Raw genomic sequence first — 56902 nt, 5'->3', positions numbered from 1 at the left:
GTGTTCCTGGCTACCATCCGCGTCTTCGCGGTAGACACGGTAACCAACAATGCCCTCTTCGCGAACGGCATGCCACGTGACAAGAGTTCCGTTTGCTTCAACATTGGTAGGGGACGAAGGGGGATCCTGTGAAGTTGTTTTTTCCTCTTCCTTAAGCTCGGTGTAGACGACCAACCGTTCTTCATGGGTGCCTGCGCCGCGGTCAAATAGCCCTGTACAGGTGATCAAGTTTAAACGTTGACGATCAGAGGAACCAAAAATCTCCTCCATCGGTGCGTCTAAGCGGTCGTAGCTTTCCTTTCGTTGAACAACGAAGACAAGCTCTGTTCCTTCTTCATCTTCGACAATCACCTCATCGCCTTCTTGAAGTTCTTCTAGTTCAAAGAAAACGGCAGGGCCAGTGTAGCCATCTACATGACCTGCAAAGACCGCGTTGCCTTGCTCCCCTGGCATAACGCCGGGTTCAAACCAGGCTACGTCGTCTTCATTTGCCGGAACGCCCATCTGGCCATTGTCAAGGATGCCGACGTCTTCAATCGCAGCGTTGATCTCAAGGGATGGAATCTTGAGCGTTGAAGGCTTGATTCCTGTTTCTTCTTCGCTAGAGCCCTCGCTGTCGTAGTCATTTTCATCTAACATAAAAAATTCATCGGAAGGCGCCTCTTCTTCGCTTGCTACAACCGGTGTGTCCGTTTCTTCTGTCCTCTCGATGTTGTATGGTTGGTCTGATGGGCTCTCTTCTTCCTGCTGTACAATGGTTTCAGCTGAAACTACATATAAAATGCCCACGGTCAGGATAAAGGTTATCATCATAACGCTGAATCGCTTCACCACATTCACCTACCTTTTAGCTGATGTTAGTAGAAAGAGGAAGAGGGGAAAGCCTCTTCCTTTATCAAACCTATGCGTTGTTGCCCATTCGTTTGCGAATCACATATCCGCCAGTACCAATAACGGCTGCCGCAAAAGCGATATAGGCCATCATCATTGTCGCGCTAGTTGTTTGGCTTGCTCCGCCAAGACCCGTTTGTGGCATTTCCTCAGGCATGACCTCTCCACCAAATTCAGCTGGCATCTGCGTAACAATCGCATCTCCAAGCACTTCGCCAATGTCGAACATCATGGCATACCCTTCACGGAAAGACTCATACGTGCTTTCATAGTCCTCGGATACATAGTGATCAAAGGTGTTCACCACATTCTCTTCATGAGCCCATACGGCTTCTTGTGCAGCTTCCACTGGCAGGTTTCCTTCAGTCGCTGTGCCTAGGAATTCACCAAAGTCCATGGCGAACGTTTCCAGGTCCGCAAGAGCCTGTTCACGAGCTTCGTCGTTTCCTTCAATGGTAGCGGCAACTAGATTGCTTTGTGCGTCAATATGATTGCCCTGCCAAATGCGCTCGAATTCCGCCGCACCTTCAGAACCATAAATGGACTCAATCGCTGCTTTGAAGTCAGCGGTGTGCATATCTTCTGCCCAGATGACAAAGTCAAAGTCTTCGGCTTGATCAAAGCCTTTTTGCATTTCAAGTGTCGCTAGCGCGTAATGTTCGCCTGCAAGATGATTAAGCGTTGCGCGCAAATCTGAAGCTGGTGTATCTACCGCTGAGCCTTCAAACATGTCTGGGTTCTGGGCGACAATCGCACCGGATAAGGCTTCTCCAATATCGAACATGCGGTCGAACCCTTCACGGTAAGAGCCATACGCTTCCTCGTACTCTCCAGCAACGTAATGATCAAACGTATTTAGGACATCCATTTCGTGAGCGCGAATGGCTTCTTCAGCGGCTTCTTGTGGTAGGTTTCCGTCCGTTGTTATGGCAAGAAATTCTGAGAATTCAAGGACAAAATCCTCAACTTCTTCCTCAGCTGCTGCTCTTGCATCGGCATCTTCATTTTGTGTGGCTTCAACGATATCGGCCGTGTAATCGTTATGTTCTGTAAAGATACGGTCGAATTCCGCCGCTTCTTCTTCACCGTAGATGCCTTCAATCGCTGTTACCATGTCGGCTGAGTTTTCATAAAGTGCGCCCTCAACCTCTTCCCAGTCGGCATCTTCGTCATACGCCTTTTGCATCGCTGATACAGCCAGTACAAAGTGCTCTGACAGTAAGTGATCCAAATCCGCTCGAAGGTCAGCTGCTGGGGTAACGGCTGTAGGTTGCTGCTCGCTGTAGGTTGCTGCTCCGCGGCAGACGCAAACGTCGATGGAACGAGTAGTGCCATCGTACTTGCGGCGATGGCTGTTTTCTTAAACATGGATTTCTTCATAACTTGAAACACTCCCTCGTTTTGATCTTTGTGATCTTTGCTAAGGTAACGAGGGCAGATGGGGAGTGGATCACTTTTTTGATGAATTTCTTGTAGAAATGTTGTTTCGTATGCTGAAGAACTGAAGCACAGGAATGGGCAACACAAAAAAGGCTACTGGCGGGTTGCCAATAACCTTTCTTGTAACAAGTGCTCCAGAATCAAGCCAAGGGTTCTAAAGCTTGTTTGGACGTTATTAATGTTTGTGTTCAATTTGAAACTATTTGTACAGGCACTAGTTGATCTGGGCAAGGGCCGTGTCCTAATCGTCTACAATCCGTATTATAATCGGGGTGTAAGGTCATCTATGACTTTACGCTTCACGTTCCCTCTCGTGGCTGTATAGGGAGGGGGTGATGGTATGTTGGAGGGCATCGCCGTCTTGGTTGTGTCGAAGCTTATAGAAAGGCTTTGGAACAGCAAAAAGGCAAGGAAAGTGTTAGCAGCACTTATCCTTGCCATGGCGCTATCGGTTCGAGAACCGATAGCTTGATCACCATATCATCAGTGTATGCATATGCAGGTTCATTGCCTGCATACATCCCTATACAGATATTCTAACAGACATTGTTTAATTAATCTAGTGCCACCTCAAAGCTGAGTACCTAGTTAAAATTATTTGACACCATGCACCCCTTCCTATAAACTACAAGTAATCTTAGACAGAAAGGAACGGTACTCGGCCAATGAAGCAGTAATCTCATCATTCAAAGGGAAATCTCGAATCAAATGTTTGAGAAGCACCTAGAGAGTATGGGATACGTCTGGCCAAATATACCGTTTGAGCGCTGAGGGATTTTTCTCAACGCGTTTATTTCCGTATACCCCGGCAGCATTTTCCTAACCTCTCTAGGTCAACTAGGGAGGTTTTTTTGTCTAGCTCCGGCGGGTAGAAGCTCGGGATTTTTCAGTCCTGCACCGAAATCCAAATTCGGGATTTCTAGAGCAGGCCTTCCAAAATCCGTGCTTCTGGACGACCCGCCTGCGCTTTTCGGTATTGTCTAGCTCCGGTGGGCAAAAGCTCGAGATTTTTCGCCCTGACAACGAAATCCAAGTACAGGATTTCTTATGACAGGTCTCCAAAATTCTCGCTTCTGTTCGACCCACCTGCGCTTTTCGGTGTTGCGATGGATTAAGCACTCATTTGAAACACAAAAAACAAATGAGGTGAGATGATGAGGAAGTTGTTTGAGGCACAAGGGTTATCGATTGCCTTTGGTGAGAAAGTGATTATCGAGGATGGACAGTTAACGGTCGAGCAAGGCGATCGCATTGGTTTGTGCGGAGGGAATGGTGCCGGAAAGACGACGCTTTTAAGGCTATTGTTAGGTAAGATGGAAGCGGATTCCGGAAAAATTCGTGCGTTCCCTGAAACACTTAACATTGGGTATTTGCCGCAATCTCTCGAAATGAAGGGGCTAGGTCGCATTGAGGATTATGGAAAGCTCCTTCAAGAGCTAAGCCGCTTTGGAATGGAGCACGAAATCAGTTGGGAGAAAGAAAACATTCACACGCTAAGTGGAGGAGAGAAGCTCAAGCTAGCGCTCGCGACGGTAATGGCGAAAAACCCAAGCCTCCTTTTGCTTGATGAGCCTACCAATCATCTGGACGCTAGAGGAATGGAGTGGCTTGCTAAAGTCCTCCGGTCGTTTGAGGGGGCCGTGGTGCTCATCTCCCATGATCGTCGCTTTCTTGATCAGACGGTCAATTGTGTACTAGAGCTTGAGAACGGGAGATTAACAAGCTATCAAGGGAATTACTCCGAGTATAGAAAAGAGAAGGAGCGAAAGCGAGACGCTCTGGCAAAGGCGTACGATAAACAGCAGAGGAAGATACGGACGATTGAAGAGCAAGTCGAGCGATTGTCACAGTGGTCGGATAAGGCACACCGGGAAGCTGGAAAAAGAAAATCTGAAACCGACAGCAGGCAGATGGGCTTAAAGGAGTATGACGGGGTCAGAGCAAAAAAGAAAGACAAACAAATCAAATCAAAAATGCGGAGGCTGGAAACAGAACTTGAGAAAGAACAAGTGGAAAAGCCGGGTGAGGATTCTACGGTTTCTTTCCAATTTCAACCGACGAGGCAGAGAGGCAAACGAGTCGTAGAGGCCAAAGGTATTGCCAAATCGTTTCGCGATCGTGTGCTGTTTGCCAAAAGTCATTTTTATGTCAAACATGGGGAGAAGGTAGGGCTTCACGGTGTGAACGGCGTAGGAAAAACAACGCTTATTCGCATGCTGCTCGGCGAGGAGGCCATAACCAAAGGCTCGCTCTGGAAAAGTCCATCCTTAAACATTGGCTATTTAAAGCAGGATAGGGATGACCTGCCTCTTGATCAAACGGCGCTCGAGTATTTAAATGTTGCTCGAGAAGAGATGGCGCTTGTTCGAACGATGCTTGCGAACATGAATATAGCAGCAAAGGAGCTAGAGCAGCCGTTGAGAACATTTAGCCAGGGGGAGCGAACGAAAGTCAAGCTTGTCGCAATGATTCGTAAGGATTACGATGTTCTCATTTTGGATGAACCCACCAATCACCTTGACTTGCCAAGCAGAGAGCAGCTTGAGGAGACGCTTGCGCAGTATAAGGGAACATTGCTCGTTGTTTCCCACGACCGGTACTTCGTCGACAAGCTTTGTGACAAACTGCTTGTTATAGAGAAACAGAGAATCAAGCGAGTCGAGAGCGGTCTTTCTGAATTTGAAGAAAGAAGAACCCAGCAGATAGATCCTGCAAAAAAGGATAGAGAGGACGAGTCAGCTCTCAGAGAGATGAAGATGAGTGAGCTGCTTGGTCGTTTGAGCTTAACGGAACCTGGTTCTCCTGAATATGAGCGACTAAATGATGAACTAGAGCAGTTCATGCGTGAAGCAAAACACAACTAGAGCATAACTGGGAAAAGCTGTCCTAATCAGACGGCTTTTTTGTCGAGAGAAAATAAGGTATTCTGGTTAAGAAGAAAGTAAAATGGCCTCATTCTTATTCGGGGTCACTAAAGATGTTTGCGCCTGAGGAAAGAGTGAAGATTGGTGTGAGCATGACTCTTGTATATCCATTAGAATGAGGAGCGAGAAAGGCATGGAACCACACTCAAGACGAGGAAAAAGAATAGGACTTGCTATTCTCCTTCTCACTACGTTTCTACTCAGTGGTTGCCGTACACAGGCAGAAGAAGCCGAAGTTGAACTCGTCGTTTCGGCCGCTGCGAGTTTAAAAGAGAGCATGGAAGAGGTTGAACAGGAATTTTCCAGACAACATCCGGAGATTCGATTAATTTTTAATTACGGCGGTTCAGGAGGGTTGCGAAGGCAAATTGAACAGCGCGCGCCCGTTGATCTTTTTTTATCGGCTTCCAAGCAGCATTATGAGGAGCTGGTGCAAAAGGGGTTGCTGCTTGAAAGTGAGGGAGCTTTTATACATAATGCATTGGTAGCCGTTGCGCATCACGATAGCGAGTTAGGGGAGAAACACGTTGCCTGGTCGGAGGCAGGAAGAATGGCAGTGGCGACCCCAGAAATCGCTCCGGCTGGACGCTACACCGAGCAAGTATTGACTTCTTTAGGGCTTTGGGACACGTTACAAGATCAGCTCGTGTTCGGAAAGGACGTTCGTCATGTGCTAACCATGGTGGAGCAACAAGGGGTAGAGATTGGCTTTGTCTACCAGTCGGACATGGAACATGCTCAACAAGTTGAATTGATCCATGAGTTTGACTCATCGTTGCACGAGCCCATTGGTTATTTTGCTGGGGTGCTAGAGAGTAGTGAACATCAAGCGGAAGCCATTTTATTTGAGCAATTCTTAAGAGAGCCAGAAGTGCAGGCGATTTTCCGCGATCATGGGTTTGCCTCATCGGATACGGAGGCAAAGCGATGAACGAATCTTTTTGGTTTCCGGTTCAGCTTTCCATCCTGGTTGCTAGTATCGCGACAGGTTTAGTGTTCGTCATTGGAATTGTCTTTGCTAGATGGTTCACCTTAAAAAGCTTTAAAGGGAAGCTGTTGTGGGAAACGCTATTCTTATTGCCGCTTGTTCTGCCTCCGTCGGTCATTGGGTTCCTCCTGATCATTGTTTTCGGAGCCAATAGCTGGATCGGCCGAACGTATGAAGCGATTTTTGACAGCTCGATTGTCTTTACACCGGTGGCTGCGGTGCTTGCCGCTCTTGTTGTGGCGTATCCGCTAATGTTTCAGTCCGCGAAGGCCGGGTTTCTTTCTATTGATAGAGATATTGAAGGGGCTGCTCGTGTAGATGGTGCTTCCGAATGGCGCGTGCTCGTCAGTGTGGTGATTCCTCTTGCAAAGAGGTCTTTGCTTGTTGGGGCTGTTTTGAGTTTTACAAGAGCACTCGGGGAATTCGGGGCAACGCTGATGTTTGCCGGGAATATCCCCGAGCGGACGCAGACGATTCCAACAGCGATCTATATTGCGCTGGAATCAGGGGACACGGGGCTTGCTTTTGCCTATGTGTTCATTAGTGTAGCGAGTGCTTTTGTGTTACTGACCATTGTACAACTTGGCAACAAGCGGCATGCTTAATTCGGCTCGGTGGAGCGTTTGTAGTCCCCGCTTTTCCCGCCGGTTTTTTCTTCCAAGTAGGTTGCTCCGCCGATGACCATGCCTTTGTCAACGGCTTTACACATGTCATAGACGGTTAAGGCGCAAATAGAGGCAGCCGTTAGGGCTTCCATTTCTACGCCTGTACTCCCCTTTGTTTTGACAAATGCGGTGATGAGCAGGTGATGGTTCTCGTTTTCCTGCTTCCAATCAAAGGAAATGTTGACGCCACTAATCGGAATCGGGTGGCACATGGGGATGAGGGAAGACGTTTGTTTGGCAGCCATAATGCCGGCCACTTGGGCCACAGATAGAACATCGCCTTTTTTCATTTGATTGGTGGTGATTTTGCTATAGATCTCCTCGCTCACGGTAATGCTCGAATGAGCAGTAGCTGAGCGGTAAGATTCAGTTTTGTCGGTAATATCGACCATCTGGGCTCTACCCTGGTCGTTGAAATGAGTAAATTCGGTCATGGCAATGGCCTCCTGTTTTCTAGAGTGAACTGAGGTGATTGTACCATGTCTTTCATCTATATAAAAAAGAAAGGAGCAAGGAGAGATGGTTGAAAAACGAAAGCCCATCCGCGTAGCCGAAGCGGTTTCACAAGTGATGGCGTATGCGGGCGATGGCCAAAAGGAAAAAATCTCAATACAGGAGGCGTACGGACGAGTTCTAGGAGAGGATCTGATTGCCACGCACCCGGTGCCTCCGTTTGACCGGTCCCCTTATGACGGGTTTGCGATTCGTTCCAAGGATTCGCAGGAAGCGTCGAAAGAGAAACCAACGGTCTTCAAGGTGGTAGAAACGATTGGGGCTGGCTTTGTGGCCACTCAAGAGGTCGGCGCCTTTGAAGCGGTTCGGATCATGACAGGAGCGATGCTTCCAAGCGCTTGCGACGCGGTGGTCATGCTAGAGTCTACCGAAGAGTTTACAGAGGACACAGACCATTTTATGTCGATCAAGCATGCGTATCAACCCGGAGACAATGTGTCATTTCAAGGGGAAGATACGGAGCAAGGGACGGTTCTAGTAAGAAAAGGAGAGCGTATTAGCCCAGGAGTGGTGGCCGTGCTTGCGACGTTTGGCTATGAAGAAGTGGTTGTTGCCAAGAAACCGCTCGTCGGTGTTCTGGCAACGGGCTCTGAGCTTTTGGCTGTCGGGGAGGAACTTCAACCTGGGAAGATTCGCAACAGCAACGCCGAAATGGTTGGCGCTCAAATCGAGCGAGCAGGCGCGACGGCGAAGCATTTCGGCAAGCTCTCGGATGATTTGGAGGAATGCTACGAGCTGATCAAAGAAGCCGCTCAGCAAGTCGACATATTAATCACCACTGGAGGCGTCTCTGTAGGGGATTACGATTTCCTTCCGGAGGTGTATCAAAAGCTTGGGGCTGAGGTTCTGTTTAATAAGATAGCGATGAGGCCAGGGAGTGTGACGACTGTCGCTTACTGGAACGATACCTTCCTGTACGGGTTATCCGGAAACCCCTCGGCCTGTTACGTAGGGTTTGAGCTGCTTGTACGACCGGTGGTGCAGACTCGACTTTTTAATGAAACGCCTCACCTCCAGAAGGTTCAAGCTAGGCTTGGCGAAGACTTTCTAAAGCCAAATCCGTTTACACGATTTGTTCGCAGTAAGTTGAGCATCCGGAAGGAAGGGCTGTTTGTTTCTCCAAGCGGGTTTAACAAGTCGAGTGCGGTGACATCGCTTGCCGCCACGGATGTGTTTATGGTGTTACCAGGAGGAACGAAGGAGTTTAGACAGGGCGACTCTGTCGACCTCTTACTTCTTGAGTCCAATGAAGGCAGTGAGTGGCCTTGGGCAGAGTAGCGCCCGTTCTGCAAGTCGTAGGCTACAAGAATAGTGGCAAGACAACGGCTATGGCCAAGTTTATTGAAGCGGGGGTTCGCGCTCATTTGAGAATGGCTTCGATCAAGCACCATGGCCACGGTGGGAAACCAGAGCCAGCGGAGAGTCAGAGAGACAGTGAGAGGCACTTTCAAGCAGGTGCGGCAATCTCAAGTGTAGAAGGAGAAGGCGTTTTACAGATGATCGCTCGGCAGGAGCATTGGGCGCTTGAAGATATCCTCGCGATTTATCAGTCGTTTCAGGTAGATGCCGTCCTTGTAGAAGGCTACAAACGAGCCGCTTATCCGAAAGTGGTGATGGTCGGTAAGCAAGAAGATGTGCAGCTGCTTGGGGAATTGACAAATGTTTGCGCGGTGATCAAACCTACGTCTGTAGAGTTGGAAAGTTTGAATTGCCCTGTTTTTTCCAGGGAGGAAGAACTGGATTATCAAGAGTGGTTCCTGCATTATATAAAGAAGGAGAAATAAGATGAAGCATTTCATTGTGACAGAGGACGTCCTTTCGCTTGACGCTGTCCATCAAAAAGTTGTTCGAAGAGAAGCCGGAGCGGTTGTCAACTTTGTGGGGACTGTGAGAGAATTTACGAAAGGACGGCGCACGGTCTCGCTTGAATACGAGGCTTATGTCCCGATGGCGGAGAAGCAGCTTGAACGGATTGGCGAAGAAATTAAAGAAAGGTGGCCGGAAGCGGTCACGGCCATTTCTCACCGGATCGGACATCTTTATATCTCTGAAGCGGCCGTGGTCATTGCCGTGTCAACGCCTCATCGCAAGGACGCATATGCAGCCAATGCGTATGCGATTGAGAGAATCAAAGAAATTGTGCCAATCTGGAAAAAGGAACGCTGGGAAGACGGAGAAGAGTGGATTGGCGACCAGCTGGAACAAAAGAGCTATCCATCAGGGAAGCCAGAAGGAGGGGCGAGTGATTCACATTAAATGTTTTGCCCACGTAAAAGAGAAGATCGGGAGCGACGAAATAACGGTGAATTATCAAAAAGTTACTGTCGGAGCACTGCTTCAGGAGTTAGCGGAGAGGTACCAGTTTAGCAAAGAGCAAATAATGGTGGCCGTCAATGAAGAATACGCTTACCCTGAAAACGTCGTTCATGCTGGTGATACGGTCGCCTTAATCCCACCAGTGAGTGGAGGGTGAGAATGAAAAAAGAGGTGGTTGGCGTTGTCCTTGCCGGAGGAGAGTCTCGCCGGTTTGGCAAGCCCAAAGCATTTGCTAGGTATAGAGGTAAGCTTCTATACGAGCGTGCTGTAGCCTCGCTCACCCCTCATGTCAGTCAAGTTATAGTTGTCAGCCACCCCGAGCTAACGTCGTGCTTTCCGAAACAAGACAAGGTCTCTGTGGTGGAAGATATCGAGCCATACAAAGGAAAAGGCCCTCTTGCCGGTTTGTATGCGGCGATGAAGACGACACCGGCCCATTGGTATATCGTCCTCGCGTGTGACATGCCACTCATGGATGCAGCCACGGTAGGGAAAATTGCCGCACAAAGAGACGGAGCACACCAGGCGGTGGTGCCACATGTTCAGTCAAGACTACAGCCCCTAGCTGCAGTCTATCATCAGGAAACGGTTGTTCAGTTGGAACGGCAGCTGGCTTCGGGGGACTACCGGATGAATCAATTTTTGGACAGAGTTAAGGCGAAGCATCTAACAGAACACGATTTACATGTACCTATAGATACGTTTTGTAATGTGAACGACCAAGAAGCGTTTCGCTCTTTGTTGAGCGAGGAGACGCTTCTTCCATCTGATTTTCAGAGAAAGGAGAAGGGCTGATGAAACCGATCAGAGATCAGTACGAGCGCCCACTGCGAGACATTCGCATCTCTGTGACGGATCAATGCAACTTCCGCTGTTCCTATTGTATGCCAGCGGAGGTATTCGGGAAAGATTACGCGTTTCTTCCCGAAGAAGAGTGCTTGACGTTTGAAGAGATTTACCAGGTGGTCAGCGCTGCAGCCGAGTTAGGTGCTGAAAAAGTAAGGATTACAGGCGGAGAACCGCTTCTGCGGAAAAACCTTTCCGAGTTGATCGAGAAGCTCGCCACCATAAAAGGAATTCGCGACATTGCTTTGACCACCAATGCGGTCCTATTAACAAAGTATGCTCGGGACCTTAAAGCTGCCGGGCTCCAGCGCGTCAACGTTAGTCTTGATGCGATTGAAGACGACGTCTTTAAAAAGATGAACGGGCGCTCGGTGGGGGTTCGCCCTGTACTCAGAGGGATTGATGCGGCCAGAGAAGCTGGACTTGGAGTGAAAATAAATATGGTGGTGAAAAAAGGCGTGAACGACGGACAAATTCTCCCTATGGCCACTTATTTTAAAGATGAGGGCCTCACGCTGCGGTTTATTGAGTTCATGGATGTGGGCAGTACCAACGGCTGGAACTTCGACTCGGTCGTAACGAAGAAGGAAATCATTCAAATGCTTGATACAGAATTTGATGTTTACCCGGTAGAGGAAATGTACTACGGGGAAGTGGCAAGTAGGTATCAATATAGCGGGACTAAGACAGAAGTTGGGGTCATTTCTTCCGTATCTGAATCGTTTTGTTCTACGTGCACGCGTGCCCGGGTTTCGGCAGAAGGAAGGCTTTTTACTTGTTTGTTTGCAACGGAAGGATATGATTTAAAGTCTCTGCTCAGAAATTCTGCGAGCTACGAGGAAGCGCGGGAGGCGATCGCGTCGATTTGGCGCCGAAGAACGAATCGATACTCGGACGAGCGAACCGAAGAAACAGCGAAGCAACGCGGCAAAATTGAAATGTCGTATATTGGCGGGTAATTAAAGTACGTTCGTTAGGAGGTGGGGCATACGGAAACACATCGACAACAAGCAGCGCCCCTAAAGGCACGCTGTAAAGTAATGACGGTGAGCGATACAAGAACGCTGGAGACAGATAGAAGCGGTCAATGGATTAAGGACAAGCTCCTAGAGGAAGGACATACAGTAGAAACGTCTCTTATTATCCCTGATGAGCAAACAGAGATTAAGAAGGAGCTACGAGAAGGAATCGAAAATCACAACATCGATGCGATTCTAATTAATGGTGGAACGGGCATTGCCAAACGAGATGTAACGATAGAGGTCGTGCAGGCTTTATTAGAAAAAGAGCTGATTGGATTTGGTGAGTTGTTTCGCTACCTAAGCTATGAACTTGATATTGGCTCCTCAGCTTTGATGTCTCGGGCAACAGCAGGTGTCGCCTCGAATACGGCGATATTTGCTTTGCCAGGTTCAACTGGAGCCGTAAAGCTAGCAATGGAGAAATTAATTTTGCCTGAGCTAGGGCACATCCTCATGGAATTGCGAAAATAAGAAGGAATAATAGGGAGACGAGTCGAAATAAAGGTTTCAGTCTTACTAAATTGGGTAAACTAGGTAGCGAATCTAGGTAAAAAAGAGGGGGTACGTACGATTGTCTGATCATTTAGAACTCGTTCTCAACGGAAGAAGGATGGCGGCCAAAGAGAATCAAACGGTGCTCGATTTGCTGACCGAAGAGAAAGTAGAAGTGCCGAGCCTTTGTTATCATCCAAGCCTGGGGCCGATTGAAACGTGTGACACATGCATTGTCAGCGTGAACGGCGAGCTTGTTAGGTCTTGCTCCACCCAACTAAAGAGTGAAGACCGTATTAGCACGATTGGTCCTGAGGTTCATGAAGCCCAACTCATTGGCATGGACCGAATTCTTGGAAATCATGAGCTTTATTGCACGGTATGTGACTACAATAATGGGGGCTGTGAAATACATAATGCCGTCAAAGATATGAAGATTAGTCATCAAGGCATTCCTTTTTCGCACAAACCTCATGAGGTGGATCGTACCAACCCGTTTTATCGTTATGATCCTGACCAGTGTATTCTTTGTGGACGCTGTGTGGAGGCGTGTCAAGATGTGCAAGTGACCGAGACGCTCTCTATTGATTGGGATTTAGAGCGCCCTCGTGTGATTTGGGACAAAGATTCGCCGATTAACGAATCGTCCTGTGTTTCCTGCGGTCACTGTTCAACGGTCTGCCCGTGCAATGCGATGATGGAGACCGGGATGGAAGGGGAAGCCGGCTTTCTAACTGGGATTCAAGACCCTTCGATGAGACCAATGATTAACATTATCAAGAATGTAGAAACTGGCTATGAATCGATTATGGCCGTTTCTGACATGGAAGCAGCGATGAGAGAAGAACGGATCGAGAAAACAAAAACGGTCTGTACCTATTGCGGGGTAGGGTGTAGCTTTGACGTTTGGACAAAAGATCGCCAAATCTTGAAAGTGGAACCTCAAGTGGAAGCCCCAGCGAACGGAATTTCTACATGTGTTAAAGGGAAGTTCGGCTGGGACTTTGTAAATAGCGAGGAGCGTCTCACAAAACCGCTGATTCGCGAAGGCGATGCGTTTCGAGAGGCGGAGTGGGAAGAGGCGCTTGATCTCATCGAACGTAAGTTCAAAGAAGAAAAGAAAAAGAACGGACCAGACTCTATGGCGTTTATTAGTTCTTCGAAATGCACCAACGAAGAATCCTATTTAATGCAGAAACTAAGCCGTGCTGTCATTGGAACGAACAACATCGATAATTGCTCCCGTTATTGCCAGTCTCCGGCTACCAAGGGCTTATGGAGAACCGTGGGCTACGGCGGAGACTCTGGATCGATTACTGATATTGAAGCCGCTGAACTTGTGATTATCGTTGGTTCAAATACCTCCGAATCTCATCCGGTGCTTGCAACAAGAGTAAAGCGTTCTCAAAAGCTAAAGGGGCAAAAAGTGATTGTGGCTGACCTAAGAAAGCATGAGATGGCCGATCGTGCCAATTTGTTTGTCCAGCCAGCTCCAGGGAGCGACCTTGTTTGGCTCTCGGCCGTGACCAAGTACATTGTTGACCAAGGGTGGCAGGATAAACACTTCCTTGCAGAGCATGTCAATGGCATGGAAGAGTACATCAAAAGTCTTGAGTCGTACACACTTGAGTACGCGGAAGAAGTAACGGGCATCGAAAAAGACGTGCTCATTCAAATCGCTAAGTCTATCCATGAATCAAGCACCGTATCCGTTCTATGGGCGATGGGTATCACGCAGCATGGTGGCGGCAGCGATGCGAGCACAGCGATATCCAATCTGCTGTTGATCACGGGCAACTATATGAAGCCAGGAGCGGGAAGCTATCCGCTGCGGGGACATAATAATGTTCAGGGCGCCAGTGATTTTGGTAGCATGCCTGATCGTTTCCCAGGCTATGAGTTCGTGACCGACGATAAGGTTCGTGCTCGCTATGAAGAAGGCTGGGGCGTGTCCCTGCCAGAAGAGCCGGGGCTCAATAACCATGAAATGGTCGATGCAATTCACGAGGGGAACTTGAGGGCGATGTACCTCAAAGGAGAAGATATGGGCCTTGTTGATTCCAATATCAACTACGTCCGAGAAGCATTTGAAAAACTGAACTTCTTCGTTGTTCAGGATGTCTTCTTCTCTAAGACTGCTGAATATGCCGATGTTGTTTTGCCGGCGAGCCCAAGCCTCGAAAAGGATGGAACGTTCACGAACACAGAGCGTCGTTTCCAGAGACTTTACAAAACGCTCGATCCTTTAGGGGAGTCAAAGCCGGACTGGCAAATCATTATGGAAGTTGCCAATCGTCTGGGGGCCAATTGGAACTATGCATACCCGGGTGACATTATGGACGAAGCTGCTTCTCTTGCCCCGCTGTTTGCAGGAGTTAGCTATGATCGCTTGGAAGGCTACGATAGCTTGCAATGGCCAGTTGCTAAAGATGGGACCGATACGCCACTCTTGTTTGTAGACAAGTTTCCGTTCCCAGACGGACGAGCCCGACTCTACCCTGTGGAGTGGACCAAGCCGTTAGAGTTTGAGGAGGAATACGATCTTCATGTCAACAACGGACGGCTTCTGGAACACTTCCATGAAGGCAATATGACCTACAGATCCGAAGGAATTACCTCAAAAACGCCGAGTGTTTTTCTTGAGGTCTCTCCAGAGCTTGCACGCGATCGCGGGCTTGAAGACGGCACGCTTGTTCGTCTGACCTCTCCATACGGAAATGTGAAAGTTGCTTGTATCGTGACGGATCGAGTGAAAGGCAAGGAAGTGTACCTGCCGTTAAATGACCAAGGAGAAGGAGCGATAAACTTTTTAACAAGCAGCCATGCAGATAAGGACACGGACACTCCTGCTTACAAAGAAGTCGAGGCCAAGCTCGAAGTCCTGGAATCGAAAGGAGAAGTTCCGTTACCGAGAATCAATCATCGATATGGCCACCCGCAGCCGCAAATTGGCGTCGGCGTCGAGAAAAAATGGGCGCGGAAGGACTACACATTTCCGGGAGACCTCGTGAAAAAGAGGAGGGCGCGGCAGAATGGCTAAGGGGACAAGCGTGATCCATCGCATGGAGCTAAGTGAAGAGGAAAAACAGAGGCGCGACATTGAGCAACTTGGAGAAACGCTCGCTGAACACAAAGAAGTGATTGAAGACGTCTTTGCGCTCATGAAGCGACTGCAGGACCGAGAGGTGTGGAATACCTTAAACGCCCTCGTCGGTCAAGGGGATCAGGTGCTGGAAACTCTTGTTAAAACGGTCGACACACCCGAGATGACACGCTCGATAAAGAATGTGCTGCTGATGTTTGGAACTTTGGGGACGCTGAATGTTCAAGAACTGGAACCGCTTATTCTGAAAGTCAATACAGGTATTGCCAGAGTGGCTGACTACGAGCATCAAGGAAAAGAAGGAGGGGGCTATTTGACCCTTCTTCGCTCCTTGAAAGATCCGGAAGTTATTGAGGGAATGAACGTAGCGGTCACCTTTTTACAGGGGCTCGGTGTCAACCAAGAGGACAGAGAAAAAACAAATGAGTCCACCCCTCAGAAGGAACGAAGGCAAGGGGAAAAGGTAGAAACGACTTCAAAACGAGAAAGTCATTCTCGTGCCTCTGAAAGGGAGCGATCCCCCCGTAAGTGGTACCTTATCGCGGCAGGCGTCTCGCTACTGGCACTCCCGTTCGTGTTGAAAAAATAATCGAACGCTACACGGTGTCCACTGTATCAGTGAATCTCAATAGGCAGTGGACACCTGCACTCTTAAGTACTTTATAGCAACTTCCTTGGAAAGGGGAAACACGGATGGGCACAAACAAAACAAAAAACCGCTGGCTAATTGCGCTTGCAGCGGTCGGTATTCATATTTCGATCGGTTCGGTTTATTCATGGAGTGTATTCACGAACCCTCTCGGTGAGAAGCATGGGTGGGGGTTAAGTGAAGTTCAGTTAACCTTCAGTATCGCGATTTTATTTTTAGGGTTGTCGGCCGCGTTTATGGGGCATTTTGTTGAGAAATATGGCCCGAGAAAATCAGGGATCATTGCGACGATCTGCTTTGGAGTAGGAATGATTGGCTCAGGGCTGGCGGACCAGGTTGGCTCTCTTTACCTTTTGTATTTCTTTTACGGAGCTCTTGCTGGGACCGGACTTGGAATCGGTTACATAACGCCCGTTTCCTCTCTTGTTAAATGGTTTCCTGACCGGAGAGGGTTGGCGACGGGGCTAGCCATTATGGGCTTTGGCTTTGCTTCTTTGATTGCGAGTCCAGTGATGGAAGCATTAATTGGAAGTGTCGGCATTAGCAACACGTTTTACTTACTTGGAGCGATTTACTTTATCGTCATGATGGTTTCGTCTTTGTACCTCGCGCCACCACCTAAAGATTGGGTGCCGGCTGGAATGAAGAAACAGGACGACAAGAAGAGCAAAAAGAAGGAAAAGAAGGTACAGGGGGACCTCACCCAGCTTACGGCGAATCAAGCGGTAAAAACCATTCGTTTCTGGGCGCTTTGGTTGATGTTGTTTATCAATGTGACGTGCGGAATTGCGATTATTTCCGTTGCTTCGCCAATGGCTCAGCAAATCGCTGGATTAAGTGCAGCGGCCGCAGCTACAATGGTGGGTGTCATGGGTCTGTTTAACGGATTTGGTCGGATTGGCTGGGCTTCGGTCTCCGATTATATTGGGCGTCCGAATGTCTATACAACTTTTTTTGCGATTCAGACCGTCGCTTTCTTTCTCTTACCGAACGTGACCAACGCCCTTGTCTTTCAGCTACTCATCTTTATTATCCTGTCCTGTTATGGTGGTGGGTTTGCGTCGATCCCAGCATATATTGGCGATTTGTTCGGGACCAAACAGCTTGGAGCGATCCATGGATATATTTTAACAGCGTGGGCGGCCGCAGGCCTGGCGGGTCCTTTGATTACAGCATGGATTCATGAGGCGACCGCAAGCTATTCACTCACGATGTATATTTTTACTGCAGCATTTGTGGTTGCCCTGGTGATTTCTCTTCTTATTCGCTTGAACATACGGAAGGTTCGCCAGCAGCAGTCTGTGGAAGCTCAATGAAATGAAGGTGTAAATACGTGAACGAAATCGAAAAAACACGCCCCATTTTGCGGTACTCTCAAGGAAGCGCAGAGTGGGTCGAGGACACCGTTGCTACAGAATCCCCTGTCACGATTAAGATTAATGGGGAAGAATTTGTGACAATGGTTTGTACGCCAGAATTTATAGAAGACATGGCGATTGGCTATTTAGCCTCGGAACGAGTGATTCGCAAGTACGAAGATATTGATGACATGTGGGTGGATGAAAAGAAAGGCTTTGTTCATATAAAGACCGGAAAGCTTAATCCTTTATACCAAAACCTACAAAACAAACGCTATATCACTTCCTGTTGCGGGGCAAGTAGGCAAGGGTTTGTGTTTGCTAGTGATGCAATGGCAGCAAAGAAAATGACGAGCAGAGGCATGTCCCTTTCACCGGACGACTGTTTTCGGTTGATGCGGGAGATGCAAAGCTCCGCTGCGACGTTTAAGAAAACGGGGGGCGTGCATAACGCCGCCCTCTGTGATGTGAATGGGATCGTCCTTATGCGTATGGACATCGGAAGGCACAACGCACTTGACAAGATTTACGGCTACTGTCTGAAGCACGCCATCTCCTTACAGGACAAGCTGCTTGTTTTTAGTGGTCGAATCTCATCAGAAATTCTCCTGAAAGTAGCAAAAATCGGCTGTGAGGTCGTCCTGTCGAAATCCGCCCCAACCGAAAGAGCGCTCGAGTTAGCAGAGGAGCTTGAGATTACGACGGTGGGGTTTATTCGCAATGACTCTCTAAATGTGTACACGCAGCCAGAGCGCATCGTCTTGCCGTTAAAGGACTAAGGTAACCTAAAAAAGAGGCAGCAAATAGACCCCTTCTTAACCGGAAGGGGTCTGGTTTTTTGGAATAGGGAACGGGTGGATTAGGAATGTTTTAACGTGAAGATATCGCGGTCGTGTTCGATTAGTTTTGCTTGAATATAATGGAGTGTTTTGTTCGTTTCTTCTGCGTGTGTCTTAAGTTCTTTGCTGTCTTCTTTAAGGACAGACACATCTTTCTTGAGTACGGCTACATCTTTTTTAAGCACGGTCACATCTTCCTTGAGCTCAGCAATATCTCCTCGCATTTCCTGCATATGCCCACTTAACTCATTAAAAGCAATCATCACTTGTCGAAATTGATCGTCCGTCATCTAGTCTCCTCCTTTCTCGAAGCTTGTTTCAAGTATAGCGAATGATTTAGGGAAACGGAAGATGTTTTTTGTTCTACATTGCTTCGGAAGGAAGGAGCTTGATGGAGACACGAACAGGGAATGCAGGCTTGGGTGGTAAATTATTGACACCGCTCCATCTCATCATGCCGACCCTTGTGCTATACTAAAAAACTACATGTTTGAATTTGTGACAAAAGGCTACACAGGGACTAAGAACAGTTGGAGGGGATCTAAATGAAAGCAATTGGCTTGTATGAATATTTACCGATTGAGAAGGAAAATAGCTTAGTGGATGAAGAGCTTGCTACACCGTCACCAAAAGGACGTGACCTTCTTATCGAGGTGAAGGCGGTGTCGGTGAACCCTGTGGATACGAAACAGCGCGCGCCGAAAGACAAACAGGAAGAAGACCTTCGCATTCTCGGATTTGATGCAAGCGGTGTTGTCAAGGAAGTGGGAGAGGACTGCTCGCTTTTTGAGGTGGGCGATGAGGTCTATTATGCGGGCGATGTCACTAGGCAAGGCTCAAACGCTGAATATCAAATTGTGGATGAGCAGATTGTCGGGAAGAAACCGGAAAGCCTAACGTTCACGGAAGCAGCAGCTATGCCCCTTACCTCCATTACCGCTTGGGAGTCTTTGTATGATCGATTGGAAGTGACGGAAGAGGATCGTGGAAAGTCGATTCTCATCATCGGTGGTGCGGGAGGAGTAGGTTCCATTGCGATTCAACTTGCTTCCCGTTCGGGGTTAACGGTCGTTGCTACAGCTTCTCGTCACGAAACCGAAAATTGGTGTTACAGCATGGGGGCGGACCATGTCATTAATCACCGAGAGCGTTTATGGCCTCAGCTTAAGAATGAAGGGTTTGAGGGCGTTGACTACATTCTTTGCTTGAACGATACAGACGGGCACTGGGAGGGGATGGCCGAGTCAATCAAGCCTCAAGGGAAAATTTGCTCGATTGTGGAGAATCAGCAAATGCTTGATATGACAGCGATTCGCAGCAAGAGCGTCACGTTCTCCTGGGAGTTCATGTTCACCCGTCCCATGTTCCAGACCGAAGACAGGATCGAGCAGCACCAAATGTTAACAAGGATGAGCCAACTGTTTGATGAGGGTCAGCTGAAACACACCCTCACAAAGCGGCTTAGCCCAATTAATGCGCAAACCATGAAAGAAGCACATGCGATCTTGGAAGAAGGCCAGATGATTGGGAAGCTGGCAGTGGAAGGCTTTCAATAAAAGAAGTGGATCAACTCTCGGTGTTAGGAGAGTTGATCTTTTTATGTCTAGCTCCGAGATTTTTCAGTCCAGGCCCTCCAAAACTCGCGCTTCTGTTCGACCCGCCTGCGCATTTCGGTTTACGGGGTTAAGTTCCGCTGTTCGACTGGAACTATTTTCACTGAAACGATTTCGATGGTCCGGTCCCCTCGGTGCCTAAATTCGATAACGAACGTTCGCTCTTCTCCCTGAAGCGTAAGGGTTGGTGTGGTTTGGTCTAACTCTGCTTGAAGGAAATGCTTGAAATCACGAAACTCCTCCTCTCTGAGTTGCGCTTGTAATTCTCGACTAAAATACGAATGAACATCCTCCCGATCAGCAGTACTTGCCGCGGAAAGAAGTTCGTCTGTGGTAATGATCTTTTGCCGTTCATGAATATAGAGCCCGCAGACAAGTAAAAACCCAACGAACGCTAGGAAAAACGCAAGGATCCACTTTGTTTGAGTCCTCATGAAGCTATCACCAGCTTTTTTCTTTTACATCTAAGAGCTATGAAGTTTTCACTTCATTATAAGTTTGATCTTCTTTGTAGACAAGCGCAACTTTGTCTTAAGGCGAAGGGCGTGGAGAGAGAAAACAATCTGCCGTGTGATCATTGACAAGCCCTGCCGCTTGCATGAAGGCATAGCAAATGGTGGGGCCGACAAACTTCATCCCCGCCTGCTTTAATTGTTTGCTCATAAGTTCTGATTCGGGTGTCATTACTGGGACGTCATCGATTGTTTTTCTGTAAAAAACGAGTGGTTCACCATTTGTGAAGGACCAAATGTACGTGGAAAAGGGAATCCCTCTTGATTGGATACCTTGGTAGACGCGAGCGTTTTGAATGACGGCTTCAATCTTGCGTCTGTTTCGAATGATGGCTTTGTTTTTCATCAGTTCTGAGATTTTATCCTCGTTATAGGTAGTGATTTTTTCTGGGAGGAAATCGTCGAAAGCTTCGCGAAAGGCCTTCCTTTTTTTGAGGATCGTGTACCAACTTAAGCCTGCCTGCATGCCTTCAAGCATTAAAAGCTCGAACAATTTCTGGTCATCGTATAATGGGCGGCCCCATTCATGGTCGTGGTAATCGATATACAAAGGGTCATGATTCACCCAAGCGCAACGAGGTTTCATCTGCATCAGTCCTTTTTTAAGAAGGTTGGCTTCGAAGAGAGTCAGCTCTATTATACTAGGAAGAAGCGTTGAAGGAAATTTGGATCGTAACAATTCTCTGCTAGACTTTCCCAACTCCAAAATGTGAAAAATCTTGGGAACTTTTGTACCGTAAAGGTCGTATTTCATGTATGCTAGAAAAGGTGCAACAAGGTTTAGGGGGAAAGCAGATGAGGCAACTGTTTAGGCGAGTGACGATATGTACGCTATTCATCCTATGTTTGCTGGGACAAAGCATGGCATACGCAGAAGTGCGAATTGTGGACGATGCACAAGAACTCTCCAACTTTGCACTTTCATCTATTGAACAAGAAACGGAACATTCAGCGTTCCATTACAGTATTTTCACGTTGGAGACGCTTGGTGGAAAAACGATTAAAGAAGTGGCCCAAAAACTCCATCAGGATTCCGGGACCGTGGATGCGGTCATTGTTGTAAGCATGGAAGAGGAAGAGGCCTTCGTTCATGCTTGGGGCGAGTCAGAGTTTGACCGCACAGTGGCTAAGTTCGGCGGAAGTGACCCGTACGGGACGCTCATTGATGAAGCATTCTTTTCTGGTTATGAACACGGCGGAGTAGAAGGAGGGCTCATTTCCTTGTTATCGACGGTCGAGGGACTCTATCAAGAGAGGAAGGCCGAAGAAGAACAAGGAGCTGCCCCTGCCTCCGTACCACAGACAGGGGATGGGGATGGATTGGGGTGGATCATAGGTCTATCAGGAACGGCTATTCTCATAGGGATCTTTTTCCTTATGTGGAACAAACGTCGGAACAAAGCTGCTCAACGCAAAACATGAAACGGCCAGCGGACAAAGCACTCGACTCTAGAAAGATGAGCTTTTCCTTGTGCTTGAAAACCACCTTTCTATTCCTCCTCTTTGTTCTGAAGCTTTGCTTTCATCGCTGCGAGTTCTTTGTCAACGCCACTTGCACTCTCAAGCGTGGAAAGTTCGACGTCGAGAGATTTGTTCGCGTTCCGCAGTTCATCCGAAGACTCTGCTTCTGCTTCATGTTGTAGCACTTTCTCCTCCATGCGCTCAAACCCGTTCTTCGCACCATCACCAACGCTCGAGAGGGATTGGTTTACCTTCATGCGAGCTTTGGCACTTTCCGACCGCGTGGTTAGCGAGCGCCTCTTCATTTTCATCTCTTGGTATTCGTCTTTCATCTCACGTAGCTTCTCTTTTAGTTCCTCGGACAGTCGCTCCGCTTCTTCAACTGTCAGCCTTAGCGAGTCTGCCTGATCTTGCTGCTTCTGTTTGTCTTCAAGCACACGGCGTGCCAGGCCTTCATCCCCTGATTTTAATGCCTTCATGGCTTGCTGTTCTCGTTTTATGACGAGCGCAGCTACGTTCTCGTACTGTTTTTCCACGAGTTTTTTATTGCTCAATTGCTTAGCGATGGCGGTTTCCACTTCAAAAATGTCCTGCTCCATGTCTTTGATGAATTGATTGAGCATTTTTCCTGGGTCTTCCGCTTTGTTTAACAACGAATTCAATTCCGATGATATAATGGTACGTACGCGGTTAAAAAATCTAAACATGCCGCTGCCTCCTTATCTGGTTTCGTATCGTTACGTTTTCTGAATCGATTTAGGATTCAGTTCTCTAAGCATAAGGCAATACGCGAAGATGTGAAAGAGAAAAGTCAAAATTGATAGAATGAAAATGGTCGGTGCCAAGAAGGGCGAATGAGTAGTGGTTGGAGGTGCGGAGGTTGGTGTTTACATTGGAACAAGTGATGAGCTTAGACATTATGAAACCAGCGGTCGTAAAAACGGGGGCGGATCAGCTTGAGCATCGTTCTGTGGAATGGGTATCCATTACAGAAGCCCCGGTCGAAAACTTTGTTAGGAAAAATGAACTGGTGTTAACGACGGGGATTGGTTACGCTCATGACCCAAATTTATTCTATGAATTCGTTCGAGATGTCATTATATCAGAGGCTTCTGGGCTCGCTGTGGCAGCGGGACGATACATATACGAACTTTATGACAACGCTCGCGAGCTGGCGGAAAAACACGGGTTCCCGATCATTTTTCTTCCTTGGGAAGTACGGTTTGCGGATGTGACGCAGGCGGTTACAGCAAAACTGACCGATGCGAGGCAAGAAGAATGGCAGCAAACACAGCGCATTCAGCAAGAGCTGCTTTCATTAATGCTTGCTGGTAGCCATCTGTCTGTGCTTGCAGAGCATGTAGCTGCCAATATTGGAGGTACGGTTGTGATTACGGACCGTGCAGGACGTGTCAAAGGACAGAGTGGGACCGAAGATTGGTACACATTCATTTTTAAGGCTAGGAAAGAGTTGGAGGAGGCAAGGGAAGATGAACTGCTTCATGATCCCTTAGGCTCAAAGGTTCAAACCATAGCGTTGGAAGGGATGATGGTTTGGCAGTTGCCGATCATACAAGCCAAGGAGCATGTGCAGGGCTATTTGTATGCAATCTCTAAAGAGGAAAAGGTCATGGAAGCCGTCACAAGGCAAACGTTTCTAATCATTCTTGAGCATGCCGTAACGGCTGCGGCTTTTTGGTTTCTACAGGAAAGCACCGTTCAAGAAACAGAGGCGCGTCTTCGCGATGACTTTGTGACAGAGCTCGCGGAAGGGACGATGGAATCCAAGCCAAAGCTATCGTCTCGGGCGGCGGCGCTTGGCTATGATCTTAAAGGCTCGTATATTGCCATTGTCGGTTATCCAGAGAATATGCGGGAACTTTACAACGGTTCTCATCAAACGGCGACGTACGAGGAGTGGCAAAAAAGCATGGTGCACTATATGGAAGAGGAAGTGTATTATGCAGGCACGGCGTTAGACCGCCGGACCATGTCCACGTTCTTGCAGGACCAACTGCTTGTGTTCCTTGAAGTACCGGAAGAGGGTAGCCGTAAAACCGTGAACAGCTTTCTTGATTTGCTCTACAGGCGACTAACGAATTTGCTGCCTAATGTGGAGCTTTCCTGGGGGATCGGCGACCATGGTTCAGAACCGTTTGCCTTTCATATGCGTTACAAGGAAGCAAGGCAGGCGCTTATGCTTGGGGTAAGGCGAAAAGGAGCAGGGAGCCGCGTTTTCTATTCGGAAACGAGGGTCGACCGTGTGTTGGTTAAAATTGGCGGTGATGCAGAGCTTCGCACATTAATGGACGACTATGTCATTCCGCTTGTCCATTATGACAAGCAGCGAAGCATGGACTTGATTGGAACCTTTAACACGTATCAGCGCAATCAGAACAAAGTGACGCAAACAGCGAGAGTGCTTCATCTTCACAGACAATCGCTGCTTTATCGTCTGCGCAAAATTGAATCATTAACGGGATTGTCGCTTGCCAACCCAGATGATGTCTTTTTACTTGATTTGAGCATACGGATTTGGATGATCCGAGAAGGTCAAGAAAACGCCTTTAATTAGGCGTTTTTTTATATGAGGGCAGAGGAGAAACGGGATATATGCTCGTTGTGAAAGGGGATTTATGTATACGTTTTCAAAAAGGCTTTGCTATAACCTCCGTTCTGAAATCCTAGTCACGATAAGGCTTAAAGGGTCTATGTGCAGAATTGTCTACAATCGCCAAAAAATCTTCATACAGTTCGCGCATTGTCCGGATGCAGACTTTTGCATAGAATGACAGTAGAAACAACGAAAGGGCTAGTTGCACAATATGAGGGGGTGTATGTACGTATGTTTTCATTCACAATCAACGAATACCAAGAAAGAATCCGCCGTACAAAAATTCAGATGGAAGCGAATGGAACCGATGTGCTCCTGATTTCCGATCCGGCCAATATGAACTATTTATCTGGCTATAATGGTTGGTCCTTCTACGTTCATCAAATGCTCGTCCTGCTTATTGATGAGGAACAACCCATTTGGATCGGACGCAACCAGGATGCCAACGGAGCGAAACAAACGACGTGGCTATTGCATGACCGGATCATTTCCTATCCTGATGACTATGTCCAGTCGACGACAAAGCATCCGATGGATTTCATTGCCAAGATTTTATCAGAAATTGGGCAGGGGACGCGGAGAATTGGTGTTGAAATGGATACGTACTATTATACAGCGATGGCGCATAGTCGTCTTTCGGCTTCACTACCTGATAGCAGCATCCATGATGCAACGAATTTGGTCAACCGAGTCAGACTGATTAAATCAGATCCAGAAATTGAATATATGAAACGAGCGGGAAAGATTGCGGAGACGGCGATGTATGCAGGCATTCAAGCCGCTCAGGCAGGCGTACGCGAATGCGATGTGGCTGCAGCGATTTACCACGCGCAAATTTCGGGTACAGAAGAATACGGCGGAGACTATCCGGCAATTGTCCCACTGATGCCATCGGGGATCAAAACATCAGCGCCTCACTTAACATGGAGTGAGCAGAGATACCCGTCAGAGGAGACGATCATCCTCGAACTTGCTGGCTGCTACAAACGCTACCATGCACCGCTCGCGCGTACGGTGGTCATCGGCGAGCCACAGCAGCGTGTCTCTGATGTGGCTGACATTGTAGTGGAAGGGATGAATGAAGTGATGGCCTTTATGAAGCCAGGCGTCACTTGCGAAGAAACAGAAGCTGTGTGGCGCAAAGCCATTAGCAGGTATGGGCTTGAAAAAGAATCCCGTCTCGGATACTCGATGGGTCTTAACTTTCCACCGGACTGGGGTGAGCACACAGCAAGCCTTCGCCAAGGAGACCAAACGGTTCTTAAACCAAACATGACGTTCCATGTGATTCCTGGCATGTGGTACGATGACTTCGGGGTGGAAATTAGTGAATCTGTCCGCATTACGGAAGGCGGCTGTGAGCTTCTTTGCAACTTTCCAAGGCAGCTCATTACCAAACATTCTAGCATCGATACAGCATCCTAATGAGATCACATGAATAGGGGGAGTTCAGTTATGACTAAATTCCAAGGAGCAAAAACAGGAACAAAAGCCGTTTGGGCAGGAGAAAAAGATTATTTGGTGCACGGAGCAACACAAGTACCTGTGATTCCCAGTGTAGCGTTCGGCTATGACGACATGGAAGAGTGGTATGAGGTGGCGATTGGAAACAAGAAAGGGCATATTTATGGGCGGAACACGAATCCAACGGTTCAAGCGTTTGAAGACAAAGTAAAAATCCTTGAAAGCGCAAACGCAGCTACAAGCTTTTCGACCGGGATGGCAGCGGTTTCCAATACGTTGTACACATTCCTAAAGCCAGGCGATCGTGTCGTGACGATTAAAGACACGTATGGGGGAACAAACAAAATTTTCACGGAATTTCTTCCGCGGCAAGAGGTGGAAATCACGTTTTGTGAAACGGGGAACCTTAAACAAATCGAGGCAGAAGTAGCCAAAGGCTGCCAGATTCTTTATTTGGAGACACCAACCAACCCAACCGTTAAAATCACAGACATCCAAGCCGCTGCGAAAGCCGGAAAAGAAGTAGGGGCGCTAGTAGTGGTCGACAATACGTTTGCGACGCCTGTTAACCAAAACCCGCTCGATCTAGGAGCTGACCTCGTCATTCACAGCGCGACCAAATTCCTTGGTGGTCACGCAGACGCTCTTGGCGGAGTGGTGGTCGGAAATAACGAGCAGCTCGTGGAGGCGATTTACCACTATCGTGAAATTAACGGGGCCACGATGGACCCGTGGGCAGCTTATTTACTCCTACGCGGAATGAAGACGCTGGATCTCCGCGTGAAGCGCCAGGCGGAAAATGCGCAAAAGCTAGCCGAGTATTTGCAAACGGTGGACGGAGTAGAATCTGTCTTTTACCCGGGGCTTCCTACACATCCAAATCATGATGTAGCGAAAGCGCAAATGCGCGGATTTGGCGGGATGCTCAGTTTTGCGGTTGCTGGAGGAGTGGAAACGGTTCGTGATCTTCTGCCCAAGCTTCAGTTTGCCAACCGAGCGGCGAACCTTGGCGCTGTGGAAACCACCGTCGGCCCAGCTCGCACAACGAGTCACGTGGAATGTACCCCAGAAGAGCGGGCGGCCATGGGCATTCCTGAAGGGTTGATTCGTGTATCATGCGGCATTGAAGATGCAGAGGACATTTTGGCAGACTTTAAGCAAGCATTTTCGGCAGTAGAGCTTGCCAAGGCGTAAGGCAGATGCGTGAGATTAAGAATCGTGCGGAACGTTTGAGTCAGGAGTTGGTCGACTGGCGCAGGCATCTGCACGCTCGACCTGAACGGAGTTTTCACGAAGAAGAAACAGCCGCTTTTGTTGCAGACGTACTTGATACGATTCCCGGCATGGACGTAAAGAGAAATGTAGGGGGGCATGGGGTCGTCGGTACGCTTGAAAAAGGGCAGGGCCCAGTAGTGGCCCTGCGAGCGGATATGGATGCTCTCCCTATTCAAGAAGAGAACGATCATTCCTTTGCCTCGACCCGCCCGGGGGTCATGCATGCGTGCGGGCATGATGCGCACACGGCGATTCTGCTAGGAGCAGCAATGATTCTAGGCGAACGTTTTCAAAATGACGAGGCTATTGGAACGGTGAAATTTCTCTTTCAACCAGCGGAGGAGCAAATGGATGAGGCCAACAAAACAGGCGCTCTCTATATGATCGAAGATGGGGCGCTTGACAATGTCGAAGCCATCCTCGCCCTTCATGTTTGCCCCTGGCTAAGGCCAGACGCCATTCAAGTCAATGCAGGTGCAAGCATGGCGAGTGTCGATGTGTTTACAGGAACGATTCGAGGAAGCGGGGGGCACGGGGCCTATCCCCATCTCGGCGTCGATCCGGTGTGGCTCCTCTCCCATGTACTTCCTTCGATTTACGGACTGACGGGGCGCCTTGTTTCCCCGCTAACACCAGCTGTCGTGAGCGTAGGGCGAATTAATGCCGGTCATACGAGCAACGTTATTCCATCAGAGGTCACCGTCGAGGGCACAATTCGCTGCTATGATGAAGATGTACGGATGCAGCTCACCGAGGAGATTCAAAAAACATTTGCTCTCGCAAACACGTTTGGCGGTGAGGGAGAGTGCGTGGTGGAGCACGGGGAGCCTGCGTTAATGAACGACGCCATGCTAACCGAGCTGCTGCAAGCTTCGGCCAAGGAGCTCTATCCGGAACTTACGGTGAAGTGGGAACCGTTTGGACTTGGCGGAGAAGACTTCGCTCATATGACGAAGGCGGCACGGGGGGCGATGTTCTTTCTCGGTTGTCAACCAGAATTCGGACAATACGATCTGCATACGCCGTCGTTTCAAATCGACGAGCGCTGTCTTCCGAAAGGGGCGGCGATTCTTGTCGCCAGCACCGAGCAACTTTTGCAAAACACGGGGGTGAAGTCATGACGCAGAAATTAGCTTTTTTAGGATTTGGTGTCGTTGGGCAAGGTCTTGCAGAGATTTTGCTTGAAAAAGGAGAAAAGGTGAAAGCAGAAACAGGATTTGAAGCGAGTGTGGTCGCCATTTCCGATTTTCGCAAAGGTTCGCTGTACCATCCGGATGGATTGGATCTAAAAAAGGCGCTGCAAGTGATCGAGGAAACAGGAACGCTGGATGAGTATCCAGACGAAGACGGATTGACTCGGGGATGGGACAGCATCACGACGATTACAGAAAGCAATGCCGATACGATTGTGGAAGTGACCTTTACGGATGTCAAAACCGGTGAACCGGCCATTTCCCATTGCAAAACTGCGTTTGCGAGCGGAAAAAATGTCGTGATGACGAACAAAGGGCCTGTGGCGCTTGCCTATCAGGAGCTTTCTGCGCTTGCGAAAGAGAATGGCGTACGCTGGGGCTTTGAGGGAACGGTCATGAGTGGTACGCCATCGCTTCGAATGCCGCTGACATCCTTGGCGGGCAATACGTTTCATGAGATTAGCGGAATTTTAAATGGAACGACGAATTATATGCTCGTGCGAATGGAGGAAGGGCTGACATATGAAGAGGCACTTTCTGAAGCCCAGGATCTAGGCTACGCTGAAGCTGATCCAACGAGTGATGTGGATGGCTACGATGCCCTTTACAAAGTGGTGATTCTCGCTAACTTAATCATGGGCGTTCCACTAAAGACGGCCGACGTCGAGCGCAAAGGGCTAAGCTCGCTCAAACAGGAGCAAATAGAAGAAGCCAGCCAAGCAGGTAAGCGCTGGAAGATGCTTGGCTCTGTTAAACAGACAGAGGAGGGCGTGGAAGCTTCTGTAAAGCCTGTATTGCTTGAGCGTGACCATCCACTAGCTTCGATTGGTGGAGCCACCAATGCCATCACCTATGCCTGTGATCTTGCGGGAGATATTACCTTAACAGGAGCAGGAGCGGGAAAAGTAGAAACCGGCTACTCTCTTTTTATTGACTTGTTGAACATTCATCGCGATCAGCTATAACGCTGACCGCCATTTTAATCCTCTTGATTGCTTTATTAGACACATGAAGGGTGGGGTTATCATGCAACTTGATGTGAAACGAAGCAAAATGCTGTTAGGCGGACGTTGGGTCGTGCGGGAAGAAACGTTGGAGGTAAGGAATCCTGAGACGAATGAACTCATTACGACGGTCCCGGCCGCCTCCTCAGAAGATATGCTCTGGGCGGTCGAGCAAGCGAAGATTGGTGCCAAAACCGCAGCGAACATGCCCGTCCATGAACGGATGCGCATTTTGCGAGAAGCGGCAAACTATGTAGAGGAACATAGCGAGCGCTATGCGACCATGATTGCCACGGAGGGAAGCAAGACGATTCGTGAGGCACGCAAGGAAGCCAGTCGCTGTGTGGAAACGCTGCGTTTGTCTGCAGAGGAAGCTCGCCGCATTACGGGGGAGACGATTCCCTTTGATCAGTCACCAGGAGGGGAATCTCGAGTTGGCTACTACGAACGGTTTCCAATCGGCATTATTGGCGCGATTACGCCGTTTAATGACCCACTCAACTTGGTCGCTCACAAAGTCGGTCCAGCCATTGCCTCAGGGAATGCAATTATTGTGAAGCCAGCGACCGTAACCCCGCTCAGCGCCTTTTTGCTGGCAGAAGCCTTTGTTGAAGCGGGCTTGCCAGATCATGTGCTCTCTGTTGTGACTGGGCGTGGCCGGGAAATTGGCGATACGCTTGTTACCCACCCGGATGTACGAATGATTTCGTTTACTGGTGGGGTAGAAGCAGGTCTGCAAATCGCCAGCAACGCAGGGCTAAAGAAAGTGAGCATGGAGCTTGGCTCCAATTCTCCCGTGATTGTTCTTGATGATGCGGACCTTGAGGAAGCGAGTGCTTCCACTGTGAGCGGTGCCTTCTGGGCCGCCGGACAAAACTGTATCGGCGTTCAGCGCGTCTATGTTATGGATGAGGTCTATGAGTCGTTTAAAGAGAAGTTTGTGGCCAAAACGCTCGCGTATCAAACGGGAAGCAAACTTTCAGAACAAACGGACATGGGGCCACTGATTACGGAAGACGAAGCAGAGCGGGTAGAGCGAACTGTCAATGAAGCTGTGAAAATGGGAGCGACTCTTCTGTGCGGGGGGATACGAAAGGGTGCCTTCTATGACCCGACCGTGCTTGAAGATGTGCCTGATGAAAGCTTGCTAGGGAGCGAAGAGATCTTTGGCCCAGTCGTCTTGTTGTATCGCGTTGACTCATTGGATGAAGCGGTGAGACGGGCGAATAATACGGATTACGGCCTTCAGGCTGGAATGTTCACGCAGAACATTGACGCGGCCTTCCAAACGATCCGTGAACTCAATGTCGGAGGCATTATGATTAATGACAGCTCTGACTACCGGATCGATGCGATGCCGTTTGGCGGCGTGAAACGCTCAGGACTCGGGCGCGAAGGCGTGAAATTTGCGATCGCCGAAATGACGGAGCCTAAGGTGGTTAGCTTTCAATTGAAGCGTTGATGAAAGAAGCTCGTGGGTCTTGTTTCCACGAGCTTTTCGGTATTGCTGTAGTGGTGAAAGGTGTCGTACGCTAGCCTTTAACGGGATCTTTCATAGCGACAGGCCATGTCTCTTCTGTATAAGCCATTTCCCAAAACGAATACTCCAGTTGACAGCTTTTGATGAAATGATCAAGCATCCGTTCTTTCTCCGCAGCTGTTGCCGTTTCCGCCCACTTGTCTAGGCGTGTGCAGAATTGTTCGGTCACATTCATTTCCCCGTCTGTGCGGTAAAAGGAAATCCAGTCGTAGAAGGGGTGGCTTTCATCAGGCTTGAACGTCTCATGCAAATAATCGCCGATCTCCTGATACGTCCATGGGCACGGAAGCAAGACGGCGAGAATCTCGCCTAGAGAACCGCGCTGAGCCACGTCTAGCATGTGGCGCGTATAATGATGGGCCGTTGGAGCGAGAGGTTCATAGTGAAGGTCATCGTAACTCACCCCCGCCACTTCGCAGAAATTATTATGCGGATGAATTTCACTATGCAGCACGAAACCAATTTGTTCGTTGAACATCGCCATATCCTCGCGACTCGTGCAACGACTGATCGCAATCCCGTAAATTTGCATAAACGTGTTGAGGTACTCAAAGTCCTGCTTCACATAGTGGATCAATGCCTCGCTCCTCAGTTCGCCCTTGCCAATCCCCTGCACAAACGGGTGCTTGAAAATTGCTTGGAAAATGGGAGCTGCCTGTTCTCGTACATACGCGCTGAAACTCATGTTATTTCCTCCCTTAGATGCCATCCGAAAAAGGAAGACGTCAAAAAACCGCCCCTTGATGATAGAAAGGGAGCGGCTGTTATTTGATACATAAGAGGGCCGGCTCCACTTCCCTACGCTGGTCTTAACCAGATCAGGTTCAAAGGGTCAAAGCCTCGCTTTTCTCAGTCGTCATTCCGACTCCCCTAGTGGATGGTGTATAGTTATTCGTTCTATTCTAGTTAAACATAGAAAGAGAGTGGCTGCAAGCGGTATCAAGTGAAGACTTTTCGACACTAGTAATCAAACGTTGTTGCCATAGGCGTTCTTCTGCCAGCCATTTATCGCTGTCCTATGTGCGTTGATTTCACGAGTTGGCTGGACAAGCCTCGGAGATCTGCATAGTGAAGTCCAAAAAACAGAGCTGAATGTCAGCTCTTTTTTCATTGTCCTTCTACTTTCCGTTCCGCTTGTCTCTCAACCTCAGGCTGCTTCCCTTCTCCTTCCGCCGGCTTCTTCGAAAAAAACCAGCCTGCAGCGACGATGGCAACGAGAACCCCATAGAAGAACAGCTTCCATCCAGTGGAATGAGGGAAGTGGTCATCAATGAGCCCGATCTCAGGGTGGGCAAGAACCTGTACGGAAAGCTTCACCCCGACCCAACCGACAATAATGAAGGCGGCCGTTTCCAGACCAGGACGTTTCTGCAAGAGCACCACAAATTTGGTGGCTGCAAAGCGCATAATCAAAAGTCCGATAAAACCGCCTAGAAAGACGACAACAAATTGGCCAACGTCGAGGCTCCCAACGGTTCCAAGTCCTGTTGGCGTCAGCGCTATTGCAAGGGCAACAGCAGCTAGAATCGAATCGACGGCAAAGGCGATATCAGCAATTTCTACTTTTAGAACAGTTGTCCAGAAGCCACTCCCTTTTTTTACCTTTGTCACGCCCGCTGCCTCTTCGCTTTTGGCGACCACGTGTTTTCGGAACAAATGATTGAAGGAAATAAAGAGCAAGTACAGGGCGCCAATGGCTTGAAGCGGCCAGAAGTCAACGAGTACGGCAATGACAAACAAAGAAAGTAACCGGAACACAAACGCTCCCGCCAGTCCGTAAAACAGAGCCTTCTTTCGTTCTTTTTCTGGCAAATGCTTGACCATAATGGCAAGCACAAGGGCATTATCTGCTGCTAAAATGCCCTCCAACGCAATGAGTACGAGCAGTACCCAACTATACTCAATGATTAATGATGCATCCATTTCAATCTTCGCCTCTCCTTCGCTAATTTGCCTTCGTGTACCTATAAACGAAAGAGAGTTTTGCGCGCAAAAAAGACCTCTGCCTTGTTCATAGGCAAAGGTCTTGCTAGACATTATGTAAGCTATGCCATCAAAGCCGGTGGATTTCCCCACGTCATGACGACTTTGATTCAAGTATACTACCTGTAGCTACTCCCCTTTGAAGGAATGCTATTTAATTACCTTTAGTATACGTAGAGAAGGAGCTGTCGTCAATGATTATTTTTCCATCCGTTTTATGCAAGAAGGAATGAGGGTACAGTAAACGACAAAAAGGATGTGAAGGAAAGTGAAGTTTGAGCATGTAATGATTCATGCGAATGGCTATATGTTCCATGTGGTAGCGGCTTTAACCAGCGGGGCATGATCCCTCCCGTGGCAAAGGAAAATGGCTGCCGGAATTCGTCTTTAAACCATGTGACTTTATCCGTTTTCGATGCTCCCCAATTATTCATCTGATTTTAGCGCAGGACACCCCCACTTCAAGGAATGTGAAGAGCAATAGCCAATGAGTAAGTGGGGGAGGAATGAGCATTGGCGATAGCCAAAACCTTTCCCGAACTCCCTCCTTTCGTTGTAAAATAGAGATACGAGAAAGCAGTTGCATAAGGCACTCGTATCGTTCTTTGACAACTCAATGTATAAGGTTGGGTGCTGGAATTCGTCGGCCACTATGAAGTAGCTTCGTAATCATGCATCGTCCTCCTTTAAAAGGGTATCTTTTCTTCTAGATTAAAGAGGTTCATCGTCACTTGCAAGAGAGGTGGCCTTTTCATGCAGAGAGAGTCAAGAAGGCCATTCGCAGCCCAAAAGCGCTGTTACGCGGCAGGATTGCTTTATGGGAAAGGGATGATATACTAAAGCATACAATCTTATTTTGCCAACACAGGCGTTCCTGCTTGTGTTTTTGTTTAACACGTTAACTTTGAAAGCAGAGGTTTGATCATAAATGGAACAAATTGAACATAACGAGACGCAGCGAACCATCGTTGTTGGAGTGGAGCTCCCATTTGAAGAAGATTTTGCGTATTCCATAGAGGAACTCATCAATTTAACAGGCGCCCTTGACCTCATCACCGTAGGGCAACTCATGCAGAAATTAAAAACTCCCAACCATGCCACGTATATAGGCGCTGGGAAAGCAGAAGAGCTGCGAGCGATGTGTGAAGAGCTCGAAGTGAATCTCGTTGTGTTTAACGATGAACTGTCCCCCTCCCAGATCCGCAATCTAGAAAAGCATCTGGAAGTGACGGTGTACGATCGCACGATGCTGATTCTCGACATTTTCGGGGAACGCGCGAAAACAAAGGAAGCCCAGCTGCAAGTGGAGATTGCTCGACTTCAGTATTTGCTCCCTCGCCTTGTCGGAATGAGGGCTTCTCTTAGTCGTCAAGGCGGAAGCGGAGCGGGCCTAGCCAACCGGGGAGCCGGGGAAACAAAGCTTGAATTGGATCGGCGTAAAATTGAGACACGCATCAGCGCATTAAGCAAGGAGTTGAACCACTTATCGGATCGCCGCAGTGTTCAGCGGAAGCAACGCAAGAAGCAGGCGCTTCCGGTTGTTGCTCTTGTTGGCTACACAAACGCAGGAAAATCAACGCTTATGAACGCGATGCTTGATCAATTTGAGCCGAACGCTCGCAAACATGTTCGAGAAGAGGACAGGTTGTTCGCGACCCTTGATACGTCTGTCCGCCGTGTTGAAACCAAGGATAACAAAGCTTTCCTACTTGCCGATACGGTAGGTTTTGTATCGAAACTCCCTCATCATCTTGTAAAAGCTTTTCGCTCGACACTGGAAGAAGCACGTGAAGCGGATTTATTGATTCACGTCGTCGACTACTCAAATGAGCACCATGGGGAAATGATGAAGATCACCGATAAAACGCTGAAGTCCATTGGGGTAGTGGACGTACCAATGGTGTACGCGTACAATAAAATTGACGCAACGGATGAGAAAGGCGTGCGCGCTCAAGGGAATGAACTCTTCTTATCTGCGAAGGAGAGACGTGGGTTGGAGCTCTTTGAACAAGCGCTCGGAGAGCATGTGTTTCATGACTATGTGCAGCGCGAGTTTTTCATTCCGTATACTGAAGGACACATGATGGCTTATTTGAATGAGGTAGCCCATGTACGAAGCATGGCCTACGAAGAGGAGGGAACTCGACTCTTTGCGGACGTGCGGGAACGAGATGCTAAGAAGTATGCTAAGTTTCAAGTGTAGACACATTCCATGAAAAAAAGTTCACTGAAGGAATCTCAGTGAACTTTTTCATTTCTAGTGCGGCTCATCAACCCGCCTGTGCTTTTCTTGATCTAGCTCCGGCGGGTAGGAGCTTCGAGATTTTTCGCCCCGATAACGAAATCCAAGACCGGGATTTCTTTTATCGGGTCTCCAAAATCCTCACTTCTGCCCAACCCACCTCCGCTTTTCTCTTTACCCGAGTGCTCTCTCTAAATCGGCGCGTGCTTTCTCTACCGTTTCTTCGTCATACCAATCTTTGTAGGCGATGATATGTTCATATAGACGAGTGTGCGTGGTTCGGGTCCTTGGTCGTTTGCCGTGATTAAACCGGTATTCATTGATGTGCATGGTCCCACTCTCCTTTTTAATAAAAAGTATGGACAATAAAGAAGCGTTTTAATCGCTTACAACGAATGCGTATTGAATCAGAAACGGAGGTAACGTCCTAAACCCATCCCCACGTACTTTATTTTTGAAAATTTAAAAAGTTAATTGCAGAAAATGTTGCCACTGCTATGTCGTGAATAGAGTTCATTTTGGTTGCACTTGCGAGTAGGATAGCTTGCCTAAATCCGCTGTAGGGAAGCTGTTGAAGCGTAAAATGAGAGAAGAAGAAAACCGAGATCTTCTGAAACACTCAAAGTAAGAATCTTAGGGGGACTGGTAAATTGTCAGTCCATTTTTGTCTAGCTCCGGCGGGTAGGAGCTTCGAGATTTTTCGCCCCGATAACGAAATCCAAGTCCGGGATTTCTTTTATCGGGTCTCCAAAATTCTCGCTCCTGACCAACCCGCCTGCGCATTTCGGTATTGTCTAGCTCCGGCGGGTAGGAGCTTCGAGATTTTTCAGTCCTGGCCCGAAATCCACAAACCGGGATTTCTGATCCAGGCCTTTCAAAATCCTCGCTTCTGTTTGACCCGCCTGCGCATTTCGGTATAAATTAACGGCTCTCCGAGTGTTCGGGTTGAAGCTTGAGCGGCGCCCTGTTGCAGCATCGATCACTCCCTTTTTTTGAGATCAATACGTATTTCTTCAGGTATTCATTGGCTTTCTCGTAATCTCCATTGCTTTGATACCAATCGGCAAGTTCAAGTGCGTAAGGCAACGGTTCGCTTTGGTTGTCTGCTTTCTCAAGATGAGGAAGGAGTTCCTCCTCAATGAAGCCATACATTTCGTCTCCCGATTTTAACCGCAAATGCAAATATTTTGCCTGAAGTCCAAGACGTTTCAACCCTCTGGACGTACTAATTTGGTAAATTTCGTTAATGAGCAGTTGAATACGTTCTTTCTCTGCTTGCATATGAAAGAGAACTTCGGCGCTTGCAAGGAGACAAACCACGTAGTTTTGACTCTCCTTTTCGAAAAACGTTAGGCAGTCTGAGAAACATTGCTGGCTTTGTTCATAGGTGCCCATTTTCTTAAGCAGAATCCCGTAATTATAAAGGGCCTGATGGTAGAGGTTTTCATGACCAAACAAGCGCGTATTACGTAAGAGAACTTTGTAAAGGCGAGTCGATTCCTCTACCATATTCATTTGTGTGTAGTTAATGCCAAGCAGCATCTGCGTATGGAAAGCACGAATGTAATTGTCTTCTTGCTTAAAGATGTACAGCGCTTCTTTCGCGTACACGGTCGCTTTTTCCGGCTCGTCCATCTGTGTATAGCACTGACTTAAGAAAAACGCGACTTCTCGTACAAACAAATATTTGGAAGAGTAGTCTTCGTTTTGCAGCTCAAGCAGGATATTTGTGGCCGCCCTAAAGCGATTGCGACCAACAAGCAGGATGCCGTTAAACAGCTTATAAGAAAGCTCTTCAATGGCTGTTAGATTCGTGCGATTTTGATCAAGAATTATCCGCTGCTCTGAAGCAAGCGTGGTATGGCCATGCATCAGATGGTAACGCATCATGTATAAATGAAAAGTATTAATAAGATTGGTTCGTGCAATGATGTACTCTTTGTTGCTCAAAACATCCATAAGTCGGTTCGCTTCGGTTACGTCAACAAACTGAATCGCTTCAATAAACTGCTCTAACTCTCTTTTAATTTCAGTGTACTGAGCGTATTCGTCTTCAATGTCAACTCCTAATCGCTTTAACAGAAGCGTGGCGGTTCCATGGTTGGCCTGGTAAATGTTATTCTCAATTTTGCTTAAGTGAGGGATGGAACAGACCCCCTCTGCTAGCTCTGCTTGCGTCATGTTACGCTTCATTCGATAGTATTTAATCGTTCTGCCTAGCTCCATTTCGCATCAGCCCACTTTTAAGAAAATTAAACGCACGCTTTCTCCGTTTACGGCGACAAATGGTTCGGCCGTAACAAAAAAAGAGCCTTCCTTTGATCTATTTCGTCAAATTCCTCAAAATTCCTGCTTTTTTCGTGGGTGAGTCAAAAAATGAGACAAGCCCCTGGAACATGAATAACACTCAGCTCTTAGAGAGGTGAGTGCTATTTCATTTTTCACTTTCCTTTTGATCCCTTGCATGTTGAAGGGCTGTTATTGAATGCCCGAAATCCATCTGTAAATGAGGGTAGTCTCGAAAAGACGTCCAGTCCCCGCCCCATTCAAATCCAAGCTCTTTGGCGATTTCCGCGACTTCGAACCAGTCGGATTCTCCGTTATTGTTTCCGTCATAAGAAGTGTCCCAAATAACATTTCCTTCATCGTTTCGTATCGCATAGTCGATGGCGAGACCATAATTATGATAGGACTCCCCGCCCCGGGCATTTGTTACCACATTCCCTTCCTCGCTCCGGCCTTTCTCATACAGTTTGTCTTGTTCATCCTCGGAGCGGTATCCATCTGTAATGACGACCTCTATGCCTATCTCAGCCGCTCGTTCAATTAGCTGTTCGCTTTTTTCCGCGACAACCGGATGAAGGCCGTCTTGCTGAATAATTTCAAGAGTTTCAGAGCTTACGTGTTCAGCAGGTTCATAGATAAGGAGGGTTAGCAGAGCAGCGAATAGAAAGAGTGTAAGCAGTGAAAATAGACCACCTATTGCTTTACTCACAGATAATTCTCCCCCTTGAATGATGAATGTGCCACTATTGTACAGGATGTGTGCCTTTTCGTCAGCTTTTGGCGTTTCAATGAGAAAGGGAGACCGCCATTTGGGGGTGAGCAGTGTGCTTGTACAGGAACGATTCGTTGAGAGGAGTAAGGGAACTAGGCAAGTGAACGGAGAAGTTGATATACTAGTAGGAGAAAAAGACGTTGAAGAATGAACGATTGCGAGGAGTAAAATGGCTACAAAGTATTCAAAATTTCTGCACCGGTCGTTTGTGTCCCTCGACGAATTTGTCGGGGAGCTTGGAGAACTGCTAGCATGTCCGGTGACAATTGAAAATGCCAATCACCAGCTCCTGGCCTATTCTAAGCATGGCGCTGGGACAGATGAGGCGAGGATTTCAACGATCATTGGTCGCCGTGTTCCCGACCCCTTAATTCGTAGGTTTTGGCAAGAGGGGGTCATGCCTGCCCTGAATCAATCCGATGAGCCTGTGGCGATCGGACAGATGGATGATATGGGACTCGGTCGACGGGTGGCAGTTTCCATTCGCGACGGAAAAACGGTATTTGGCTACATATGGGTTTCGGAAGTGGCGCGGACGCTCACTTATGAGGAGCGGCAGTGGCTTACAAGTGTGGCGGCGAAAGCGATGGCTCTGCTTAGGAAGTTGAAGCACAATCAGCAACCGAAACTCACAAGTAGGGAAGAGCTGCTGTGGAAGCTAGTGACAGGCGTACAAGCAGAAAGAGAACTCGTCGCTCATGAAGTCGACAACGAAAGCACTTGCTTTGTCTTTGTTCTTTTAATAGAGGAGGTAGAACCGGTTTTTGGAAAAATTGTAGATGGACTTAAGCAAAAAGGGAAGCGCATTCCCCTTTATATCCATGATGACGATCGGATCATAGGCCTCGTAGTGGCAAACGACTGGCGGGAGGCCATGCATGAACTTCGGGTGCTAGTCTCTGGAAGAGAAAACCTGCAAATGGCGGCTGGCAACCCTATATATGGAGTCGATCAATTGCCTGAAAGCTACCAGCAAGCGCTGGAAATGTTGGAGCTGAAACGGCGTTATTCTAGTGAGCTAGAGGGCTGCTTGTTCTATTATGAAGCAGGGGTTTTGCGGCATATCCATCAGTTAAAACTCCAAGAAACAACGAAGCCAGTCCACCCTGCACTCGCCGTCTTGGAACAATACGATCAAGCCAATCAAACGAGCTTGCTTGCAACGCTTCGCATGTATGTAGAAAAAGACGGAAATGTTCGTGCCACTGCTAAAGGGCTACATGTGCACACCAATACATTGCAATACCGGCTAAAGCGGATCGATGAACTAACGAAATTAGAGCTGAAACGTCCACTGGAGCGAATGGGTCTTTATATCGATTTTAAACTACATGAATAAAGGGCTCCATTTGTGAAAAAGCCACAAATAACAAGCATGATTTTCTGCGACAAACCCAAAGATAAACGAAGAAGGATTCTTTATACTTAAAGCAAGATCAATAGTTAGGGGGCAGTTGTCATGATTATCGGAGTACCTAGAGAAGTAAAGAATAATGAAAACCGCGTGGCTATTACGCCAGCAGGAGTTGTCTCACTAAAAGAAGCCGGTCATGATGTGCTCGTAGAAGCTCAGGCCGGTCTTGGGAGTGGGTTTACAGACAGTGAATACGAAGAGGCCGGCGCCAAAATGACGGCGCTTGCGGGGAATGTTTGGAGCAAGGCAGAAATGGTCATGAAAGTAAAGGAACCGCTAGCCGAGGAATACCAACATTTTCGCAAAGGGTTGATTTTGTTCACCTACTTGCATCTCGCGGCTGAGACCGAGCTCACAAAAGCATTGGTGGAACATGGAGTAATAGCCATCGCCTATGAAACCGTGGAAGTCAACCGAACGTTGCCGCTGCTTACGCCGATGAGCGAAGTAGCTGGCCGTATGGCCTCACAAATCGGCGCTCAATTTTTAGAAAAGCCTAAAGGTGGGAAGGGTGTTCTGCTCTCGGGAGTGCCTGGCGTACAGCGAGGCAAGGTGACGATTATTGGCGGTGGTGTCGTTGGCACAAACGCAGCAAAAATTGCGGTTGGGCTTGGCGCCGATGTCACGCTTCTTGACGTAAGTGCTGAGCGCTTGCGCCAGTTAGATGATCAGTTTGGAGGCGATGTCCAGACGATGATGTCGAATCCGCTGAATATTGCTGTGGCGGTGAAAGAATCGGATCTTGTGATTGGCGCCGTGCTAATCCCAGGAGCAAAAGCACCGAAACTTGTGACAGAGGAAATGATTGAGCAAATGATGCCTGGCAGCGTCGTTGTGGATGTGGCTGTCGATCAGGGCGGAATCATTGAGACCGCGGACACGGTGACCACCCACGATAACCCGACGTACACGAAGCACGGGGTGATTCACTACGCGGTGGCCAATATGCCTGGTGCGGTTCCAAGAACATCGACAATCGCACTAACGAATGTAACCATTCCCTATGCAAGACAAATCGCAGACAAAGGGGTCCAAGAAGCGATGCGGACGAATGCCTCGCTTGCCAAAGGGTTGAATGTGGCTGGAGGCGCCATCACGTACGAAGCTGTCGCCCGCGACCTTGGTTTTGATTATGTTACCGCGGAAGAGGCGCTAGCGGGGTTCGTTTAAAAGATAGAAACAAGCAGCCGACAGAGGGCAATAGTCCTTTTGTCGGCTGCTTTTGGTGTCTAGCTCCGGCGGGTAGAAGCTCGGGATTTTTCAGTCCTGCCCGGAAATCCGGGTCGGGATTTCTCGTGCAGGCCTTCCAAAATCCGCGCTTCTGTTCGACCCGCCTGCGCTTTTCGGATTGTCTAGCTCCGGCGCCCACTCGCTCGAGGTTTCTTCAATCCGCCAGATCAAGCCAAAGGACAGGCTTGATCCTGCCGTTCTTCCAGAACTTGTCGCTCGTGGGCAGGGCGCTTATGCTTTTTTGTTACCCTTTTTCCGGAGCGGTTGCTGATACGAATTGATTGCGTCCGGCGCCTAGCCCACTAATTAGAAAAAGGACCGTCGCGCTTACAAAGACAAGCAAAGAAAGATTCCATGTGCCGGTTACATCAAAGAGAAGACCGATCAGAAAAGGGCCAAGCGCTGCAAGCAAATAACCAAGGGACTGCGCCATACCTGAGAGTGCGGCCGCTTGCTTTACGGAGTTTGCTCTCAGGCTCATGAATGTGAGAGCTAGGCTCAGGCTTCCACCACTAGCAACCCCAATGAACACGATAGCAACAATGCTAAGCGCGGGGGAAGAGGATAGGAGTAAAACACTAAATCCAAAGAAGTACAAAAGTGCCAAAGTGAAAGCGAGCCCTTTCTGATCCGTTAATTTGCCAGCTAGCATGGGTGTTAAAAATGTCGCGGGCAACCCGCAAAACTGCATCACCGCGAGCATTGCGCCAGCAGAGCCAGTGCTTAGGCCTTGCGACTGCAGAATTTCTGGAAGCCAAGAGACGAGGGAATAGAAAAGAAACGACTGACTTCCCATAAAAATCGTGACCTGCCAAGCAATCCCTGAGCGCCAGAGCCTAGACTGGGAAGGGAGGGCCAGCGTTTGTTGATTTGTATTTTGCTGGTCTTTTCGTGTGAGCTGTGGAAGCCAAAAAAGAATGGCAGCAACACAAAGAGCGACCCAAATGCCCAGCGCCCCTCTCCATCCTAAGCCAAAGTGCGCCAGCGGTACGCTCACGCCTGAAGCGATCGCAGCAAACGTGGAGAGCGTCGTCGTGTACATCCCAGTCGCAAAACCGACTCGATTGGGGAACCACTTTTTAACGAGACTCGGCACTAAGACATTCCCTATAGCAATTCCTATGCCGATAAAGGCCGTCCCCGCCAGTAAAAAAGGAAAGAAGGTGGTGTAACGCATAAGCATGCCAATAAGCAAAATTAGAAGTCCGGCAAAGACAACTCGCTCCTGTTGATAATCGCTGCCAAGTTTTGCGGCAATGGGGGAGAGAATTGCAAACGCTAAGAGAGGCAGTGTGGTTAAAAAACCTGCAGCCCCACTGGAGATTGTGAAATCTTCCCGTATATAGCCAATGAGTGGCCCAACAGAGGTGATCGCTGGCCGGAGGTTACTTGCTATAAGCAAAATCCCCATGAAGACCAACGAGTTTCGTCGAATCGAACCTACACTTGACCGTGAAACCATTTGCATGAAAAGGACCCCTTCAGTAAAGAGCAACGAATGAATGTTACCTAGATTGTACGAGGATCTCGTAAGATTGGCAACGGGAAAACGCGAAAACAAGGGGTCGCGATGACCCCTTGTCCATGTAGCGAAATGTTTTAGGTTTGTGCAAATGTAACGCAAACGGGGTGAGGGACGGGAATGTTTGCGTTAACAAGGCTTAACTTTCCATTTTCTTTGTTTCGGGCATACACGCTTAAATTGCTGCTTTCTTGGTTCGACGCAACGAGGAACTCCTCCGAAGGATCGAGATGAAAATCTCGTGGCCAGTCCCCTTCTGTTGATACATGCTCCACAAAAGAAAGCTCTCCGGAGTATGGATTGACGCTAAACGAAGCCATGCTGTTGTGGCCACGATTCGCGACGTATAGAAAGCGTCCATCCTTTGTAAGGTGAATCGCGCTTCCGATGCTGTCATCCTCATAGCCTTCAGGAAGGGTTGAGACCACCTGAACTTCTTCCAAAGAGCCAGGAACATGGTCGTAGCGAACAGCGATTACTTCATTGGAAAGCTCAGTCATGATATACGCGTAAGGCTCTGTCGGGTGAAACGCAATATGACGCGGACCTGCACCGGGAGCCGTTTCATGCACAAAATGACGTGTCAGCTTGCCGTTATCGATTTTATACAAGATGACTTCGTCTGTTCCTAAGTCAACAGCGACAACGTATTTCTCATCCGGAGTGAATCCTGCAAAATGGGCATGCGCTTTTTCCTGGCGCTCTTCGTTCGGTCCCGCCCCCTCATGCTGAGCGGTCGAGGCAGTTTGCTTAATCGAGCCGTTTTCCTCTAAGTCAAATGCGGTAATCCTTCCGCTATGGTAGTTCGCTGATAAAAGACGGGAGCGTTTTGAATTAACGCTGACATGACAAGGCCCCCCGTCCGGAGTGATTTCTTTATTTAAGAGCGTCAACGCCCCCGATTCTTCATTAATATCAAAGGCGCTCACTCCTCCAGCTTCTCCATCCTTCATGACAGAATAAAGCCGAGTTCCATCTGAACTGACCGTCACATAGGTAGGGTCTTTTAATTCCGCGACCGCCTCAAGACCCTTGAGCTCTCCTGATGTGGAATCCAGCGTAAATGTATAGACTCCTTTGCTGTCTCCTTTCGTGTAGGTGCCAATATACCCTCTAAATGTAGACATGGAAAAAGCTCCTTTCAACTCTAGATCTCTTTAGTATAAACGAAAGTTACGATTCTTCCTACGAAACCGCGCTATGGTGTTTCTTTCTCTCCAGAGAACGGCGACTGCGACTGGTATGCAGCCTCGACCCTGTAAATACGAGCAGTGCGAGCCAAATGAAAGCAAAGGCAACAAACTGTACAGCGCTAAACGGTTCATGGAAGACAAAGATGCCGAGAATAAGCATCAGTGTAGGGGCGATATACTGAAGAAATCCAATCAATGCAAACGATATTCGCTGGGCCCCAAAAGAGAAAAGCATCAGTGGGATCGCAGTGACAATGCCAGAACCGAAAAGCAGCAACATAATCGAGCTATCATGAGTGAAAAAGTTGGGCAGCGAACTGGTCATAATAAAAAGAAGGGCCAGAGGCGTCACGAGCACCGTCTCAAGCAAAAGTCCACCAGAGGCACTCACGCGGACTCCTCGTTTAAGAAAGCCATACAAACAAAAGCTAAGTGCCATGCCCAACGAGGCCCAAGGAACATAGCCGCCTACAACGATGAGTACCAGTACACCAATAAGAGCTGCGAGGACTGAGAATTGCTCGGCACGCTTTAATTTTTCCTTCAGCAGAAGCGTTGCTAGCACTACATTGAGGAGTGGGTTGATGTAATAGCCGAGGCTAGCGTCAATCACTTTTTCGCTACTGACCGCAAAAATAAAAATAAACCAATTCATGCTAATAAAGAGAGAAGCGAGTGCAATCGCTATAAACTGCTTTGTATCGGCGACGACTTGCTTGAGCTCTTGGAGTTTTCGTCTTAGTTCTCGTTTTACTAGGAACAAACCTAGGATAAAAGCAAAGGAAAATACAATTCGGTACGCAAGCACGCCAAGGGCTGAAAAGTCATCGAGCAGTCCCCAGTACAGAGGCAACAAACCCCAGAGCCCATAGGCAGCGAGCGCGGCGAGCGTGCCTTTCAGTTGTTCATTGTCTTGGTGCATCTTATCCCTATCCCCCACTATGTTTTTTTATAGTTTATCATGAAAAAGCTTCGTGGGGCGAAGGAAAGGTTCGTTCTTACAAAGAGGTCAGAAGAATAAGGCTGAAAGAAGGAGTCGGCTATAAAAAGACGTGGGAGGAATGCCTTTTGAAAAACGCCATTCGACCAAAGGCGCTGATGAGAGGCGATACTATAGGGGTGATTGCCCCGGCAAGCTCACCCTCTCTTGAACAAGTGTACCAAGACAAAGCGTTCTATGAAGGCCTCGGATTAAACGTGAAACCCTCACCCATGCTTGGCCGTGAATATGGCTACCTACATGGAACGGACGAGGAACGAGTGTCTGAATTAGAAATGATGTTTGCTGACCCGGAAATTGCCGGTGTCTTCTGCGCCTGTGGCGGGTATGGCACCCCCCGGATTGTGGATCAAATCGATTATGACCTGATCAGGGAGAACCCAAAAATCTTCTGGGGATACAGTGACATTACTTGTCTCCACACAGCGATTTATCAGCAGGCGAACGTCATCACCTTCCATGGACCCATGTTAAGCTCAGACCTGGAAGAAAGCAGAAAATCACCTTTATATGCGGAGTATTTAAAACAAGTCATGCGTCCAACAAGACTCGTCATTGATGAGGCCGTGCAGCCTCTTCGAACACTTGCAGCTGGCCAGGCAAAGGGGCCGCTTGTTGGCGGAAATTTATCACTGCTAGTCAGTACACTCGGTACGCCGTACGAGCTTGATACGAAAGAAAAGATTTTATTTATTGAGGAGGTAGAGGAGGAACCGTATCGCATCGATCGCATGCTCAATCAATTAAGGCTGGCAGGGAAGTTTTCGGACGCTTGCGCAGTGCTCCTCTGTGACTTTCAAAACTGTCTACCGGCCAACCGAAGGCCATCCATAAGTCTGCAAACGATCTTTCATGATCATGTTGTCTCCAATGGAAAGCCGATCCTTAGTGGGTTTATGATCGGACATTGCAAGCCGAGTCTGTCGGTTCCTCACGGTGCGCAAGCGGAAGTGAACACCTTGGATCGACGACTAATCATTGAGCCGGGAGTCGTATAGGCCGTTCTCAAAGGCATAAAAGCCGTGGTTGTGTTATAGGAGGTTTTATGGCAGGAAATATAAAAGGGAGGGGCAGCACTGCCCCTCCTAGTATGGAATCCGGCTATTCCTGAGCCTTGGAATAGGCCTGTTCTAGGTGTTTAATGTGGTTTTGCCCCCATTCGTGCATGGCTTCAAGGATGGGGCGAAGGCTTTGCCCGTACTCTGTCATGGAGTATTCGACCTTAGGCGGAATTTGTGGATAAACGTTGCGTTCAATAATATCATTTTGTTCCAGTTCCCTCAGCTGGGAAGTGAGCATTTTTTGAGTGATACCGGGAATGGCCCGCTTCAGTTCATTAAAACGCAGCACCTCGTGCGTCATCAATTGGAAGAGGATTTTATGCTTCCATTTGCCGATGAGAATTTCAAGGGCGGTGTCTGCTTTACATGTAGTCATCCTTAACTCTCCTCCTTACAGTATCCAAAAGTATACTATGGTACTTTAAAGTGCGTACTTCCACTAATTATACCCGTATTTTATAATAATACCAGTAGAAAAGACATCGAAATTCTAGGAGGGACTGTGGATGCATCCAAACACAACGCTCGGGCCCGTAAATCTTGTTGTTCAAGATCTTTCTCGATCCATTGCCTTTTATGAGCAAATCATTGGCTTTTCTGAGATTCAATATCAAAACAACGAAGCCTATTTATATGCAAATAAAGATGCGCTTCTTATTCGTTTGAAAGAAGATAAAGAAGCAAAACCAGTCAAGGAACGATCCCACGCAGGGCTTTATCATTTTGCCTTACTTGTGCCTGACCGAGAAAGCCTCGCAACCATTGTGAAGCATCTTGCTTTGCAGAACGTGCCTCTAGGGGGCGCTGACCATCTTGTAAGTGAAGCCGTTTATCTTTCGGATCCCGATGGGAATGGGATTGAGATTTACAGGGACCGCCCAAGGAAAGAGTGGACATACGATGCTTCTGGGTATATTAACATGGCGACCCTTGCTTTGGATGGAGACGGGCTCATTGAGGAAGCAGGAGTGTGGAAAGGGCTTCCGAAAGGGACGGTAATGGGCCATGTCCACATGCATGTGGCAAATCTTCAAGAGGCCGAAGCTTTTTTCGAAGAGTTGCTTGGCTTTGATGTTGTCTCAAGATTTGGGGGACAAGCACTGTTCATGTCTGCTGGGGGCTACCATCATCACTTAGGGTTTAATACATGGGCTGGCGAGGGAGCAGTTCCTCAAGAAAAACCGGCAGCAGGAATGGAGTCTTATACCATTGTCCTCGCAAATGATGAGGAATGGGACCGAGTGTTAGGGCGCTTCCGCGGGCAGCCGGGTACCGAAGAAAGGGGGGACTCATTGGCCATTCAAGATCCTTCCAGAATGACCATTATTTTTGAAAAAACACAGGAAAAGCTATCGGTATTCACAGAGGATACTAAACCATGAAAAAGTTGCCTGATTATAAAAACAGAGAGCTAAACACAAAAAGGAGAGAACTTTCGTTATGAGTAAAGACTTTTTCACAGCTATAGAAGAGCGCCGTTCGATTTATGCATTAAGCAAGGAGCAAGTGGCTTCCGATGAACGTATCCAAGAGATCGTGGAACATGCGGTTAAATACGTTCCCTCTGCTTTTAATTCACAAAGTGCCCGGATCATTGTCTTAATTAACGATGAGCATGATAAATTTTGGAATTTGACGACAGAAGCGCTAAAAGGAGTAATGGGCTCAGACGCTGATTTTTCAAGCACACAGGAGAAGATGAATGGCTTTAAATCAGCGTATGGCACGATCCTTTTCTTTGAAGATGAGGATACGGTCCGCGGTTTGCAAGAAGCTGCTCCGCTTTACGCGGATAATTTTCCTGTATGGTCGGATCAATCTTCAGGAATGCATCAGTTCGCCATCTGGACGGCTCTTGAAATTGAAGGATTTGGAGCTTCTCTCCAACATTACAACCCTATTGTCGATGAGTTTGTTGTCCGTGAATGGAATGTGCCGGAAACGTGGAAACTCCGTGCTCAAATGCCATTTGGCAAACCGATGCACCAACCGGGGGAGAAAGAATTTAAACCGCTTGAAGAGCGCGTGAAAATTTACAAATAAGCAGTCGAGGAGAGCCTGTGACGGGCTCTCCTTTGTTATGGGTAAAACAAAAAGCATGAGCACCAGTGCTCATGCTTTTTGATTATTTTTTAACGCTTCTTCTTTTAGGTCTGGATGGATGCGTGTGGGTTCAGTGACGCGGTCATCGGTGACGTGCACCTGGCACATTTTGGAGTCCTTCATGAATTTAAAGACACCATTGTTAAAATCCGTCCCTGTTTCTTTAAAGAAGATGCCTTCGTAGTTGGCTTCCTTACTGTGGGTAAAGCTTAGGCGGTAGCCTTCGCTGTCTTCAACAAGATAGGCACGAACGCCTTTCTCGAAATGACCTTCGAGCCCTTTAATGGCTCGATCACAGGAGACGACATGGAAATCAACAAATGGGATTTCACGGAGCAGAACGTTCATGAAGGAGCCCTTCGTGATTTCTTCCCAGCGGCTTTTCGCCGTTTGACCAATAATAATTTGTGTAATGTGATGCTCCCTAGCTACTTCAGCGATGACTTTGACCGAAGGGCGCTTTTCACCATCGCGAATTACAAACTCTTCTACCTCATACTCTTCAGCAAGCTCCTGCCAACGGTCAATGTAGGCAGATTTTTCAGCGTCGAGCTCATCGTATTGCAATGGATCAACCGTTAGAATATATAAAGGACAGTCGAGCATGCTTGCAAGCTTATACCCACGATTAATTAGACGCTCGCCATTTGGTCCGTAGAATACGCAAACAAGAATGCTTTCATCCATACGTGCTTTCGCTCTTTTCATGATGGCGTTCACCTCGTTTCAATAATGTAGCTTAGCGATGACGGTGCTACTTCCATCGTAATCACTCCCAAACGCGATTACCGTAGCACAGCAATGGCTTTGATGGAAAACTTACTCTTTATATAATGAGATAGTGTCTCGACGATCGGATGAAAATGTTACGAATCTTAGACAACAACTCATTTTGGACCCTGAGATGTGCAACGGGAATAAAATTAGTATATACTTTGGTTTAGAGAAGCGTTAATTTTGCCTCGCTCTTCCCTCGGTTTGACAGGCTGCATAGTGTGATGATGGTTTCCCCTAGCACTCGCAAAGATGAAAAATAGATGTAACCATTAGAATTATAGCTTGTGGAGTGAAAGAGACGTGCAGGGTTTTTTGCCTGCACGATTTTGGAATGGTCTCTTTAGTGTAGCCAGCCATGGCTAGCCTCATCCCAAGAATTTGCTTACATCATACACCTTCTACTCTAGAAGTACAAGTACTTATTATATTGTTTTTTCGGGCAAACTGATGCCAAGAGTGAGCCTAAGTCACTTATTAATGAAAGAACTTATAAATGGAGTCGTCCGGCATTGTTTTTTGAATAATAAGAACGGGAGGGTATGCTTTTGTACACTATGAATATTGCTATCATTATTCCATTCATTGTAGCAGCGTTGGTCCCACTTCTGTATAAGCGGGTCCCTCGTATACATACAGGCTGGTTCGTTCTTCTTGTGCCAGCAGCTTTGTTTGCCGTATTGGTTTCAACCATTCCGGACATTGCGACGGGCGAAACGTTTGCAGCGACGATTGAATGGATGCCCTCCCTAGGGATTAATTTTACTACGTATTTGGATGGCCTTAGCCTTATCTTTGGATTGCTGATTACAGGCGTAGGGAGTCTCGTTGTTCTGTACTCAATTTATTATCTTTCCATGAAACGGGAATCGCTTCATAATTTCTATGTCTACCTCCTTATGTTTATGGGGGCGATGCTAGGGGTGGTGTTCTCAGACAATCTTATGGTGCTGTACGTCTTCTGGGAACTTACAAGCATTTCCTCTTTCTTGTTGATTGCCTATTGGTACCACCGGAGACAATCGCGTTATGGCGCGCAAAAATCGATGCTGATTACCGTCTGCGGTGGATTTGCGATGCTTGCAGGGTTCATCATGCTTGGGACGATGGCAGGTACGTTTAGCATTCGCGCCATTATCGATCAAGTCGGTCAATTTGCGGATCATGGACTTTTCATTGCTGCTATGCTCTTGATTTTACTCGGAGCCTTTACAAAATCTGCTCAGTTTCCGTTTCATATTTGGCTACCGGATGCGATGGAAGCACCAACCCCTGTCAGTGCCTATTTACACTCAGCGACGATGGTTAAAGCCGGCATTTACCTTGTGGCACGGTTTACCCCAGTGTTTGGCGGAGAAGAAGTCTGGTTTTGGGTGGTCAGTCTCGTCGGTTTGTTTACGCTATTCTGGGGGTCTTTTACCGCTATTCGACAAACTGATTTAAAGGCATTGCTTGCTTACTCCACCATTAGTCAGCTAGGTTTGATTATGAGTCTGCTTGGCCTTGGTTCTGCGGCGCTCCATTTTGATGATGTGAATGAACGTACTGTCGGTTATTCGGTAGCCATTTTTGCGGCCCTCTTCCATCTAGTGAATCACTCCACCTTTAAAGGGGCTTTGTTCATGGTTGTAGGGATCGTTGACCATGAAACCGGAACGCGGGATATTCGAAAGCTCGGTGGGTTAATGACAGTGATGCCCATCACGTTCACACTAGCGGTTATTGGAAGCCTGTCGATGGCAGGACTGCCGCCATTTAATGGATTCTTGAGTAAGGAAATGTTTTTTACAGGCGTTTTGAATGCGTCTGAGCTGTCGATCTTTTCAATGGAAACATGGGGTTCACTCTTTCCGATTGTGGCGTGGATCGCCAGTGTCTTGACCTTTGTCTACTGTATGATGTTGATCTTTAAAACGTTCTTCGGCGAATATCAGCCTGAGAAGCTGGAGAAAAAAGCGCATGAAGCACCGATCGGAATGCTGATCCCTCCAGTAATCCTAGCTTCTTTTGTGGTCGGACTCTTTTTCTTTCCAAATGTGCTTGGTGACTATCTATTAAAGCCGGGCTATGCAGCCGTTTTGCCATCGTATGTAGAGGGAGGAAGATTTCTTGATAACATTGAAGCTTGGCATGGCATTAATACAGAGCTCTTGATGACCATTGGTGTCGTGGTGTTTGGATTTCTTATCTACCGGTATGTCCACTTTTGGAACAATGTGTACGCCCTCTTTCCAAGAAAGTGGTCGTTTGATGCCCTTTACAACGGGACGCTCATGCAATTGGAACGCCGCTCCACGTCGATCACGCAAATGTATATGACGGGGCATTTGCCTCACTATCTTGCGTACATTTTCGTGTTCCTGATTGTGGCGCTCTCAAGCGTTATGGTCATCACCGGGTCGTTTGCGTTTAACTCTGCAAGTGATGCGCCCATTAGCAGCTATGAAGCGGTCCTTACGGTGGTTATGATCGTTGCGGCCATTTGTATTTTATTTGCCCGCTCTCGTTTAACGGCAATTCTATTAAATGGAGTGCTTGGCTACGTACTCGCCGTCTTTTTCGTCCTTTTTCGGGCACCTGACCTTGCGCTGACGCAGCTGGTGATTGAAACGGTGACGGCAGCTCTGTTCTTGCTATGTTTTTACTTCTTGCCTGAATGGGAGATTGAGAAGATCAAGAGTCGTACACAGGTGTTGAAAGGAGTTGTCTCACTCGCGGCAGGGACCATTGTGACAATGATTGCCCTCACGGTAAGTGGGACAGACATCTTTGATCCAATCTCGAATTTCTACGAAAACGCCTATGAGCTGGCCGGTGGGAACAATATGGTGAACGCGATCTTAGGAGATTTCCGGGCGCTCGATACCATGCTTGAGGTTGTTGTCTTAGTGATTGCGGGACTCGGAGTCTTTACGCTCATTAAGTTAAAAGCAAAGAGGGGAGGAGAGGACGTTGAAGGCAAATGATGTGATTTTAAGAACCGTGACAAGAATGGCGGTCTTCATCATTCTGACATTTGGTGTTTATTTGTTTCTAGCCGGTCACAATGAGCCGGGAGGCGGCTTTGTGGGTGGGCTTGTGCTCGCATCTGCCTTTGTTCTCCTATTCCTTTCCTTCGATATAGAGACCGTTCAAAAAGGGATTCCCGTTAATTTTAAACTACTTGCTGCTTCGGGAGCGTTGCTCAGTGTATTGACAGGCCTTGGCTCTTTCCTGTTTGGCGCTCCGTTCCTAACCCAGGTGTTTGATTATTTTCACCTGCCGATTTTCGGAGAGACAGAGCTAGCGACGGTCGTTCTGTTTGAAGCGGGAGTATCTCTTGCCGTGATTGGGACGGTTGTCACGATTATTCTTAGTATAAGTGAGGATGTATAGCTTATGGAAACCATGATGTCTGTGCTCGTTGGGGTGCTCGTCACCGTAGGAACGTACTTAGTTCTTTCCAGAAGCTTAATACGCGTGATCCTTGGTACAGCCATTTATTCGCATGCGGCTAATTTGCTCATCCTTGTGATGGGGGGCTTAAAAGGAGGAGCGGCTCCTCTTCTTGGAGAGGAGGCAACATCTTACACAGATGCCTTGCCGCAGGCGTTGATTCTAACAGCGATCGTGATCAGCTTTGGAGTAACAGCTTTCTTTCTTGTTCTTGCCTACCGGACGTACCGGGAGTTAGGGACGGATGATCTCGACCAGTTAAGGGGCATGAACGATGATAAATAACCTAGTTATTTTGCCGATGATCCTACCTGTCGTCATAGGGGTTTTTTTAGTTTTCTTTCAACGATTTGTTCAAGTGCAGCGCTGGATCAGTCTCCTATCCTTGATTGCCTCAACTGGAGTCAGCGCCTACATCCTTTATCATGTGCAGCATGAAGGCATCATGCGTCTCGATTTTGGCGGGTGGGCGCCTCCGTTTGGCATCTCCTTTGTGGCAGATTCATTTTCCGCTTTGCTTGTTGTAACAACGTGTTTGACCTCTATTTTTAGCTTGGTGTACGCATTCTCTTCCATCGGCGAAGACCGAGAGAAGATGTATGTATATCCGTTGATTCAATTGCTTATAGCGGGCGTGAACGGCTCCTTTTTAACAGCAGACATGTTTAACTTGTTTGTCTGTTTTGAAATTATGTTGCTAGCTTCTTATGCACTGATTACGCTTGGAGGAACAAAGCAGCAGCTTCGTGAGGCCATAAAGTATGTGCTCATTAATGTCGTCGCCTCTTCGCTCTTCTTATTTGCGATTGCGTATTTATACGGAACGGTTGGTACGTTGAACTTCGCGCACCTGTCTTTGCGTATTGCGGAGACAGGGCAAACACCGCTACTGACGACCATCGGAATCCTATTTCTGATTGTCTTCAGCTTAAAGGCCGGACTACTTCTCTATATTTGGCTGCCGGGATCTTATAGTGCTCCGCCAACCGCAATTGCTGCCTTGTTCGGCGCCCTTTTGACCAAAGTAGGGATTTATGCGTTGTTCCGTACCTTCACGCTTCTGTTTTATCATGAGCCAACCATCACGCACACGCTGATTGGAATTATGGCCGCTATCACCATGATCGGTGGAAGCATTGGAGCTGTCGCGTATAATGATATTCAAAAGATTGTTGCGTACAACGTCGTGATCTCTGTTGGGTTCATTTTAACCGGACTAGCGGTGTTTACACCTGCGGGGATCGAAGGCTCCATCTATTACTTGGTTCATGACATTGTTGCTAAAGCACTGCTCTTTTTGCTTGCGGGCACAATATTTACCCTGACAGCTACTAATCGATTAGAACGAATCAGTGGATTGATTCGCAACTATCCGCTCTTTGGCTGGCTCTTCTTTATCACGATGATTTCTTTAGCGGGAATTCCGCCGTTAAGCGGGTTCATAGGCAAAGTGCTAGTCGCTCAAGGAGCCATTGAAAATCAGTCGTACGTACTTTTAGCGATTGCGCTAATTTCAAGTCTATTCGTTCTGTATTCATTGCTTCGCGTCTTCCGAAACTGTTTCTGGGGAGAGACGATTATAAGCGAGGAGAGTGCTGTCCCCTTAAAAGCAGGGATGCTTATACCTTGTGTTCTCCTAACGGCCATAAGTTTTGGCCTTGGGTTAGGGGTGGAAGGCATCTCCGCGTATGTGAGTGACGCTGCCCACACCTTAATGAATCCAGATGTATACATTGAAGCGGTTCTAAGCGAGGGATCGTAGGAATGGAACAACAGTACATGCTAGTGAAAAGAGGTGATTGCTTGTGTTCGGTCAGCTGGTCCTGAATCTAATGATTGCGTTTCTATGGGTGCTTTTGCAAGACGCGGATGCTCTCTATTTCCGAGATTTGTTTGCGGGGTATTTGGTTGGCTTAGGCATTATCTATGCAATGCGTCGGTTTTTCTTTACTGAATTTTACTTGCGCCGTTTGTTTGCGCTGATTAAGCTTCTGATCATGTTTATCTCTGAACTGATTCAGTCCAGTGTTCTGATTTTAAAGCAGATCCTGAGTCCTAAACTGACGATCACCCCGGGGATTTTTAAGTATGAGACAAAACTTAGTGGGGACTGGGAAGTAACCGCCCTTGCTCTGCTCTTAATGCTTACGCCTGGATCGGTCGTGCTTGAAGTGTCGCCGAAAGGAAACGTCTTCTACATCCATGCGATGGATATTCCTGACTCGAAAGTGGCTGTGCTTCGAGCGATGACACGTTTTGAAAAGGCGATTATGGAGGTGACACGTTAATGTTTGAGACCATTCTGATCATTGCGCTCGTCTTATTTTCAGTTTCTATTGCTTTGGTCCTGTATCGTGTTGTGAAAGGGCCATCGATGCCTGATCGTGTTGTTGCCTTGGATAGCATCGGGATTAATCTTATCTCTGGAGTGGGTGTAGTCTCAATCGTTCTTCAGACGCGGGCTTTTTTAGAAGTTATTTTGATCCTAGGCATACTTGCCTTTATTAGCACTGTTGCATTCTCAAAGTTTATCGAGAGGGGGGTTATCATTGAACGCAAGCGTGACCGGTGAGATTCTTTCCGCCATTCTTATTCTAGCAGGAAGCATCATGGCTATCATAAGTGCGGTTGGCATTCTGCGTTTGCCTGATGTGTATACCCGCTCTCATGCAGGAACCAAAAGCGCAACGCTTGGCGTTCTTTTGACGCTTTCTGGTGTGTTCATTTATTTTTGGCTGGCGGATCATTACATTAGTGTACGACTGATTCTTGGAATTGTGTTTGTCTTTTTAACAGCCCCTGTAGCTGGTCATGTCATCACCCGAGCAGCGTACCGTTCCAAAGTCGCCTTGACGGGGACGAGTGTTGAAGATGAACTAAAAGAAGCTCTGGAGGAGCGGAATTATCATAAAACGAAGGAACGAGAATAAGCAGCCTGGCACTTACGCCAGGCTGCTCTTTTTTCTAAGGGCAGCAGGGGGCTCGCAATTCCTTTGCTCACGCATTTTAGTTTTACTTCTCCCAGTACGGGGTGCGTCCATAATAGTGATGAAGCTCGCTCTCCCTCTTCCTTGTAAGCGGAACTTCATGCGTATGAGGCGGGGCATGATCGAGCTTTTCGCGATCCATGTCGACAACAATAGCGTGATCAAGCCAAGTGACTTCCTTAATCCAGTCCATGGAAATTAACGTTGGCTCATTTCGGAATACGCCTCCTGTGTCGGCAACAAAGTAGCGCACGAACCATTGATTGTCCACTTCCTCTAGCAAGAAGTCTGTGACGTTTCCAAACTCCCCGCCCCTGGCATGAACGTTATAGCCAATCAATTCGTTAAGGCTGTGCAAATACTGCTCCTCGTTTGGGTACCGCGCCTCTCGCTCTTGTTCGGCGCTTTCGGTGCGTACATCCTCTTTCGTTTGTTTCTTATTTTCTCTTTCTGTCAAGACGGGCGGCACCAAAGGGCCGGGAACAGGAGTGCCCCCTGTGCCGCTCATTGGAGCCGCAAGTCCAGGCTGCCCGGGAGCGGCCCAGTAATAGGGCCAGCCATAGTGGTCGCTTAACTCTTGCTCGTAATGGCGCTTGATCGGGGCGTGTTCATCAGGCTTCGGACTATCTTTAATTTGTTCCTTGGTTGCATTGACATTGACGCTTCCTTCCTCATAGTCGAGAGACGAGAAAGAACGGGGGCTGAGAAGAACTTTGCCTCCAAAGAACCATGTACGCGTATCTCCAACAAAGTAGCGCACAGCATAATCCTGTGCATCCATATAAACGTCATCGATCTTTCCTAATTCGCCGTCTTCTGCGCTCATTGCAAACGTTTCAAGCGTTTTCGCATGGACTAGCATTAAAAACTCCTCCTATTTTTATTTCTTATTCTTTCTATAGCCGTTTGAGGAATGTTTGAAACTAGAACTTTTGCTACCATTGAGGAAAAGCACTTTATCATTTGATATACTGGGACGAAAGGAGGCGACAGGGATGAAAAAAGCGGTTGTAACAGGTGCTAACGCAGGAATGGGGTTTGCAACGGCGCTAGCACTTGCTAATGCTGGAATGCACGTCCTTATGCTTTGTCGAAACGAAGAACGTGGTCAAAAAGCGCTTGATGCGCTAGATGCTAAAAAGGAGGCTGGGAGCGCCGAACTCTATAGTTGCGACCTCGCATCGATGGCAAGCATTCGTCGCGCCGTTAAGGAAATAGCTAGGCGACATCAAGCATTGGATCTACTGATTGCAAACGCTGGGGTGGTCTCTCCTCGACGCGAAGAGACAGAGGACGGATTTGAAATGCATTTAGGCGTCAACCATCTCGGGCATTTCTTACTCGTCAATCAGTTGTTGCCGCAGTTGGAAAGTTCAGAGGATGCGCGAGTCATCATCGTTTCTTCTGGAGCCCACAAATGGGGCTGTTTTCATTGGGAAGATCCACATCTTCACTTTGGGTATAATGTAGCAAAGGCATACGGTCAGTCGAAGCTTGCCAATTTGCTCTTTGCCCATGAGCTAACCAAGCGTCTAGAGGGGTCGGGTGTCTCCGTGTTCTCTCTCCACCCGGGGGCTGTTTCTACCAGCCTCGGCGTTAACCGTGAAACGGAGTTCGGTGCAACGATCCACAAACTTCTCCGCCCCTTCTTTCAAACCACAGAGAAGGGGGCTTCGACAGCTATTCACCTGGCGCTATCAACAGAGCTTCCTGGGGTAACAGGGAGTTATTTTGTTAACAAACAGCAAGTCAAACCGGCTCCCTCTGCCGTAGATGATTGCAAGGCTCGCCAGCTATGGCTTTGGAGCGAAAAACAGACGGGCTTGGGGTGAGTGGTCCGCTTAGACTGTGGATTTCAACTGGAAGTGGGCAAGTGAACCGTACTTAGATGCGAGTGGGCTGGAGGAGGGAGACGCCCGTACTCCGGGTTTTAGGCGCTTTATTTTATCAGCACCGGTCCCTTCTGCCCAACCCTCTTTGACAAGCCTTATCATTACAGACTTATTCGAACGGGAAAGCCCATTCCTTAGGTGTGGGATGAGAGTGAGGTGAGATACGGAGTGTATGGGCTTTCATACACTCCGTATCTGAAAATATCTGTTTCAACTCATTCAATAAATGATACGATGAGTCTATGAACTCTTATAGAAGCACGAAAACGACTGTTTCCTTCATTAA

At 48.0% G+C, this 56902-nt stretch carries 55 protein-coding genes and 1 riboswitch (1 of these 56 cut by a window edge); of the genes, 37 read left to right on the top strand and 18 right to left on the bottom strand.

All coding sequences use genetic code 11. From position 1 onward, the window contains the following. Nucleotides 1-831, bottom strand: partial view of a class F sortase gene (locus AVZ68_RS16315; RefSeq protein ID WP_157404688.1) — the 5' portion only. 126 nt of this gene lie to the left of the window's left edge; the window shows 831 of its 957 coding nt (coding positions 1-831); its start codon is at nt 829-831; its stop codon lies beyond the left edge, outside the window. 70 nt (nt 832-901) lie between these two features. After that, complete coding sequence (locus AVZ68_RS16310; protein WP_245628157.1) at nt 902-2122, bottom strand: copper amine oxidase; 1221 nt, start codon at nt 2120-2122, stop codon at nt 902-904. A gap of 549 nt (nt 2123-2671) precedes the next feature. Between AVZ68_RS16310 and AVZ68_RS20950 the strand changes: the two genes are divergently transcribed. The 4 genes from AVZ68_RS20950 (at nt 2672) to modB (ending at nt 6848) form a co-directional block, all read left to right on the top strand. Next, complete coding sequence (locus AVZ68_RS20950; RefSeq protein ID WP_281176638.1) at nt 2672-2803, top strand: hypothetical protein; 132 nt, start codon at nt 2672-2674, stop codon at nt 2801-2803. Between the two features lie 682 nt (nt 2804-3485). Next, nucleotides 3486-5195: a ribosomal protection-like ABC-F family protein gene (gene abc-f / locus AVZ68_RS16305; RefSeq protein WP_059105637.1), complete on the top strand. Its 1710-nt coding sequence runs from the start codon at nt 3486-3488 to the stop codon at nt 5193-5195. Nucleotides 5196-5388: 193 nt separating this feature from the next. Beyond that, nucleotides 5389-6186 (top strand): molybdate ABC transporter substrate-binding protein, encoded by a 798-nt coding sequence (gene modA, locus AVZ68_RS16300; RefSeq protein ID WP_059105636.1) that lies wholly within the window; start codon nt 5389-5391, stop codon nt 6184-6186. Continuing rightward, nucleotides 6183-6848: a molybdate ABC transporter permease subunit gene (modB, locus tag AVZ68_RS16295; protein ID WP_059105635.1), complete on the top strand. Its 666-nt coding sequence runs from the start codon at nt 6183-6185 to the stop codon at nt 6846-6848. The genes modA and modB overlap by 4 nt, the downstream gene beginning before the upstream one ends. Here the strand turns inward: modB and moaC are convergent. Beyond that, a complete protein-coding gene (gene moaC / locus AVZ68_RS16290) occupies nt 6845-7342 on the bottom strand; it encodes a cyclic pyranopterin monophosphate synthase MoaC (protein ID WP_059105634.1) in 498 nt (165 codons plus the stop codon). The genes modB and moaC overlap by 4 nt on opposite strands. Nucleotides 7343-7427: 85 nt before the next feature. Between moaC and AVZ68_RS16285 the strand changes: the two genes are divergently transcribed. From AVZ68_RS16285 to fdhD, 11 genes are all read left to right on the top strand, one after another. Next, the gene (locus tag AVZ68_RS16285) at nt 7428-8699 is read left to right on the top strand and encodes a molybdopterin molybdotransferase MoeA (RefSeq protein ID WP_059105633.1); all 1272 of its coding nucleotides are present in this window, start codon (nt 7428-7430) and stop codon (nt 8697-8699) included. Beyond that, nucleotides 8681-9205, top strand: coding sequence for a molybdopterin-guanine dinucleotide biosynthesis protein B (mobB, locus tag AVZ68_RS16280; RefSeq protein ID WP_059105632.1), 525 nt, complete (start codon nt 8681-8683; stop codon nt 9203-9205). Before AVZ68_RS16285 ends, mobB begins: the two co-directional genes overlap by 19 nt. A gap of 1 nt (nt 9206) precedes the next feature. After that, on the top strand, nt 9207-9677 hold the full coding sequence (locus AVZ68_RS16275; protein WP_059105631.1) for a molybdenum cofactor biosynthesis protein MoaE: 471 nt from the start codon (nt 9207-9209) through the stop codon (nt 9675-9677). Further along, complete coding sequence (gene moaD / locus AVZ68_RS16270; protein WP_059105630.1) at nt 9664-9894, top strand: molybdopterin converting factor subunit 1; 231 nt, start codon at nt 9664-9666, stop codon at nt 9892-9894. The genes AVZ68_RS16275 and moaD overlap by 14 nt, the downstream gene beginning before the upstream one ends. Nucleotides 9895-9896: 2 nt before the next feature. Further along, the gene (gene mobA, locus AVZ68_RS16265; RefSeq protein WP_059105629.1) at nt 9897-10532 is read left to right on the top strand and encodes a molybdenum cofactor guanylyltransferase; all 636 of its coding nucleotides are present in this window, start codon (nt 9897-9899) and stop codon (nt 10530-10532) included. Then, nucleotides 10529-11542 carry a GTP 3',8-cyclase MoaA gene (gene moaA, locus AVZ68_RS16260; RefSeq protein WP_281176639.1) on the top strand — a complete coding sequence of 338 codons (1014 nt, stop codon included), beginning with the start codon at nt 10529-10531 and terminating at the stop codon, nt 11540-11542. Before mobA ends, moaA begins: the two co-directional genes overlap by 4 nt. Nucleotides 11543-11563: 21 nt before the next feature. Continuing rightward, nucleotides 11564-12076: a MogA/MoaB family molybdenum cofactor biosynthesis protein gene (locus AVZ68_RS16255; RefSeq protein WP_281176637.1), complete on the top strand. Its 513-nt coding sequence runs from the start codon at nt 11564-11566 to the stop codon at nt 12074-12076. 100 nt (nt 12077-12176) lie between these two features. Further along, nucleotides 12177-15137, top strand: a complete 2961-nt coding sequence (gene fdhF / locus AVZ68_RS16250; RefSeq protein ID WP_059105626.1) for a formate dehydrogenase subunit alpha — start codon at nt 12177-12179, stop codon at nt 15135-15137. Beyond that, a complete protein-coding gene (locus AVZ68_RS16245; RefSeq protein ID WP_059105625.1) occupies nt 15130-15789 on the top strand; it encodes a helical membrane plugin domain-containing protein in 660 nt (219 codons plus the stop codon). The genes fdhF and AVZ68_RS16245 overlap by 8 nt, the downstream gene beginning before the upstream one ends. A gap of 104 nt (nt 15790-15893) precedes the next feature. Next, nucleotides 15894-17165, top strand: coding sequence for an L-lactate MFS transporter (locus AVZ68_RS16240; RefSeq protein ID WP_059105624.1), 1272 nt, complete (start codon nt 15894-15896; stop codon nt 17163-17165). Between the two features lie 17 nt (nt 17166-17182). Beyond that, nucleotides 17183-17986 (top strand): formate dehydrogenase accessory sulfurtransferase FdhD, encoded by an 804-nt coding sequence (gene fdhD / locus AVZ68_RS16235; protein ID WP_059105623.1) that lies wholly within the window; start codon nt 17183-17185, stop codon nt 17984-17986. 80 nt (nt 17987-18066) lie between these two features. Here fdhD and AVZ68_RS16230 read toward each other — a convergent pair whose 3' ends face one another. Further along, nucleotides 18067-18336, bottom strand: coding sequence for a hypothetical protein (locus tag AVZ68_RS16230; protein ID WP_059105622.1), 270 nt, complete (start codon nt 18334-18336; stop codon nt 18067-18069). Between the two features lie 255 nt (nt 18337-18591). On the opposite strand from AVZ68_RS16230, the gene AVZ68_RS16225 reads away from it, so the two are divergent. Further along, complete coding sequence (locus AVZ68_RS16225; RefSeq protein WP_059105621.1) at nt 18592-19602, top strand: zinc-binding alcohol dehydrogenase family protein; 1011 nt, start codon at nt 18592-18594, stop codon at nt 19600-19602. A 119-nt stretch (nt 19603-19721) separates the two neighbouring features. Here the strand turns inward: AVZ68_RS16225 and AVZ68_RS16220 are convergent, their stop codons facing one another. Together AVZ68_RS16220 and AVZ68_RS16215 are read right to left on the bottom strand one after the other, a co-directional pair. Beyond that, the gene (locus tag AVZ68_RS16220) at nt 19722-20093 is read right to left on the bottom strand and encodes a hypothetical protein (RefSeq protein WP_059105620.1); all 372 of its coding nucleotides are present in this window, start codon (nt 20091-20093) and stop codon (nt 19722-19724) included. A 97-nt stretch (nt 20094-20190) separates the two neighbouring features. Beyond that, nucleotides 20191-20763 (bottom strand): DNA-3-methyladenine glycosylase I, encoded by a 573-nt coding sequence (locus AVZ68_RS16215; protein ID WP_437182706.1) that lies wholly within the window; start codon nt 20761-20763, stop codon nt 20191-20193. A gap of 203 nt (nt 20764-20966) precedes the next feature. Here AVZ68_RS16215 and AVZ68_RS16210 point away from each other — a divergent pair, with 203 nt between their 5' ends. Then, on the top strand, nt 20967-21593 hold the full coding sequence (locus AVZ68_RS16210; RefSeq protein WP_059105618.1) for a hypothetical protein: 627 nt from the start codon (nt 20967-20969) through the stop codon (nt 21591-21593). Between the two features lie 68 nt (nt 21594-21661). On the opposite strand, the gene AVZ68_RS16205 is transcribed toward AVZ68_RS16210, so the two are convergent. Next, nucleotides 21662-22339, bottom strand: coding sequence for a PspA/IM30 family protein (locus AVZ68_RS16205; protein WP_059105617.1), 678 nt, complete (start codon nt 22337-22339; stop codon nt 21662-21664). 176 nt (nt 22340-22515) lie between these two features. Between AVZ68_RS16205 and AVZ68_RS16200 the strand changes: the two genes are divergently transcribed. The 6 genes from AVZ68_RS16200 to AVZ68_RS16175 all read left to right on the top strand — a co-directional run bounded on the left by AVZ68_RS16200 (nt 22516) and on the right by AVZ68_RS16175 (nt 30644). Continuing rightward, nucleotides 22516-24207, top strand: coding sequence for a PucR family transcriptional regulator (locus tag AVZ68_RS16200; RefSeq protein WP_245628159.1), 1692 nt, complete (start codon nt 22516-22518; stop codon nt 24205-24207). Nucleotides 24208-24477: 270 nt separating this feature from the next. Beyond that, on the top strand, nt 24478-25671 hold the full coding sequence (locus AVZ68_RS16195) for a M24 family metallopeptidase (protein WP_059105615.1): 1194 nt from the start codon (nt 24478-24480) through the stop codon (nt 25669-25671). Between the two features lie 30 nt (nt 25672-25701). Further along, nucleotides 25702-26904: a cystathionine gamma-synthase family protein gene (locus AVZ68_RS16190; RefSeq protein WP_059105614.1), complete on the top strand. Its 1203-nt coding sequence runs from the start codon at nt 25702-25704 to the stop codon at nt 26902-26904. A gap of 5 nt (nt 26905-26909) precedes the next feature. Next, entirely contained in the window at nt 26910-28106 is a 1197-nt protein-coding gene (locus AVZ68_RS16185) for a M20 metallopeptidase family protein (protein WP_059105613.1), read from the top strand. Further along, complete coding sequence (locus AVZ68_RS16180; protein ID WP_059105612.1) at nt 28103-29143, top strand: homoserine dehydrogenase; 1041 nt, start codon at nt 28103-28105, stop codon at nt 29141-29143. Before AVZ68_RS16185 ends, AVZ68_RS16180 begins: the two co-directional genes overlap by 4 nt. Before the next feature lie 61 nt (nt 29144-29204). Then, nucleotides 29205-30644: an aldehyde dehydrogenase family protein gene (locus tag AVZ68_RS16175; protein WP_059105611.1), complete on the top strand. Its 1440-nt coding sequence runs from the start codon at nt 29205-29207 to the stop codon at nt 30642-30644. A 70-nt stretch (nt 30645-30714) separates the two neighbouring features. Here the strand turns inward: AVZ68_RS16175 and tenA are convergent, their stop codons facing one another. Both tenA and AVZ68_RS16165 read right to left on the bottom strand, forming a co-directional pair. Next, nucleotides 30715-31407 (bottom strand): thiaminase II, encoded by a 693-nt coding sequence (gene tenA, locus AVZ68_RS16170; protein WP_059105610.1) that lies wholly within the window; start codon nt 31405-31407, stop codon nt 30715-30717. A 93-nt stretch (nt 31408-31500) separates the two neighbouring features. Next, a riboswitch (TPP riboswitch) is annotated at nt 31501-31604 on the bottom strand. Nucleotides 31605-31829: 225 nt separating this feature from the next. Further along, nucleotides 31830-32645: a TerC family protein gene (locus tag AVZ68_RS16165; RefSeq protein WP_059105645.1), complete on the bottom strand. Its 816-nt coding sequence runs from the start codon at nt 32643-32645 to the stop codon at nt 31830-31832. A gap of 988 nt (nt 32646-33633) precedes the next feature. On the opposite strand from AVZ68_RS16165, the gene hflX reads away from it, so the two are divergent. Then, nucleotides 33634-34908 carry a GTPase HflX gene (gene hflX / locus AVZ68_RS16160; protein WP_059105609.1) on the top strand — a complete coding sequence of 425 codons (1275 nt, stop codon included), beginning with the start codon at nt 33634-33636 and terminating at the stop codon, nt 34906-34908. Between the two features lie 213 nt (nt 34909-35121). Here hflX and AVZ68_RS20335 read toward each other — a convergent pair whose 3' ends face one another. The 3 genes from AVZ68_RS20335 to AVZ68_RS16145 form a co-directional block, all read right to left on the bottom strand. After that, a complete protein-coding gene (locus tag AVZ68_RS20335; protein WP_157404687.1) occupies nt 35122-35277 on the bottom strand; it encodes a hypothetical protein in 156 nt (51 codons plus the stop codon). A 591-nt stretch (nt 35278-35868) separates the two neighbouring features. Continuing rightward, nucleotides 35869-37173 carry a helix-turn-helix transcriptional regulator gene (locus tag AVZ68_RS16150; protein WP_059105607.1) on the bottom strand — a complete coding sequence of 435 codons (1305 nt, stop codon included), beginning with the start codon at nt 37171-37173 and terminating at the stop codon, nt 35869-35871. A 208-nt stretch (nt 37174-37381) separates the two neighbouring features. Next, nucleotides 37382-37942: a M15 family metallopeptidase gene (locus tag AVZ68_RS16145; RefSeq protein WP_437182705.1), complete on the bottom strand. Its 561-nt coding sequence runs from the start codon at nt 37940-37942 to the stop codon at nt 37382-37384. A 232-nt stretch (nt 37943-38174) separates the two neighbouring features. Between AVZ68_RS16145 and AVZ68_RS16140 the strand changes: the two genes are divergently transcribed. After that, a complete protein-coding gene (locus tag AVZ68_RS16140; protein ID WP_059105606.1) occupies nt 38175-39344 on the top strand; it encodes a PucR family transcriptional regulator in 1170 nt (389 codons plus the stop codon). 120 nt (nt 39345-39464) lie between these two features. Beyond that, nucleotides 39465-40589 (top strand): alanine dehydrogenase, encoded by a 1125-nt coding sequence (gene ald / locus AVZ68_RS16135; RefSeq protein ID WP_059105605.1) that lies wholly within the window; start codon nt 39465-39467, stop codon nt 40587-40589. A gap of 304 nt (nt 40590-40893) precedes the next feature. Here ald and AVZ68_RS16130 read toward each other — a convergent pair whose 3' ends face one another. From AVZ68_RS16130 to rarD, 3 genes are all read right to left on the bottom strand, one after another. Then, nucleotides 40894-42117, bottom strand: a complete 1224-nt coding sequence (locus tag AVZ68_RS16130) for a CynX/NimT family MFS transporter (RefSeq protein WP_437182704.1) — start codon at nt 42115-42117, stop codon at nt 40894-40896. 131 nt (nt 42118-42248) lie between these two features. Next, nucleotides 42249-43298 (bottom strand): lactonase family protein, encoded by a 1050-nt coding sequence (locus AVZ68_RS16125; protein WP_059105604.1) that lies wholly within the window; start codon nt 43296-43298, stop codon nt 42249-42251. A 58-nt stretch (nt 43299-43356) separates the two neighbouring features. Next, the gene (gene rarD / locus AVZ68_RS16120; protein ID WP_059105603.1) at nt 43357-44286 is read right to left on the bottom strand and encodes an EamA family transporter RarD; all 930 of its coding nucleotides are present in this window, start codon (nt 44284-44286) and stop codon (nt 43357-43359) included. A gap of 176 nt (nt 44287-44462) precedes the next feature. Here rarD and AVZ68_RS16115 point away from each other — a divergent pair, with 176 nt between their 5' ends. Further along, a complete protein-coding gene (locus AVZ68_RS16115) occupies nt 44463-45362 on the top strand; it encodes a S66 peptidase family protein (protein WP_059105642.1) in 900 nt (299 codons plus the stop codon). A 103-nt stretch (nt 45363-45465) separates the two neighbouring features. Here the strand turns inward: AVZ68_RS16115 and AVZ68_RS16110 are convergent, their stop codons facing one another. Next, the gene (locus AVZ68_RS16110; RefSeq protein ID WP_059105602.1) at nt 45466-45801 is read right to left on the bottom strand and encodes a winged helix-turn-helix transcriptional regulator; all 336 of its coding nucleotides are present in this window, start codon (nt 45799-45801) and stop codon (nt 45466-45468) included. A gap of 130 nt (nt 45802-45931) precedes the next feature. Here AVZ68_RS16110 and AVZ68_RS16105 point away from each other — a divergent pair, with 130 nt between their 5' ends. Both AVZ68_RS16105 and AVZ68_RS16100 read left to right on the top strand, forming a co-directional pair. After that, nucleotides 45932-46807, top strand: coding sequence for a VOC family protein (locus tag AVZ68_RS16105; RefSeq protein WP_059105601.1), 876 nt, complete (start codon nt 45932-45934; stop codon nt 46805-46807). Nucleotides 46808-46865: 58 nt separating this feature from the next. Further along, the gene (locus tag AVZ68_RS16100) at nt 46866-47468 is read left to right on the top strand and encodes a nitroreductase family protein (protein ID WP_059105600.1); all 603 of its coding nucleotides are present in this window, start codon (nt 46866-46868) and stop codon (nt 47466-47468) included. A 69-nt stretch (nt 47469-47537) separates the two neighbouring features. Here the strand turns inward: AVZ68_RS16100 and AVZ68_RS16095 are convergent, their stop codons facing one another. Continuing rightward, the gene (locus tag AVZ68_RS16095) at nt 47538-48236 is read right to left on the bottom strand and encodes a universal stress protein (RefSeq protein WP_059105599.1); all 699 of its coding nucleotides are present in this window, start codon (nt 48234-48236) and stop codon (nt 47538-47540) included. A gap of 614 nt (nt 48237-48850) precedes the next feature. On the opposite strand from AVZ68_RS16095, the gene AVZ68_RS16090 reads away from it, so the two are divergent. Genes AVZ68_RS16090 through AVZ68_RS16060 form a run of 7 tightly spaced genes read left to right on the top strand, consistent with a single transcriptional unit; the run spans nt 48851 to nt 54667 of the window. Further along, on the top strand, nt 48851-51268 hold the full coding sequence (locus AVZ68_RS16090; RefSeq protein ID WP_059105598.1) for a Na+/H+ antiporter subunit A: 2418 nt from the start codon (nt 48851-48853) through the stop codon (nt 51266-51268). Further along, on the top strand, nt 51255-51677 hold the full coding sequence (locus AVZ68_RS16085; protein ID WP_059105597.1) for a Na(+)/H(+) antiporter subunit B: 423 nt from the start codon (nt 51255-51257) through the stop codon (nt 51675-51677). Before AVZ68_RS16090 ends, AVZ68_RS16085 begins: the two co-directional genes overlap by 14 nt. 3 nt (nt 51678-51680) lie before the next feature. Further along, nucleotides 51681-52022 carry a Na(+)/H(+) antiporter subunit C gene (locus AVZ68_RS16080; RefSeq protein WP_059105596.1) on the top strand — a complete coding sequence of 114 codons (342 nt, stop codon included), beginning with the start codon at nt 51681-51683 and terminating at the stop codon, nt 52020-52022. Next, the gene (locus AVZ68_RS16075) at nt 52015-53499 is read left to right on the top strand and encodes a Na+/H+ antiporter subunit D (protein ID WP_059105641.1); all 1485 of its coding nucleotides are present in this window, start codon (nt 52015-52017) and stop codon (nt 53497-53499) included. The genes AVZ68_RS16080 and AVZ68_RS16075 overlap by 8 nt, the downstream gene beginning before the upstream one ends. Nucleotides 53500-53542: 43 nt before the next feature. Next, nucleotides 53543-54025: a Na+/H+ antiporter subunit E gene (locus AVZ68_RS16070; protein ID WP_082676712.1), complete on the top strand. Its 483-nt coding sequence runs from the start codon at nt 53543-53545 to the stop codon at nt 54023-54025. Then, the gene (locus tag AVZ68_RS16065) at nt 54025-54309 is read left to right on the top strand and encodes a Na(+)/H(+) antiporter subunit F1 (protein WP_059105595.1); all 285 of its coding nucleotides are present in this window, start codon (nt 54025-54027) and stop codon (nt 54307-54309) included. Before AVZ68_RS16070 ends, AVZ68_RS16065 begins: the two co-directional genes overlap by 1 nt. After that, nucleotides 54287-54667, top strand: a complete 381-nt coding sequence (locus AVZ68_RS16060) for a Na+/H+ antiporter subunit G (protein WP_082676710.1) — start codon at nt 54287-54289, stop codon at nt 54665-54667. The genes AVZ68_RS16065 and AVZ68_RS16060 overlap by 23 nt, the downstream gene beginning before the upstream one ends. Before the next feature lie 82 nt (nt 54668-54749). Here the strand turns inward: AVZ68_RS16060 and AVZ68_RS16055 are convergent, their stop codons facing one another. Next, nucleotides 54750-55586 carry a PRC-barrel domain-containing protein gene (locus AVZ68_RS16055; protein ID WP_059105594.1) on the bottom strand — a complete coding sequence of 279 codons (837 nt, stop codon included), beginning with the start codon at nt 55584-55586 and terminating at the stop codon, nt 54750-54752. Nucleotides 55587-55719: 133 nt separating this feature from the next. Between AVZ68_RS16055 and AVZ68_RS16050 the strand changes: the two genes are divergently transcribed. Then, on the top strand, nt 55720-56556 hold the full coding sequence (locus AVZ68_RS16050) for an SDR family oxidoreductase (RefSeq protein WP_059105593.1): 837 nt from the start codon (nt 55720-55722) through the stop codon (nt 56554-56556). Nucleotides 56557-56902 lie beyond the last annotated feature (346 nt).

The sequence above is a fragment of the Shouchella shacheensis genome, assembly GCF_001484965.1.
GTDB classification, from domain to species: Bacteria; Bacillota; Bacilli; order Bacillales; family Bacillaceae_D; genus Shouchella; species Shouchella shacheensis.
This window is presented reverse-complemented; position numbering and strand designations above follow the sequence as displayed.

What these genes read in the sequence shown, in the direction of transcription:
- AVZ68_RS20950 (WP_281176638.1), top strand. Translation starts at nt 2,672, where the DNA reads ATGTTGGAGGGCATCGCCGTCTTGGTTGTGTCGAAGCTTATAGAAAGG.
- hflX (WP_059105609.1), top strand. Translation starts at nt 33,634, where the DNA reads ATGGAACAAATTGAACATAACGAGACGCAGCGAACCATCGTTGTTGGA.
- AVZ68_RS16195 (WP_059105615.1), top strand. Translation starts at nt 24,478, where the DNA reads ATGTTTTCATTCACAATCAACGAATACCAAGAAAGAATCCGCCGTACA.
- AVZ68_RS16150 (WP_059105607.1), bottom strand. Translation starts at nt 37,173, where the DNA reads ATGGAGCTAGGCAGAACGATTAAATACTATCGAATGAAGCGTAACATG.
- mobA (WP_059105629.1), top strand. Translation starts at nt 9,897, where the DNA reads ATGAAAAAAGAGGTGGTTGGCGTTGTCCTTGCCGGAGGAGAGTCTCGC.
- AVZ68_RS20335 (WP_157404687.1), bottom strand. Translation starts at nt 35,277, where the DNA reads ATGCACATCAATGAATACCGGTTTAATCACGGCAAACGACCAAGGACC.
- modA (WP_059105636.1), top strand. Translation starts at nt 5,389, where the DNA reads ATGGAACCACACTCAAGACGAGGAAAAAGAATAGGACTTGCTATTCTC.
- AVZ68_RS16100 (WP_059105600.1), top strand. Translation starts at nt 46,866, where the DNA reads ATGAGTAAAGACTTTTTCACAGCTATAGAAGAGCGCCGTTCGATTTAT.
- ald (WP_059105605.1), top strand. Translation starts at nt 39,465, where the DNA reads ATGATTATCGGAGTACCTAGAGAAGTAAAGAATAATGAAAACCGCGTG.
- AVZ68_RS16220 (WP_059105620.1), bottom strand. Translation starts at nt 20,093, where the DNA reads ATGAGGACTCAAACAAAGTGGATCCTTGCGTTTTTCCTAGCGTTCGTT.
- AVZ68_RS16240 (WP_059105624.1), top strand. Translation starts at nt 15,894, where the DNA reads ATGGGCACAAACAAAACAAAAAACCGCTGGCTAATTGCGCTTGCAGCG.
- AVZ68_RS16205 (WP_059105617.1), bottom strand. Translation starts at nt 22,339, where the DNA reads ATGTTTAGATTTTTTAACCGCGTACGTACCATTATATCATCGGAATTG.
- abc-f (WP_059105637.1), top strand. Translation starts at nt 3,486, where the DNA reads ATGAGGAAGTTGTTTGAGGCACAAGGGTTATCGATTGCCTTTGGTGAG.
- AVZ68_RS16225 (WP_059105621.1), top strand. Translation starts at nt 18,592, where the DNA reads ATGAAAGCAATTGGCTTGTATGAATATTTACCGATTGAGAAGGAAAAT.
- AVZ68_RS16105 (WP_059105601.1), top strand. Translation starts at nt 45,932, where the DNA reads ATGCATCCAAACACAACGCTCGGGCCCGTAAATCTTGTTGTTCAAGAT.
- AVZ68_RS16185 (WP_059105613.1), top strand. Translation starts at nt 26,910, where the DNA reads ATGCGTGAGATTAAGAATCGTGCGGAACGTTTGAGTCAGGAGTTGGTC.
- moaC (WP_059105634.1), bottom strand. Translation starts at nt 7,342, where the DNA reads ATGACCGAATTTACTCATTTCAACGACCAGGGTAGAGCCCAGATGGTC.
- AVZ68_RS16130 (WP_437182704.1), bottom strand. Translation starts at nt 42,117, where the DNA reads ATGCAAATGGTTTCACGGTCAAGTGTAGGTTCGATTCGACGAAACTCG.
- AVZ68_RS16055 (WP_059105594.1), bottom strand. Translation starts at nt 55,586, where the DNA reads ATGCTAGTCCATGCGAAAACGCTTGAAACGTTTGCAATGAGCGCAGAA.
- AVZ68_RS16140 (WP_059105606.1), top strand. Translation starts at nt 38,175, where the DNA reads ATGGCTACAAAGTATTCAAAATTTCTGCACCGGTCGTTTGTGTCCCTC.
- AVZ68_RS16175 (WP_059105611.1), top strand. Translation starts at nt 29,205, where the DNA reads ATGCAACTTGATGTGAAACGAAGCAAAATGCTGTTAGGCGGACGTTGG.
- AVZ68_RS16050 (WP_059105593.1), top strand. Translation starts at nt 55,720, where the DNA reads ATGAAAAAAGCGGTTGTAACAGGTGCTAACGCAGGAATGGGGTTTGCA.
- AVZ68_RS16245 (WP_059105625.1), top strand. Translation starts at nt 15,130, where the DNA reads ATGGCTAAGGGGACAAGCGTGATCCATCGCATGGAGCTAAGTGAAGAG.
- AVZ68_RS16125 (WP_059105604.1), bottom strand. Translation starts at nt 43,298, where the DNA reads ATGTCTACATTTAGAGGGTATATTGGCACCTACACGAAAGGAGACAGC.
- modB (WP_059105635.1), top strand. Translation starts at nt 6,183, where the DNA reads ATGAACGAATCTTTTTGGTTTCCGGTTCAGCTTTCCATCCTGGTTGCT.
- AVZ68_RS16115 (WP_059105642.1), top strand. Translation starts at nt 44,463, where the DNA reads ATGAGAGGCGATACTATAGGGGTGATTGCCCCGGCAAGCTCACCCTCT.
- AVZ68_RS16275 (WP_059105631.1), top strand. Translation starts at nt 9,207, where the DNA reads ATGAAGCATTTCATTGTGACAGAGGACGTCCTTTCGCTTGACGCTGTC.
- AVZ68_RS16190 (WP_059105614.1), top strand. Translation starts at nt 25,702, where the DNA reads ATGACTAAATTCCAAGGAGCAAAAACAGGAACAAAAGCCGTTTGGGCA.
- AVZ68_RS16110 (WP_059105602.1), bottom strand. Translation starts at nt 45,801, where the DNA reads ATGACTACATGTAAAGCAGACACCGCCCTTGAAATTCTCATCGGCAAA.
- rarD (WP_059105603.1), bottom strand. Translation starts at nt 44,286, where the DNA reads ATGCACCAAGACAATGAACAACTGAAAGGCACGCTCGCCGCGCTCGCT.
- AVZ68_RS16095 (WP_059105599.1), bottom strand. Translation starts at nt 48,236, where the DNA reads ATGAAAAGAGCGAAAGCACGTATGGATGAAAGCATTCTTGTTTGCGTA.
- AVZ68_RS16230 (WP_059105622.1), bottom strand. Translation starts at nt 18,336, where the DNA reads ATGACGGACGATCAATTTCGACAAGTGATGATTGCTTTTAATGAGTTA.
- AVZ68_RS16210 (WP_059105618.1), top strand. Translation starts at nt 20,967, where the DNA reads ATGAGGCAACTGTTTAGGCGAGTGACGATATGTACGCTATTCATCCTA.
- AVZ68_RS16165 (WP_059105645.1), bottom strand. Translation starts at nt 32,645, where the DNA reads ATGGATGCATCATTAATCATTGAGTATAGTTGGGTACTGCTCGTACTC.
- AVZ68_RS16180 (WP_059105612.1), top strand. Translation starts at nt 28,103, where the DNA reads ATGACGCAGAAATTAGCTTTTTTAGGATTTGGTGTCGTTGGGCAAGGT.
- AVZ68_RS16285 (WP_059105633.1), top strand. Translation starts at nt 7,428, where the DNA reads ATGGTTGAAAAACGAAAGCCCATCCGCGTAGCCGAAGCGGTTTCACAA.
- AVZ68_RS16215 (WP_437182706.1), bottom strand. Translation starts at nt 20,763, where the DNA reads ATGCAGATGAAACCTCGTTGCGCTTGGGTGAATCATGACCCTTTGTAT.
- AVZ68_RS16080 (WP_059105596.1), top strand. Translation starts at nt 51,681, where the DNA reads ATGGAAACCATGATGTCTGTGCTCGTTGGGGTGCTCGTCACCGTAGGA.
- tenA (WP_059105610.1), bottom strand. Translation starts at nt 31,407, where the DNA reads ATGAGTTTCAGCGCGTATGTACGAGAACAGGCAGCTCCCATTTTCCAA.
- AVZ68_RS16065 (WP_059105595.1), top strand. Translation starts at nt 54,025, where the DNA reads ATGTTTGAGACCATTCTGATCATTGCGCTCGTCTTATTTTCAGTTTCT.